This is a genomic window from Curtobacterium sp. MMLR14_006 (assembly GCF_001864985.1).
Lineage (GTDB): Bacteria > Actinomycetota > Actinomycetes > Actinomycetales > Microbacteriaceae > Curtobacterium.
Window position 1 is genome coordinate 22,865 of the sequence record NZ_MJGU01000024.1, and the last position, 56,812, is coordinate 79,676.

Annotated in this window: 55 protein-coding genes and 2 tRNA genes; 26 read left to right on the plus strand and 31 right to left on the minus strand. The window is 73.0% G+C overall.

Going from position 1 to position 56,812, the window contains the following annotated elements; translation table 11 throughout:
* Positions 1-60: 60 nt before the first annotated feature.
* A complete protein-coding gene (locus tag BIU94_RS14810) occupies positions 61-1,290 on the plus strand; it encodes a hypothetical protein (RefSeq protein ID WP_175472142.1) in 1,230 nt (409 codons plus the stop codon).
* A 39-nt stretch (positions 1,291-1,329) separates the two neighbouring features.
* On the opposite strand, the gene BIU94_RS14815 is transcribed toward BIU94_RS14810, so the two are convergent.
* On the minus strand, positions 1,330-2,367 hold the full coding sequence (locus BIU94_RS14815) for an amidase domain-containing protein (RefSeq protein WP_083404881.1): 1,038 nt from the start codon (positions 2,365-2,367) through the stop codon (positions 1,330-1,332).
* A 109-nt stretch (positions 2,368-2,476) separates the two neighbouring features.
* On the opposite strand from BIU94_RS14815, the gene BIU94_RS14820 reads away from it, so the two are divergent.
* Entirely contained in the window at positions 2,477-2,860 is a 384-nt protein-coding gene (locus tag BIU94_RS14820; protein WP_071262588.1) for a hypothetical protein, read from the plus strand.
* A gap of 28 nt (positions 2,861-2,888) precedes the next feature.
* On the opposite strand, the gene BIU94_RS14825 is transcribed toward BIU94_RS14820, so the two are convergent.
* From BIU94_RS14825 to galU, 6 genes are all read right to left on the minus strand, one after another.
* Positions 2,889-4,166, minus strand: coding sequence for a PP2C family protein-serine/threonine phosphatase (locus BIU94_RS14825; RefSeq protein WP_139196414.1), 1,278 nt, complete (start codon positions 4,164-4,166; stop codon positions 2,889-2,891).
* A gap of 79 nt (positions 4,167-4,245) precedes the next feature.
* Positions 4,246-6,141, minus strand: a complete 1,896-nt coding sequence (locus tag BIU94_RS14830; RefSeq protein WP_071262590.1) for a hypothetical protein — start codon at positions 6,139-6,141, stop codon at positions 4,246-4,248.
* A gap of 168 nt (positions 6,142-6,309) precedes the next feature.
* Positions 6,310-6,382 (minus strand) — tRNA-Ala (locus tag BIU94_RS14835).
* Positions 6,383-6,455: 73 nt separating this feature from the next.
* Entirely contained in the window at positions 6,456-7,547 is a 1,092-nt protein-coding gene (locus BIU94_RS14840; RefSeq protein ID WP_071262591.1) for a hypothetical protein, read from the minus strand.
* Positions 7,548-7,646: 99 nt separating this feature from the next.
* Positions 7,647-8,306 (minus strand): GNAT family N-acetyltransferase, encoded by a 660-nt coding sequence (locus tag BIU94_RS14845; RefSeq protein ID WP_071262592.1) that lies wholly within the window; start codon positions 8,304-8,306, stop codon positions 7,647-7,649.
* Between the two features lie 90 nt (positions 8,307-8,396).
* Positions 8,397-9,287: a UTP--glucose-1-phosphate uridylyltransferase GalU gene (gene galU, locus BIU94_RS14850; protein WP_071262593.1), complete on the minus strand. Its 891-nt coding sequence runs from the start codon at positions 9,285-9,287 to the stop codon at positions 8,397-8,399.
* A gap of 114 nt (positions 9,288-9,401) precedes the next feature.
* On the opposite strand from galU, the gene BIU94_RS14855 reads away from it, so the two are divergent.
* The 3 genes from BIU94_RS14855 (at position 9,402) to mscL (ending at position 10,849) form a co-directional block, all read left to right on the plus strand.
* Positions 9,402-9,986, plus strand: a complete 585-nt coding sequence (locus BIU94_RS14855; protein WP_071262594.1) for a 5-formyltetrahydrofolate cyclo-ligase — start codon at positions 9,402-9,404, stop codon at positions 9,984-9,986.
* 1 nt (position 9,987) lies between these two features.
* Positions 9,988-10,275 carry an FmdB family zinc ribbon protein gene (locus BIU94_RS14860; RefSeq protein ID WP_071262595.1) on the plus strand — a complete coding sequence of 96 codons (288 nt, stop codon included), beginning with the start codon at positions 9,988-9,990 and terminating at the stop codon, positions 10,273-10,275.
* A gap of 73 nt (positions 10,276-10,348) precedes the next feature.
* The gene (mscL, locus tag BIU94_RS14865; RefSeq protein WP_071262596.1) at positions 10,349-10,849 is read left to right on the plus strand and encodes a large conductance mechanosensitive channel protein MscL; all 501 of its coding nucleotides are present in this window, start codon (positions 10,349-10,351) and stop codon (positions 10,847-10,849) included.
* Positions 10,850-10,940: 91 nt separating this feature from the next.
* On the opposite strand, the gene BIU94_RS14870 is transcribed toward mscL, so the two are convergent.
* Entirely contained in the window at positions 10,941-11,525 is a 585-nt protein-coding gene (locus tag BIU94_RS14870; RefSeq protein WP_071262597.1) for a CDP-alcohol phosphatidyltransferase family protein, read from the minus strand.
* A 323-nt stretch (positions 11,526-11,848) separates the two neighbouring features.
* The gene (locus BIU94_RS14875) at positions 11,849-15,562 is read right to left on the minus strand and encodes an AAA family ATPase (protein WP_254784824.1); all 3,714 of its coding nucleotides are present in this window, start codon (positions 15,560-15,562) and stop codon (positions 11,849-11,851) included.
* Positions 15,563-15,910: 348 nt separating this feature from the next.
* On the opposite strand from BIU94_RS14875, the gene BIU94_RS14880 reads away from it, so the two are divergent.
* From BIU94_RS14880 to BIU94_RS14910, 7 genes are all read left to right on the plus strand, one after another.
* Positions 15,911-16,783 (plus strand): CoA ester lyase, encoded by an 873-nt coding sequence (locus BIU94_RS14880; RefSeq protein WP_071262598.1) that lies wholly within the window; start codon positions 15,911-15,913, stop codon positions 16,781-16,783.
* Between the two features lie 10 nt (positions 16,784-16,793).
* Positions 16,794-17,267 (plus strand): DUF6264 family protein, encoded by a 474-nt coding sequence (locus tag BIU94_RS14885; RefSeq protein WP_071262599.1) that lies wholly within the window; start codon positions 16,794-16,796, stop codon positions 17,265-17,267.
* A gap of 10 nt (positions 17,268-17,277) precedes the next feature.
* Entirely contained in the window at positions 17,278-19,689 is a 2,412-nt protein-coding gene (locus BIU94_RS14890) for an FtsX-like permease family protein (RefSeq protein ID WP_071262600.1), read from the plus strand.
* The gene (locus BIU94_RS14895; protein ID WP_139196415.1) at positions 19,686-22,508 is read left to right on the plus strand and encodes a hypothetical protein; all 2,823 of its coding nucleotides are present in this window, start codon (positions 19,686-19,688) and stop codon (positions 22,506-22,508) included. Before BIU94_RS14890 ends, BIU94_RS14895 begins: the two co-directional genes overlap by 4 nt.
* Positions 22,505-23,362, plus strand: coding sequence for an ABC transporter ATP-binding protein (locus BIU94_RS14900; RefSeq protein WP_071262602.1), 858 nt, complete (start codon positions 22,505-22,507; stop codon positions 23,360-23,362). The genes BIU94_RS14895 and BIU94_RS14900 overlap by 4 nt, the downstream gene beginning before the upstream one ends.
* Entirely contained in the window at positions 23,359-24,027 is a 669-nt protein-coding gene (locus BIU94_RS14905; RefSeq protein WP_071262603.1) for an ABC transporter ATP-binding protein, read from the plus strand. The genes BIU94_RS14900 and BIU94_RS14905 overlap by 4 nt, the downstream gene beginning before the upstream one ends.
* 105 nt (positions 24,028-24,132) lie before the next feature.
* Complete coding sequence (locus tag BIU94_RS14910; RefSeq protein WP_254784821.1) at positions 24,133-24,762, plus strand: DUF6518 family protein; 630 nt, start codon at positions 24,133-24,135, stop codon at positions 24,760-24,762.
* Positions 24,763-24,850: 88 nt separating this feature from the next.
* Here BIU94_RS14910 and BIU94_RS14915 read toward each other — a convergent pair whose 3' ends face one another.
* Entirely contained in the window at positions 24,851-25,450 is a 600-nt protein-coding gene (locus BIU94_RS14915; RefSeq protein ID WP_083404883.1) for a GNAT family N-acetyltransferase, read from the minus strand.
* A gap of 320 nt (positions 25,451-25,770) precedes the next feature.
* Between BIU94_RS14915 and BIU94_RS14925 the strand changes: the two genes are divergently transcribed.
* Positions 25,771-26,649, plus strand: coding sequence for an aldo/keto reductase (locus BIU94_RS14925; protein ID WP_071262607.1), 879 nt, complete (start codon positions 25,771-25,773; stop codon positions 26,647-26,649).
* Positions 26,650-26,721: 72 nt separating this feature from the next.
* Here BIU94_RS14925 and BIU94_RS14930 read toward each other — a convergent pair whose 3' ends face one another.
* Positions 26,722-27,207, minus strand: a complete 486-nt coding sequence (locus BIU94_RS14930) for a hypothetical protein (protein WP_139196416.1) — start codon at positions 27,205-27,207, stop codon at positions 26,722-26,724.
* Entirely contained in the window at positions 27,207-27,614 is a 408-nt protein-coding gene (locus BIU94_RS14935; RefSeq protein ID WP_071262609.1) for a hypothetical protein, read from the minus strand. Before BIU94_RS14935 ends, BIU94_RS14930 begins: the two co-directional genes overlap by 1 nt.
* Before the next feature lie 149 nt (positions 27,615-27,763).
* On the opposite strand from BIU94_RS14935, the gene BIU94_RS14940 reads away from it, so the two are divergent.
* Positions 27,764-28,729 carry an NAD(P)H-quinone oxidoreductase gene (locus tag BIU94_RS14940; protein WP_071262610.1) on the plus strand — a complete coding sequence of 322 codons (966 nt, stop codon included), beginning with the start codon at positions 27,764-27,766 and terminating at the stop codon, positions 28,727-28,729.
* A 121-nt stretch (positions 28,730-28,850) separates the two neighbouring features.
* Here BIU94_RS14940 and BIU94_RS14945 read toward each other — a convergent pair whose 3' ends face one another.
* The 6 genes from BIU94_RS14945 to BIU94_RS14970 form a co-directional block, all read right to left on the minus strand.
* A complete protein-coding gene (locus tag BIU94_RS14945) occupies positions 28,851-29,558 on the minus strand; it encodes an amino acid ABC transporter ATP-binding protein (protein WP_302846886.1) in 708 nt (235 codons plus the stop codon).
* A gap of 164 nt (positions 29,559-29,722) precedes the next feature.
* On the minus strand, positions 29,723-30,601 hold the full coding sequence (locus tag BIU94_RS14950) for an amino acid ABC transporter permease (protein WP_083404884.1): 879 nt from the start codon (positions 30,599-30,601) through the stop codon (positions 29,723-29,725).
* Positions 30,602-30,605: 4 nt separating this feature from the next.
* Complete coding sequence (locus BIU94_RS14955; protein ID WP_071262611.1) at positions 30,606-31,433, minus strand: ABC transporter substrate-binding protein; 828 nt, start codon at positions 31,431-31,433, stop codon at positions 30,606-30,608.
* Positions 31,434-31,515: 82 nt separating this feature from the next.
* A complete protein-coding gene (locus BIU94_RS14960) occupies positions 31,516-32,034 on the minus strand; it encodes a cupin domain-containing protein (RefSeq protein ID WP_083404885.1) in 519 nt (172 codons plus the stop codon).
* Positions 32,031-33,392, minus strand: a complete 1,362-nt coding sequence (locus BIU94_RS14965) for an amidohydrolase family protein (RefSeq protein ID WP_254784822.1) — start codon at positions 33,390-33,392, stop codon at positions 32,031-32,033. The genes BIU94_RS14960 and BIU94_RS14965 overlap by 4 nt, the downstream gene beginning before the upstream one ends.
* Entirely contained in the window at positions 33,389-35,131 is a 1,743-nt protein-coding gene (locus BIU94_RS14970; protein ID WP_071262612.1) for an adenosylhomocysteinase, read from the minus strand. Before BIU94_RS14970 ends, BIU94_RS14965 begins: the two co-directional genes overlap by 4 nt.
* A gap of 49 nt (positions 35,132-35,180) precedes the next feature.
* Between BIU94_RS14970 and BIU94_RS14975 the strand changes: the two genes are divergently transcribed.
* The 4 genes from BIU94_RS14975 (at position 35,181) to BIU94_RS14990 (ending at position 37,443) form a co-directional block, all read left to right on the plus strand.
* Positions 35,181-35,444, plus strand: a complete 264-nt coding sequence (locus BIU94_RS14975; RefSeq protein WP_071262613.1) for a glutaredoxin family protein — start codon at positions 35,181-35,183, stop codon at positions 35,442-35,444.
* Between the two features lie 158 nt (positions 35,445-35,602).
* Positions 35,603-35,881: a GlsB/YeaQ/YmgE family stress response membrane protein gene (locus BIU94_RS14980; RefSeq protein WP_071262614.1), complete on the plus strand. Its 279-nt coding sequence runs from the start codon at positions 35,603-35,605 to the stop codon at positions 35,879-35,881.
* A 103-nt stretch (positions 35,882-35,984) separates the two neighbouring features.
* Entirely contained in the window at positions 35,985-36,944 is a 960-nt protein-coding gene (locus BIU94_RS17885; RefSeq protein ID WP_071262660.1) for a phosphotransferase, read from the plus strand.
* Positions 36,945-37,014: 70 nt separating this feature from the next.
* Entirely contained in the window at positions 37,015-37,443 is a 429-nt protein-coding gene (locus BIU94_RS14990; RefSeq protein ID WP_139196417.1) for a hypothetical protein, read from the plus strand.
* Positions 37,444-37,537: 94 nt separating this feature from the next.
* On the opposite strand, the gene nadE is transcribed toward BIU94_RS14990, so the two are convergent.
* The 5 genes from nadE to argG form a co-directional block, all read right to left on the minus strand.
* The gene (gene nadE, locus BIU94_RS14995) at positions 37,538-38,365 is read right to left on the minus strand and encodes an ammonia-dependent NAD(+) synthetase (protein ID WP_071262616.1); all 828 of its coding nucleotides are present in this window, start codon (positions 38,363-38,365) and stop codon (positions 37,538-37,540) included.
* A 25-nt stretch (positions 38,366-38,390) separates the two neighbouring features.
* The gene (locus tag BIU94_RS17890) at positions 38,391-38,558 is read right to left on the minus strand and encodes a hypothetical protein (RefSeq protein WP_175472143.1); all 168 of its coding nucleotides are present in this window, start codon (positions 38,556-38,558) and stop codon (positions 38,391-38,393) included.
* Positions 38,559-39,023: 465 nt separating this feature from the next.
* A complete protein-coding gene (locus BIU94_RS15000) occupies positions 39,024-39,638 on the minus strand; it encodes a copper resistance CopC family protein (protein ID WP_071262617.1) in 615 nt (204 codons plus the stop codon).
* A gap of 41 nt (positions 39,639-39,679) precedes the next feature.
* On the minus strand, positions 39,680-39,835 hold the full coding sequence (locus tag BIU94_RS17895) for a hypothetical protein (protein ID WP_175472144.1): 156 nt from the start codon (positions 39,833-39,835) through the stop codon (positions 39,680-39,682).
* A gap of 399 nt (positions 39,836-40,234) precedes the next feature.
* Positions 40,235-41,677 (minus strand): argininosuccinate synthase, encoded by a 1,443-nt coding sequence (gene argG / locus BIU94_RS15005; protein WP_071262618.1) that lies wholly within the window; start codon positions 41,675-41,677, stop codon positions 40,235-40,237.
* Between the two features lie 110 nt (positions 41,678-41,787).
* Between argG and BIU94_RS15010 the strand changes: the two genes are divergently transcribed.
* Both BIU94_RS15010 and BIU94_RS15015 read left to right on the plus strand, forming a co-directional pair.
* Positions 41,788-42,342, plus strand: coding sequence for an RNA polymerase sigma factor (locus BIU94_RS15010; protein ID WP_071262619.1), 555 nt, complete (start codon positions 41,788-41,790; stop codon positions 42,340-42,342).
* Positions 42,339-43,211: a hypothetical protein gene (locus BIU94_RS15015; RefSeq protein WP_071262620.1), complete on the plus strand. Its 873-nt coding sequence runs from the start codon at positions 42,339-42,341 to the stop codon at positions 43,209-43,211. The genes BIU94_RS15010 and BIU94_RS15015 overlap by 4 nt, the downstream gene beginning before the upstream one ends.
* Positions 43,212-43,272: 61 nt before the next feature.
* On the opposite strand, the gene BIU94_RS15020 is transcribed toward BIU94_RS15015, so the two are convergent.
* From BIU94_RS15020 to BIU94_RS15040, 5 genes are all read right to left on the minus strand, one after another.
* Positions 43,273-43,347: transfer RNA gene (locus BIU94_RS15020), tRNA-Arg, on the minus strand.
* Positions 43,348-43,360: 13 nt separating this feature from the next.
* Positions 43,361-44,464, minus strand: coding sequence for an epoxide hydrolase family protein (locus BIU94_RS15025; RefSeq protein WP_071262621.1), 1,104 nt, complete (start codon positions 44,462-44,464; stop codon positions 43,361-43,363).
* A 149-nt stretch (positions 44,465-44,613) separates the two neighbouring features.
* Positions 44,614-45,108 (minus strand): HNH endonuclease, encoded by a 495-nt coding sequence (locus BIU94_RS15030; protein WP_071262622.1) that lies wholly within the window; start codon positions 45,106-45,108, stop codon positions 44,614-44,616.
* 354 nt (positions 45,109-45,462) lie between these two features.
* Positions 45,463-46,470, minus strand: coding sequence for a C40 family peptidase (locus tag BIU94_RS18225; RefSeq protein WP_071262623.1), 1,008 nt, complete (start codon positions 46,468-46,470; stop codon positions 45,463-45,465).
* 240 nt (positions 46,471-46,710) lie between these two features.
* Positions 46,711-47,406, minus strand: coding sequence for a metal-dependent transcriptional regulator (locus tag BIU94_RS15040; RefSeq protein ID WP_071262624.1), 696 nt, complete (start codon positions 47,404-47,406; stop codon positions 46,711-46,713).
* 186 nt (positions 47,407-47,592) lie between these two features.
* Here BIU94_RS15040 and serC point away from each other — a divergent pair, with 186 nt between their 5' ends.
* On the plus strand, positions 47,593-48,708 hold the full coding sequence (gene serC, locus BIU94_RS15045) for a phosphoserine transaminase (RefSeq protein ID WP_071262625.1): 1,116 nt from the start codon (positions 47,593-47,595) through the stop codon (positions 48,706-48,708).
* Between the two features lie 90 nt (positions 48,709-48,798).
* Here serC and BIU94_RS15050 read toward each other — a convergent pair whose 3' ends face one another.
* Positions 48,799-49,533 carry a DUF3027 domain-containing protein gene (locus BIU94_RS15050; protein ID WP_083404888.1) on the minus strand — a complete coding sequence of 245 codons (735 nt, stop codon included), beginning with the start codon at positions 49,531-49,533 and terminating at the stop codon, positions 48,799-48,801.
* Positions 49,534-49,537: 4 nt separating this feature from the next.
* The gene (locus tag BIU94_RS15055; RefSeq protein ID WP_071262627.1) at positions 49,538-49,915 is read right to left on the minus strand and encodes a cold-shock protein; all 378 of its coding nucleotides are present in this window, start codon (positions 49,913-49,915) and stop codon (positions 49,538-49,540) included.
* A gap of 55 nt (positions 49,916-49,970) precedes the next feature.
* On the opposite strand from BIU94_RS15055, the gene BIU94_RS15060 reads away from it, so the two are divergent.
* The 5 genes from BIU94_RS15060 (at position 49,971) to BIU94_RS15080 (ending at position 56,328) form a co-directional block, all read left to right on the plus strand.
* Positions 49,971-50,270 carry a hypothetical protein gene (locus BIU94_RS15060; protein ID WP_071262628.1) on the plus strand — a complete coding sequence of 100 codons (300 nt, stop codon included), beginning with the start codon at positions 49,971-49,973 and terminating at the stop codon, positions 50,268-50,270.
* Positions 50,271-50,298: 28 nt separating this feature from the next.
* The gene (locus BIU94_RS15065) at positions 50,299-52,065 is read left to right on the plus strand and encodes a helicase-associated domain-containing protein (RefSeq protein WP_071262629.1); all 1,767 of its coding nucleotides are present in this window, start codon (positions 50,299-50,301) and stop codon (positions 52,063-52,065) included.
* A 48-nt stretch (positions 52,066-52,113) separates the two neighbouring features.
* A complete protein-coding gene (locus BIU94_RS15070) occupies positions 52,114-53,811 on the plus strand; it encodes a DNA repair helicase XPB (protein WP_071262630.1) in 1,698 nt (565 codons plus the stop codon).
* Between the two features lie 51 nt (positions 53,812-53,862).
* Positions 53,863-54,558, plus strand: a complete 696-nt coding sequence (locus BIU94_RS15075; RefSeq protein ID WP_017888045.1) for a response regulator transcription factor — start codon at positions 53,863-53,865, stop codon at positions 54,556-54,558.
* Between the two features lie 66 nt (positions 54,559-54,624).
* Complete coding sequence (locus BIU94_RS15080; protein WP_071262631.1) at positions 54,625-56,328, plus strand: cell wall metabolism sensor histidine kinase WalK; 1,704 nt, start codon at positions 54,625-54,627, stop codon at positions 56,326-56,328.
* Positions 56,329-56,489: 161 nt separating this feature from the next.
* Here BIU94_RS15080 and BIU94_RS17900 read toward each other — a convergent pair whose 3' ends face one another.
* Entirely contained in the window at positions 56,490-56,789 is a 300-nt protein-coding gene (locus tag BIU94_RS17900; RefSeq protein ID WP_175473907.1) for a hypothetical protein, read from the minus strand.
* Between the last annotated feature and the right edge of the window lie 23 nt (positions 56,790-56,812).

The following is a 56,812-nucleotide window of genomic DNA, read 5'->3' on the forward strand; positions in this document are numbered from 1 at the left end:
GTCCGGCCCGGCGCTCGACCGGGTGCGGGGCAGCTGCCGTGGTCTGGGAGGATCGGACGGGTGACGAGCGTGGCGGAGACGAGCCGGGCCTCCCGGCCGGGGGAGCACCGTCTGCTGACCGGACGGCACCACGCGTGGCGTGCGCCGCTGCTGCTGTGGCTCGGCTCGCGGGTGGTGAGCACCACGCTGCTCGCGACGGTGTACCTGCTCGCGACCGCGAACGGCTGGCCGTTCGCCTCGTACCGGCGGGATCCCTCGTTCTTCACGTTCTCCGGGTCGTGGGATGCGTCCTTCTACCGGACCATCGCGGAGCACGGGTACCCGACGACGCTGCCCCTGGACGGAGCCGGGCACGTGGCACCGAACGCCTGGGCGTTCCTGCCGGTGTTCCCGGCGGTCGTGCGTGCGCTGATGACGGTGACCGGCGGGTCGTTCTGGGTGATCGGCGTCCTCGTCGCCACCGCAGCGGGGGCCGGGGCGTGCGTGCTGCTCTACCGCCTGGTGCTCGCGGTCGGCGACGAGCGGCGTGCGCGGTGGGCGACGGCGCTCTTCGCCTTCGGGCCGACGGGGTTCCTGCTGCAGGTGGCCTACGCCGAGAGCCTGCTGCTCGTGCTGCTCTTCGGGGCGCTGCTGGCGCTCGTGCGGCGACGGTACTGGCTCGTCGCGCCGCTCGGCGTGGTGGCCGCCTTCACGAAACCGGGGGTCCTCGCGCTCGCGGTGGCCCTCGCCGTGCACCTGGTCGTCCGGTGGGTCGAGGCGCACCGGACCGGGCGGGCGGCGGCGGTGTTCCCGTGGCGGGAGCGGTCGGTGATCGTGGCCTCGGGGCTGGTCGTGGCGGCGGCGGGACTCGCGTGGCCGGTCGTCGCGTCGGCGGTGACCGGGCGGCCGGAGGCGTACCTCGAGACCGAGCTGTCGTGGTGGGTGGGCTTCGTCGGCCGGCAGCACTTCGCCCCGCTGACGCCGTGGTTCACGATGGCGACGACGTGGCTCGGTCCGCTCGGTGCCGTGCTCGTCCTGGCGGTGGTGGCCGGGGCGGTGTGGTTCTTCCGGCGTCGGGACGTCCGGGCGCTCGGCGTCGACGTGTTCTCGTTCACTGCGTCCTACGTGCTGTACCTGTTCGCGGTGTTCCTGCCGCAGCAGTCGCTGCCGCGGCTGCTCATGCCGACGGCGCCGCTGCTCGGGTCGGACGTGTTCGTCCGGACGCGGCGGCGGGCGGTGACGTGGCTGGTCGTGGGGGTGTGCCTGCAGCCCGTGGCGATCGTGCTGCTGTGGTTCCTCGGGTACCCGTGAGTGGCGCGGTGGCTGCGACGGTGCGGCGGCTGCGGCGCCCTACGCGTCGAACGTGTGGAACCAGGCCGTGCCGCCGGGGTGCTGCACGGTGATCATCTCGTCGAGGTCGCGGTACGGGCCGTCCTGGTTGTGGCTCGCCGACTTGATGCGGATGGTGCCGTCGGGCTCGGTGAAGACCTCGGACACGATCGTCGTGTGGTCCGGCGAGTCGTTGTCGTTCCAGTCGTAGAACACGATGTCGCCGACCTTGACCTTGTCGCGTTCGTCCAGCGAGCGGCGCGTCAGTCCGAACTCGGCGGCGTTGGCCGAGAGCCACGGGTCCATCGTCGGGCAGTAGGTCCAGGTGGCCGAGTGCTCGGCCCCGGCGGCCCGGTTGTACCAGTCCGACCGCTGTTCCCAGCCGCGGGCGATGAGGGTCTGGCTGACGTAGTTCGCGCAGTCGCCGCCGATCGGGTTCATCGTGCCGTACTCGGTGAGGTTGTAGTCCTCCCAGTACCGCATCGCGTACGCGAGCTGCCGATCGACGTCGGTGAGCGCCGCGTACGCCAGTGACGTGGTGGCGACGGCGTCCGATGCGTCCGGGACCGGTGCGGCGGCCGGCGTCGGGGTGGCGGTGGCGCCGTCCTGCGTCGCTCCCGTCTGGCCGTCGTTGGCCGCGCTGCCGTTGCCGTCCGAGGACCGGTTCGCCGAGGGGCTCGGCTCGATCGTGTCGGTGAACAGGGCGACGTCGGCGTCCCCCGCTGTGTACATGGCCTGGTGGGGAGCGGTGAAGGTCACCGTCGTCGCCGATGCCTGCACGTCGCGCGCCGCGACACCGCCGACCGTGACGCCCTTGACGGCCGCGAGGCCGGATCCCGTGACCGTGACGGTGACGCCGCCGGCCAGTGGCACCTGGGCCGGGCTGAGGGCCTTCGCCGTCGGCGAGGCCGCCTTCGTCGGGCGCTTCGACCCGCCGGAGCTCCGCCCACCGCCCGTGTCGTCGCCGTCACCGCCCGACGAGCACGCGGCGACCGCGAGTCCGATCCCGGCGACGCCGGCGAGGGAGAAGAGGGCGCGGCGGTTCATCGAGGCAGTCATGACCCGTCCAGCGTAGGCGACGCACCCGACGCCCGGACAGTGCATGATCGTGTGCGGGGGGCACGTGTCCTCCGCGTGCGGACCGCAGCCTCCGGAAGGACCACCACACATGCCCGAGAGCCACGACTTCTTCGTCGCCACCGACCCCGAAACCGCTCGGGCGCAGGTGCGCACCGCCCTCACGAACGAGGGCTACACCGTCGACGACGGCGAGCAGGGCGCACTCCGCGCAACCCGGGGCAGCATGGGCCTGACGCTGCTCATCGGCGGCATGGCGAACGACCGCACCTTCCACACCCGTCTCGACGTGCAGATCATGGTGGCGCCGGACGGCCGGACCGTCGCCCGCCTGCTCCGCGGGTCCGGCAAGTCGGCGCTGAAGGGCGGCGCGCTCGGCATCTCCCGCGGCAACCGCGCGTTCGAGCAGGCCGCCAACGCGATCCACGCCACGTTCACGCAGGCGGGGGTCCTGACGGACAGCTTCGCGAGCTGACCGCGGTCGGTCTCCGCCGTCCCGAGGGTCAGCGCCCGTCGTAGCGGACCGCGAGCACGGTGACGTCGTCGTCGTGCTCGACGTCGTCGCCGAGCGCGCCGATCCCGGTGACGAGGTCGTCCGGGTCGGGGTGCGCGGTCGCGAAGGCGCGGAAGGCCTCGAGCGCGTCGACGTCGCCACCGAACAGGTCGAGCACCCCGTCGCTGACGCTCACGACGACGTCACCGGGCAGGAGCGTCGTGCGCGCCGAGGTCCAGGCGGTGTCGACGCCGATGGGCAGGTCCCCGGACCGCAACCACTCGCTGCCGCCCGCCCGCCGGAGCAGCAGGTTGAGCCCGTGCCCGGCGTCGGCCCACCGCGCGGTGCCGTCCGCGGCCACCCGGAGGTGGAAGCACGTCGTGAACTGGTCCGTCGACGCGTCACCCGTGTCGGTGCTGAGCGCGCCCGATGCCGCCGCCACCGACGCCGCGGGATCGGCCGCGTCCACGCTCGTGCGCATCACCGACCGGACCACCGCGGCGATCATGCCGGCACCGGCCCCCTTGCCCATCACGTCGCCGAGCGTGAAGGCCGCGCCGTCGGACGTCGGGAACCAGTCGTAGAAGTCGCCGCCGACGGACCGCGCCGGCAGGCAGACGCCCCGCACGGTGAACTCGGCGGGGATGCCCACGTCCGACCCGGGCAGGAGCGCCCGTTGCACGCGTGCGGCCTGACCGATCTCGCTCTCGGCGATACGGCGCAGCTGCTGCGCGGTCCTGAGGCGGAGGGCGGCCTGACGGGCGAGCTCGTTCGTCACCCCGGCGACCGCGGCGAAGACCAGCAGCACGAAGACCAGGCGGACGAGTTCGCTCGCCAGGATGTCACCCGGGTCGAGGACGATCGGCAGCAGGAACGTCACCGCCGTGCCCGCGAGCGGGTACACGATGTGCCGGCGACCCGGTCGCGCGGCGATCCAGATGAGCGGGAGCAGGATCGCGGCGAGGAACACCGACCGTGCGTCACCGGTGCCGAAGCGGAGCAGACCGATCGCGACGAAGTCGAGCGCAGGGACGAGCAGTTCCACGGCGAGCAGCGCCGGGCGGCACACGATCAGGGCGGTGGCGGCCAGGCCGAGGAGCGCGAGCACGACCCCGCTCCACATGGCGGGGCCGTTCGTGACCTCGAGCCAGGGCAGCAGGACGCTGCTCACAGCGGCGACGACGGTGAGCCCGGCGATGACGGTCTGGTTCGCGAGCGGGGCGAAGCGCGCCCGGGACGAACGGTCCCGGTCCTGCTCGGACGGCGAGGGCGCGGTGGTGTCCGGCACGCTGAAGCGTGCCGTCACCGGTCCGCGTGACGGGGTCACGGCGGCGTCACCGCGGAGCGGCCGTCACGCCGCGCCCTGGTCAGGAGCAGGACCAGTCACGGTCGATCTTCGACGAGCCGAACGGGGTGACGTACTGCGTCATGAGAACTGGTCCGTCCAGGAGTGCTCTCGAGGAACAGGCGGCTTGGGCCTGATCGAGCCTTCCGTCGCCAATGGCGATCCAGCTGGGCAGCCTCTGCTTCCTCAGGGCACTTGTCGCCGGGATGTCTCCCATGATCTGACTGAACTGGTACCCAGTTGAGTACACCCCCGCCGAAGTCACCCCAGCGGCCTTGAGTCCGTCGACCATTCCCTGGAGTGACGCTTGATTCAGCGACGTCTTGATCTGCCACGACAGGCCCGTTTCGACATCGATCCACCAACGGTAGGAGGCAGGGTTTGACGGACCGTACTTCTTGACGTCGTCGAAGGCGCGCATGTACCCGTACATGTACGAGCATGCTGCGGTGGTCACTGGCTTAGTGGTTGATGTCTTGACACATGTGCCCAGGGGATTCGGTACCTGGACACCGGCGGGGTAGGTGTTCGAAGTGGGCCATTCCTTGGATCCAGGTTCCTGAGGATCGGAATTGGAGCCGAAGGCTCCCGGATTCGCTGCGAGCACGTAGAGCTGTGCCTTGGGTTGCTTCGTGCCCCCGATCGAGGACGCAGCCCAGCCGAGCTGCTGCTGGAAACACGTGTTCGAGGTGTTCCCCAAATCCCCGTTCACCCCGACGATGCCGAACGACTGGTCCGTCGGCACGCTCTTGCCGCACTGCGGGTACGACACGTCGACCCCGGTGCCGGAACCGCTCGACCCGTCCAGGAAGTACCCCACCACGTCGACGTACACGGTCGCCGAGCCGGCCGACACCTTGGCCTGCACCCGGCCCCCGGACGCGAGCGGCGCGATGAGGGCGTTGCCGATGGTCTGGCCCTTCGCGTAGACCTGTGTCGGGACGCTCGACGCCAGACCAGCGCCGACGACGCGGAGCGAACCGCCGACGGTCCCCTTGCCCACCTTCGCGTTGATCACGGCGGCGGTGGCGTTCCGGGGGACCCCGGCGGTGCCGGCGACGGTGATCGTCTTCGCGGTCGTGCCGGCGGCCACGGTGGCCGCGCGGACGGGGTGGGTGGACACGAACACTGAGCCGGTGCTGACCGGGGCGTAGTACCCGACGACGTCGGCGAGGACGCGCGCGGACCCGGAGGACACCCGCGCCTGCACCGCCCCGCCGGAGAGGCGGACGGTCGTGGTGTTCGCGACCGTGACGCCCTTCGAGTACATGACGGACACGACGCCGGCGTCGTTGCCGCTCGGGGTGATCCGCAGGCGGCCGGACGTCGCCGGACGCGACACGTCGGCCTGCAGCACGACCGCGGTGGCGTTGGTGGGGACCCCGGCCCGGCCCGCGACGACCACGCGGGTCGCGGTGGTCCGCACGGTGCCGTCGAGCACCTTCGACGGGGCGAGCGGCGTGTAGGTCGACCCGGAGGCGCTCGTGCCGTACCAGCCGGCGACGTCGAGCGCGACGGTGGCCTTGCCGGCCGAGACCCGCACCTGGGCCTTGCCCGAGGTGAGCCCGACGGTGGTCGTGCCGGAGATCGGCTGCGCCTTCGCGAAGTTCTGGATCGCGGGGCTCGCGGTGCTGCCCGCGGGTGCGACGCTGACGTACCCGGCCGCGGTCGGAGCGGTCACCGTCGCCGTGAGCACCACGGCGGTGGCGGTCGCCGGGATCCCGTTCCGCCCGCCGAGGGTGACGGTCGTCGCCGTCTTCGTGGCGGTGCCGGACCATGCCCGTGCGGGTGCCACGGGCGTGAACCGTCCGGTCGTCGGTGCCGCGGCCGACGCCGGCGCGGCCGGTGTGGCGACGAGCAGTCCGGCGGTGACGGCGAGCACCGTCCCGATCGATGCGATGGCGGTCCTGATGCGCACGTGCTCCCCCGTTCACGCGCCCTTGCGGCGCACCGGGAGTCTAGAGCGGTGCGCCGGACGACACACCACCACGATCCGTCGATGGACCGATCGGCCCATCTGGCATCCCCGGAACGCAGGACGGCCCGGAACCTGTCGGTTCCGGGCCGTCCTCGTGGTGCTGCTCGGTGGAGCTAAGGGGATTCGAACCCCTGACCTTCTCATTGCGAACGAGACGCGCTACCAACTGCGCCATAGCCCCGAGTGCTCGACCACACTAACACCCTCGGTCCGCCGATCCGAAATCGCCGGGCGCGGTCCGGGCGAGCCGCGGGTCAGACCGCGCGGCGACGACGCATGATCGCGTCGAGGTCGGCCTGCTGGTACGCGTCGTCGTCGATGACGCCCATGCCCGCCCACTTGCTGGGCGGCGCCGGGGGGCCGGTCGGCGCGGACGGCTCCTCGGCGACGAGTTCGGGCACGGCCGGCGCCCGCAGCCCCAGGCGCTCGGCCAGTCGCCCCTGGTCGTGCGCGGACAGCGACGCGGCAGCGTCCTCGAGCTCGGGCCGCATGCGCGACACCCGGGCGAGTGACGGGTCGGCGTCGCCCGCGCGGATCGCGGCGGCCTCGGCCTCGGCCTCGGCCTTGGCCGCGGCGACGCGCTCCTTCAGACGCGCGGCGAGTTCCGCCGACGACTCCGGTGACGGCGCGGGAGCGGACGGCCGTTCGACGTACAACGGCTTCGGGACGCGGTTCGGGGTCCAGCTCCGGTCCTGCGCGGGTTCCGCGGGCTGCTCGGTGGACAGCGGCGGTGCCGGGTCCGTCCACGCGGTCGCCGGCCGGGAGGCACGGCTCGCGCCCGCCTCGGCCGTCGCGATCCGCTGCTTCCGTGCCGTCGCCACCTGGTGCAGCTGGGCGAGGACCGCCGCGGACCCGCCCGCGGCGACGAGCCCGGCGACCGCGACGAGCCAGAGCGACGGTGCCGCGACCAGGACGACGACGGCGACGACGAGGCCGACCGTGCCGAGCAGGGTCGCGCCGAGCCGGGAGCGACGCATGCGCATCGCGGTCAGCGCCGGCACCGACGACGCGCGCTCGAGGACGGGGGCCTGCTCGGCGAGCCGGCGGGTGATCTCCCGCTGCCGCGCGGCCTCGTGGGCGCGGACGATGGCGGTGCGCTTCGCTTCCTCCGAGCGGGCGACGCGCTGCGCCTCGGCGAGGGACTTCGCGTTCATCTCGACGCGGACCTCCTCCGGCAGCTCGGCGGTCTGCGCGAGGATGCGCAGGGTCTGCTGCAGCCGGATCGCGTTCCGCTCGGTCGCGAGGTACTGCCGTCGGGCGGCCCACGACGGCATGAGGTAGACGAGCCAGAGCACGGCCGCGACGAGCAGCACGATGCCCCCGCCCCACGAGCCGATACCTGCCATGCGAACACGGTAGGGGCGCGGGTGACCCCGCCACGTGATTGCCGGACGCGTGTTGCGCGTGTCGCGACGGAATCCGTGGGACGCGCCACGGGCCTCCCGTCAGAGGTGCGGCGTCGTGTGCAGCGGCAGCGCTGCCTCGTCGCGGGCGGCGAGCGGCACGCTGCCCACGCCGGGCGGCACCTGCCCGCGGACCCAGCGTTCGAGGACGCCCTCGCGGACCTCCTCTGCGACGAGCGCGAAGCAGAAGTGGTCGCGCCAGTCCCCGTTGATGTGGATGTACCGGCGGCGGAGCCCCTCGTACCGGAAGCCGAGCTTCTCGACGACGCGCAGGCTCGGCGCGTTCTCGGGGCGGATGCAGATCTCGATGCGGTGCACCCCGACGGACCGGAAGCAGTGGTCGACGGCGAGGGCGACCGAGATCGGCGTGACGTTGTGGCCGGCGGCGCCCTCGACGACCCAGTAGCCGATCGACGCGCTCGCGAGCGAGCCGTAGGTGATGCCGGAGACGTTGAGCTGTCCGACGAAGCGGCCGTCGAGCTCCATCGCGAACGGCAGTCCGAGGCCGGCGCGGGCGTTGGCCTGCAGCGCGCGGATGCTGCCACGGACGTCGGTGGAGACCTGGCCGGAGGGGTTGGTGGCCTCCCAGGTGCGGAGCCACGACCGGTTGGTGGCCAGCGCGACGTCGAGGTCGCGGGTGTCACGGAGCCGGAGCGGCCGGATGGTGACCCGCCCGTGGGACAGGGTCGGGATCGTCGTCATCGCTCAGGTTCCTCCGGTGCCCCGCTGCTGTGCGGGACGGGTGTCCCGCTCGGACCCGGGACGTTCCGGGTCCGAGCGAGATGGGCCGACTCATTCGCCCGCGTTGAACTCCTTGAGCCACGACTTGAGGTCGGGGCCGAGGTCATCGCGGTCCGAGGCGAGCTGCACGATCGCCTTGATGTAGTCGAGTTTGTCACCGGTGTCGTAGCGGCGTCCACGGAAGACGACGCCGTACACGCCGCCGGTCCACTCCTCGGCGCTCGCCATCTTCATGAGCGCGTCGGTCAGCTGGATCTCGCCGCCCTTGCCGGGCTCCTGCTTCTCGAGAACGTCGAAGACCTCGGGACGGATGACGTAGCGACCGATGATGGCCAGGTTCGAGGGGGCCTCGCCCTGTGCGGGCTTCTCGACGAGACCGGTGATCTTCACGACGTCGTCGGTGTCCGTCTGCTCGACGGTCGCGATGCCGTACAGGTGGGTCTGCGACTCGGGGACCTCGAGGAGCGCCACGATGGTGGCGTTCTTCTCGCCCTGGACCTCGATCATGCGCTTGAGCAGCGGGTCGCGGGCGTCGATGATGTCGTCGCCGAGGAGCACGGCGAACGGCTCGCGGCCGACGTGCATCTTCGCGCGGAGCACCGCGTGCCCGAGGCCGAGCGGGTCGCCCTGCCGCACGTAGTGCATGTCGGCGAGGTCCGTCGACTGGTTGACCTTCTGCAGCTTGTCGTGGTCACCCTTCTTCTTGAGGGTCTCCTCGAGCTCCGACACGTGGTCGAAGTGGTTCTCGAGGGCGTTCTTGTTGCGGCCGGTGATCATCAGGACGTCGTGGAGGCCGGCGTCGACGGCCTCTTCCACCACGTACTGGATGGCCGGCTTGTCGACGACGGGGAGCATCTCCTTCGGCATCGCCTTGGTCGCGGGGAGGAAGCGGGTGCCCAGCCCTGCCGCTGGGATCACCGCCTTGGAAATCTGGAAGCCCATGGTCGAAACCGTATCCGATCACCCTTCCGAGAGCATGTCGTCGCTCTTGGGGACAGCGCTCCTGCGCGCTGCGCGGCGGGTTCCCGCAAGGCCGCGCTCGGTAGACTCCTCCGCATGACCGCCGATCTCGGGAACGAGAAGCGCGCCCTGCGAGCCGACCTCCGGCAGCGGCGGCGCACCCGGACCACCACCGAACGCGCCACCGAGAGCACGGCCCTCACCGCGACCCTGCAGCGCTTCGTCGAGGAGCGCCAGGTCACCTCGCTCGCCCTCTACCTGTCGGCGCCCGACGAGCCGGACGTCCGGCCGTTCCTGAACTGGGCGTGCGAGCAGGGGGTCCGGGTCCTGCTGCCGATCACCCGCGAGGACGGCCTGCTCGACTGGGCGGTGAGCGACGGCGAGAGCGAGACCGAGGGGATCGCCGGGGTGCCGGAGGTCGTCGGCGAGGTCCTCTCCCCCCTGGCGATCAACGACGTCGACGCGATCCTGGCGCCGGCCGCCGCGGTCGGGCACGACGGGGTCCGGATGGGCTGGGGCCGCGGGTACTACGACAAGACCCTCGGGTCCATGGCGAACCGCCCGCCCGTCTATGCTGTGATCTTCGACGCGGAGTACCTCGACGAGGTCCCGCGCGAACCCCACGACGAACCCGTGGACGGCATCATCACGCCGTCGCGCATCCTCACGTTCCGGAGCTGACGTGCCCACCTACTCGTACCGCTGCACGGAGTGCGACAACGCCTTCGACATCAAGCAGTCGTTCTCCGACGCCACGCTCACCGAGTGCCCGGTGTGCGGCGGTGCGCTCCGCAAGGTGTTCTCGCCGGTCGGCGTGACGTTCAACGGCGGCGGCTTCTACCGCACCGACTCGCGCCCGGCTCCGAAGTCCGAGGGCTCGAGCAGCACCCCGGCGAAGTCCGAGCCGGCGAAGTCCGCGCCCGCGAAGACCGAGTCGAAGCCGAGCACGGCGAAGCCCGCCGCGTCCTGACCACGACGCTGCTCCGTCTGTAGGTTGGGGCGGTCCGCCGGCCGGCGGCCGTCCTCGACCCGGAAGGAGTCCCGTGAAGGGCTTCAAGGAGTTCCTGCTCCGCGGCAACGTCATCGACCTGGCGGTCGCCGTCGTCATCGGTGCCGCGTTCACCGCGATCGTCACGGCGATCGTGAACTCGCTGATCAACCCGTTGATCGGTGCCGTCTTCAACGCTTCGAGCCTGGACGAGGCACTGGTGTGGAAGATCCCGACGGTCTCCGGCGGGCACGCATCGATCCTGTTCGGCGCGATCATCGGTGCTGCCCTCAACTTCCTCATCGTCGCGGCCGTCGTGTACTTCGCGCTCGTCGTGCCGGTGAACCACCTCAAGAAGGTGGCGTTCGAACGCGTCAAGAACGACGAGCAGCAGACCCCGCAGGACGTGCCCCCGACCGACGTCGAGGTCCTGCTCGAGATCCGCGACCTGCTCCGCACCCAGAACGGCGACTCCCCGAGCGCCGGCGGCGGTGCGCACGTCGCGCCGAGCACCGCTCCCGAGGGCCCGGGCATCGCCGGCTCGACGAAGCTCTAGCTCGACCCGGAATCAGGTTCCGGACACGCCACCACGAAGATCCGCGGCGCTGTGTCCGGAACCTGGTTTCGTACGCGGGGGGCGGTGCGCGTCAGACGGACGCGAGCGCGCGGCGCTTGCGGACCATCGCCACGGCGTACTGCGCGCCGGCGAGCACGTGGCCGGCGGTGCCGAGGTACACGAACACGAGTGCGACGACGCGCACCCACGGGGCGTTCTCGTCGACGGTGTGCACGGCCGAGAACAGCAGGACCGGCAGCCCGACGAACAGCAGCGCCGAGCGGACCTTGCCCGTCCAGGTGACGTCGAGGTCCGGGTTGCCGCGGAACAGCACGCTCGAGAGCACCGCGAGCACGAGGTCGACCGCCACGACGACGATGACGACGAACAGCGGCAGCAGCCCGGTCAGCACGAGGGACAGCACGATCGCGATGATCGCGAGCCGGTCGGCGACGGGGTCGATGGCCTTGCCGAGCTTCGAGCCCTGGTCGAACCGCCGCGCGATGAAGCCGTCCGCCCAGTCGCTCACGCCGATGACGACGAGGGTCACGAGGGCCCAGCCCGGGTGCCCGGCGACGACGAGCCACACGAACACCGGGATCAGCAGGAGCCGGACCAGCGAGATCAGGTTCGGCCAGGTCTGCCAGTCGGGTCGCTGCCGTACGGTGTCGCTCATCGCAGGCAAGGCTACCCGCTACCAGTGCGGCGGGACGTCGCGCCGGAGCTGGTCGTCGTTCTCGCCGTCGCGGTGGCGCGCCGGTTCCGGGGGCGCGTCAGGGACGTAGCCCGGCACCGGCTGGGTGGTGACGCGTCTGCGGCGCCGCACCGGGCCTCCCGGCCGCTCGCCCGCCTCCCCCGTCTCGCCACCGTCAGACGCTGGTCGCACGGGAGGCGCGACTGCCGACGCGTCGTCGGCCCGCGTCCACGTGCCCACCAGCTGGTCCGTCTCCGGCGTGACCGGACCGGCGGGCCGGGAGGCTCGCCGACTCGGCCGGGGGGTCACCGGCGTGCGGGGATCGGCGGGATGGAGATCTCCTGCGTGACGCCGCGGTCGACCCCGAGCACGGCGGCGACGGTGTCGGCGACGCGGTCCGGGTCGGAGAACAGCTGGAACGCGTGCACGCGGACGTAGTGCCAGCCCAGGCGACGCAGGACCTCGGGGCGCAAGCGCAGCGACTCGCGCAGCGAGCCCTGGACGAGCGACGCGTCGGTCTCGATCGTCACGCAGACACCGCCGTGCGCGGCCACCAGGCCGAGCTTGCCGCGGTGGCCGAGCGCGACCGGGATGCCGCGCATCTCGAGGCGGCGGGCCAGGTCGACGAGCAGCGGGTCGGAGTCGTCCGGCACGTACTCGGCGGTGGTGCGGGCGCGGACCTCGGCGAGGATCTCGGCCAGGGCGATGGTGCCGTGCCCCATCCGCTCGGCCTCGATGTCCGACGGCTGGAAGCACGTCACGATCACCATCGAGCGGCGCGCACGGGTCATCGCCACCGCGAGCAGCCGCTCGCCGCCCGGCTTGCCGAGCGGACCGAAGTCGCGCAGCACGCGGCCGTGCGGGGTGCGGCCGTAGCCGATGGAGAAGACGACCCGGTCGCGGCTCTGCGCCACGGACTGCTCGAGCGTCGCCACGATGAAGGGCTCGGCGCGGTCGCCGATCACGAACTCGGTCAGGTCCTTGTGGCCCTGCGCGGCGGTGAGCACGGCCTGCTCGACCCGGACGGCGTGCTTCGCCGACGCGGTGATGACCATGAGCGACTCGGTCGGACGGGTGCGGGCGTGGTCGATGACGAGCCGGACCACGCGGTCCACCTCGGCGTCGACGCTCTCGACGGCTCCGGACTCGGGGTCCGGCACAGCCTTGCCGTCGCTGACGTAGTCGAGCGCGATCGACCCGTGCCCGAGGAACGAACCGGCCCACGGCAGCGACTCGATCTTGCCGCCGTAGAAGCGGCGGTTGACGAGTTCGGCGAGGTCCTCGCCACCGGCGCGGTAGGAGCGCGAGAGCGAGAGCGTCGGCAGCAGCGTGGAGAGCTTCGCGAGCGCCGAGTCGGCGTGGAAGGCGTCGAGGGTGCCCTCGTCGACCTGCATCGCGCGGTGCTCGGGGTCGACGGCGATCCGGAACGGCGACGGGGTCTGCGTGACCGGGTCGCCGAACACGACGGTCTGCCGGGCGCGACGGACGGCGCCGACGGTCTCGGCGATCGTCACGGCACCGGCGTCCACCAGGATCACGGTGTCGAACGGCATCGTGTCGGCGATCTGCGGCACCTCGTACGGGCTCGCGAGCCAGACGGGCGCGATCGAGCGGGACAGGTGCGGCGCGGAGTCCTGCAGCAGGCGCGAGGTGATGGCGCCCTCGCGCAGCTGGGTCTTCAGCGCAGCGGCCTCGTCCGGCCAGTCGACGAGCCCGACCTTCCAGTTCTCGGCGAGCTGCCACGCCAGGCCCTGGGAGACGCCGGCCGCGTGCGCGTCGTCGACGAGGCGGAAGTCCGCCTCGACCCGGTCGAGCATGTCGGTGTTCGCGCCGAGCAGGGCGCGGTCCGACTCGAGCATCGTCTCGAGGGCGGACTGCCACCAGGCGAGCTCGAGCTCGGCGGGCACCTGGGTGTCCGGCACGTGGCGGTTCGCCAGGTCGCTGATGAGCGGCTCGAGCTGCAGGTCGCGCAGGGTCTGCATGAGCTCGGTGCGCTCCTGCAGGTTGTGCAGGACGTCGGACTCGGCGGCGAGTTCGGCGATCGTCGGCACGAGCTGGTCGACGGGCGTGTTCGCGAGCTGCCGGTCGCGCTCGGTGCGGCCGAGCGGCTCGTCGAGACGCGCGAGGTCCTCGACGACGTTCGAGAACAGCACCTGCACGTCCGCGATGCCGGTCGGGACCTCGGGGTTCACCCCGGCCGCGACGTAGCGCTGCCAGAGCACGCGCTGCTGCTGCACGCGGGTCAGGGCCTCGTGCAGGTCGGAGACGTGCACCCCCGGACGGACGTACTCGCGGGCGAGCTTCTTGAGCCGACGGCGGTTCGTGCTCGACATCGGGGCGCCCTCGCCGCGCGGGGCGGTGGCGGCGACGAGCTCGGACACCGACCGGTCGAAGACGACGGGCAGGAAGCGGTCGAGCGTGTCCCGGATCTCGGTGAGCAGGCGCAGGTAGATGCCGAGCTCGTTGATCGTCGTGAACTGGCGCATGTGCGTCGTGGCGACGAGGTCGTGCGCACGGCGGAGCAGGGTCGGCAGGCCGTCGGCGTCGAGGTCCTTCGCGATGCGGTGCGCGCGCTGGGCGCCGTCGCTCGACCCGAACTTCGCGCCGTACCAGGGCGAGTCGTCGGGGCCGTAGCGGAACTCGCCGAGGTTGGCGGCGCTCACCATCGTCTCGGCGACGCGCGGGCGCCCCTCGACCATGCTCGCCACCGAGGTCTTCGACAGGCGTGCCGTCGTCGACGGCGGGACCGGCAGCAGCGACAGGCGGGACAGCTCGACCAGGCAGTCGAGCACCGAGACGCCGAAGGCGCTGTCCTTGCGGGTCAGGGACCCGCGGTAGTCGGTGAGCACCTTGCGGAGCCGGACCAGGGCGTCGTCGACCTCGCGGAGGTTCGGTCGCGCCGCCTTCTCGTTGCGGGCGATGGCGCGGACGACGTCGCGGCGCAGGGTCGACGGCGTGACCGCGACCCCGGGCAGCTGGACCTCGCCGAAACGTGCGGCGATCCCGCGCAGCGTCGCCCGGCGGGGGCTCACCACGAGGACGCGCTTGTTTGCGGCGACGAGGCCGCCGAGCGCGTTGACGATCGTCTGGGTGCTGCCGGTGCCGGGCAGGGTCTTCACGACGATCGAGTTGCCGGCCGCGATCTGCGCGATCACGTTCTCCTGCTCGTCGTCGGCGTCGAGCAGCAGCGTGTCCGTCTCCGGGCTGCGCTCGTCGGACGGCGTCTGCTCGACCGGGTGGTACGACTGCTCGACCTGCCACTTCGCGCTCGGGTTGCCGGCGAGGGCGTCGAGCACCGGGTGGGACAGGTCACCGGTGTCCTCGACCATGCCGGTCGCGACCTCGGCGAAGGTGGACACGACGAGTCGCGCGTGCACCGAGAAGCCGGGGATGTGCGCCGTCAGCCCGCGCAGGCGGTCGATGACGGGGTTCGGCGTGAAGGAGCCGTCCTGCTGCGCGAGCGCCACGAAGGACTGCGCGTCGAGGATGACCCCGAACTGCTCGTGCAGCGCGTCGGCGAGGCCGGGGTTGAGCACCGGCTCGCCGAGCAGCCGGACCTCGAAGTCGCGGCCGTGCCGACGGATCGCCAGCGGGCGCAGGAGCACCGGCCCCCGGAAGTGCTCGTCGCCGTGCTGCCAGTCGGCCATGCCGATGCCGAGCTTCACGGCGTCGATGCCGCGCACGGTCGCGAGCTCGGTGCCCTTCGCCTCGACGTGCCCGGCGGCGATGCGCGCGGCGCGCAGGGCGACCTCGTCGCGGATCAGGCTGGAGAGCAGGGTGGTCTTGCCGGTGATGAACTGCGCGAGGCCGCCGGGGTGCGTCGTGGACAGTTCGATGCGGGCGCGCGGGTGGTCGCCGAAGTGGGTGAGCGGGCTGGTGCCGCCGACGCCGGTGAGCTGGGTGCGCCAGCCGTCCCAGGTGGGCTCCGCAGCGTTGCCGGCCTGGAGGCGCGGGTCGCCCAGGCTGATCGCGTGCGGGCTCGTCACCTGCAGTTCCGGGCGCAGGGTCCGGTCCGGCACGTCGGCGCGGTCCCGGTCGGGCTGCTCGCGCTGGTCGTCGTCGCCGGTCTCGTCGCGCTGCTCGCGCTGTCCGTCGCGTCCGGCCCCGTCGCGCTGCTCGCGCTGTCCGTCGCGTCCGGCCCCGTCACGCTGCTCGCGCTGGTCGTCGTTGCCGGTCTCGGGGCGCGCGGGGGCGCCCTCGACGGGGACGTCGTCGTTCACGTCGTCCCCACCGTCGGTCACCCTGTCTCGCCACACATCCGACACTGTAGGCGGAGTCGGAGCCGCGCTCCTGCAATGAACCGGAGGGTTTCCGGATTCGGCGGTCCGACACGCGGGGCCGAGGTCACGGTGTGGTACCAACGGGGCATGGCCATCGACGACCGCTCCGCCCCGCCCGCCCCCACGCCAGACCGGCGTCGATCCGTCCCCGCCGAGATCTCCCGCTCGTGGCTGCTCGTCTCGGGCACGGCGACCGACCGCTTCGAGAAGTCGCAGCGGTCCCGTGCCGACCAGATCATCCTGGACATCGAGGACGCCGTCGACCCCGCAGCCAAGCCGTCCGCGCGGCAGGGGGTGGCCGCCTGGCTGGCGGGCGGTGGCGAGGCCTGGGTCCGCATCAACGACGTCACCACCGACTTCTGGGAGGACGACGTCGAGGAGCTCCGCGGACTGCCCGGCCTGCAGGGCGTCATGCTCGCGAAGACCGAGTCGCCCGCCCAGGTCACCGACACCTGGCACCGCCTCGGCGGGCACACCCCGGTCATCGCGCTCGTCGAGTCGGCGCTCGGCATCGAGGAGTCGGTGTCCATCGCCCGTGCCCAGGGCGCGTTCCGGTTGGCCTTCGGCTCCGGCGACTACCGCCGCGACACCGGGACGAGCGCGGACATGCTCGCCATGGCCTACCCGCGGTCGCGGCTCGTCGTCGCCTCGCGCGTCGGCGACCTGCCCGGTCCGATCGACGGGCCGACCGTCGGGTCGTCGCACCCGATCCTGCGCGAGCAGTCGCAGGTCGCCGTCTCCCTCGGCCTCACCGGCAAGCTGTGCCTGGACACGGAGCAGCTCCCCGTCATCAACGAGGTCATCTCCCCCACGCCCACCGACGTCGCCTGGGCGCAGGACTTCCTCGACGACTTCGAGGCCCGCGGCAAGGTCGTCCGCGACGGTTCCGACCTCCCGCGCCTGGGCCGTGCGCAGAAGATCCAGCGCCTCGCCCGGGCGTTCGGCGTCGAGGCGCGGTAGGACTGCTCCCATGACCTGGTCGAACGTCCCCGGCCCGCCCCCGGGTCCCACCCCGGGCCCCACGGACGCCGAGCGCGCCGCGTGGGAGCGCGGTGGCAGCACGCTGTTCCCCGCCGGCAAGCTCGCCGACCGCATCTCGACGGTGCTGCTGCTCGCCGCCGGTGCCGTCCTGACGGCGGTCGCCGCGGTGGTCGCCATCGTCGCGGTCGCGTCGGCGACGGCCTCGTGCGACGCCGCGGCGGGGTGCACGCCGGGCGGGTACTTCACCGGCGCGGGCATCGCCGTGGGCGGCTCCTTCGTCGTCGGCGTCGCGACCGTCGTGCTCGCGATCGCCGCCTGGGTGCGCCGCCGCACGTCGTGGTGGATCGCGGCGATCGGCTTCGTGCTCGCCATCGCGATCGTCACCGTGGGCGGGGTCGTCTTCGCGCACGCCGTCGACGACGCGGACGGCACGTCGCCGGGATCGGTGTCGGCCTTGCCCTAGGTTCGACCCCGTGGGACCTCGTACCGCCGCACGGCATCCCTGGTGGGGACGCGCTCGGGAGCGCGCCGGCCTGCTCGCCCTGGACGCAGCCGTCACCGCGGCCGCGTCCGCGGCGGTCGTGCTGCTCGTCGTGCTGGGGCCCGCCGCAGCGGCGTCGCGGGCGGCCGCGGTGACCGATCCCGTCGCCGCCCGTGCCGCGGTGACCGTTGCGACCGCACTCGACGGCCTGGCCGTGGCGGTCGTCGTGGTGCTCACCGCGGTGGCCCTGGTCGTCGTCGCGCGCCGCGTGGGCGAGCACCGCGGCGCGGAGGACCTGCTGTACACCGCCCGCGGCGCCACCCGTGCCCAGCTCGGCCGGTGGGGTGCGGCCGAGGGCGCGCTCGTCGGCGTCGTCGGGTCCGCCGCCGGGGTCGCCGTCGGCACCGTGCTCGCCGTCGTCCTGGTCGGGCGGGTACGGGGTGCCGCCGCCGACCCGGCCCGTTCCGCGCAGCCCGACGTCGTCGTGCTCACCGCGGTCGCCGTCGTCGCCGTGGCGGTCCTCGGGAACGCGCTCGTGTCCGCCGTGCTCGCCGCACGCGCGCGGGACCGCCGGTCCGGGGTCGCCGGTCAGGTCGTCACGGCCGCCGTCCTGGTGGCCGCGGCCGCCTTCTCGACGTGGCGCCTGCTGGCGGGCGGGCCGCCGATCACGGTCGACGGGACCGCGGTCGCGGTCGACCCCGTCGCCGTGGTGGCCCCGGTCGTCTGGGTGCTCGCCGGTGCGGCCGTGGTCGTGCTCGTCGGCGCCGTCGCCGCCCGTGCGGTCGCCCGCGCCGTCCGCACGACCCGGGGACTCCTGCCGGCCGTCACGGCCCGCCGGACCGCGCGCTCCTGGAGCGCGACGGCGCCGGTCGTGCTCACCGCCGCGGTGGTCGCCGGCACGGGCGTGTTCGTCGCCGGCTTCGCCGCGACGGTGGCGGCCGTGGACGGGGCCACCGTCCGGGCGGTCGTCGGCACGGACGTCCGGGTGCGCGTCGACGGGGACGCGCAGGTGGGCGGACGGAGCGTGCTGCCGGACCTCCGGGTGCCCGGGGTCCGCTCCACCGCGGTGACGCCGGTGTGGACGGACACGGCGGACCTCGGTGCGGGTGACGCGCAGGTCGTCGCCGTCCCCGGTGCGCGCGCCGCCGCCGTCCTGCCGGGGGCCGCCGGTGCGGCGCTCGAGCGGGCACGGTCGACCACGCCGTCCGGTGTCCCCGTGACGGGCGACTCCGTCTCGGTCCGTGTGCGGACGGCGCCGGCGACGTTCGCCGGCACCACCCGGCCCGATGCCGTCGGCTCGGTGCGGTTCGACGCGTGGGTGGTCGACGGCGAGGGCACACCGGCGCTCGTCCCGCTGTCCGCGCCGTCGGGCGACGACGCCGTCCCCGTCGGTTCGTCCGGGGAACTGAGCGGGCGGCTGCCGGAGGGCGGGTCGGCCTGGCGCCTGCTCGCCGTCGAACCCACGCTGTCGTTCTCCTCGCGGCCGGCCGACACCGAGATCGTCACGGGGACCGACACCGAGCCGGCCCCGCGCCTCGAGGTCGAGGTCACGGCCGCGGTCGGCGGCGGCGACGGCGGGTCCGGCCGGGTCACCGTGCAGGACCTCGCACCGCCGAACCGGGTCGTGCTCGGGCCGGCTCCCGACCAGGAGCGCCTGCCCGTCGTCCTCACCCGGACCCTCGCCGACGAACTGGACGTCCGGACCGGTGCCGACCTCGACGTCACCCCCGCCGCGACGAGCAGCACGCTCCGCACGACCGTCGTCGCCGTGGTGCCGTCGGTGCCCGGCGCAGCGAGCCGATCCGCACTCGCGCTCGACCTCGGCGCCGTGGTCGCGAACTCGATCGACGGCGGCGCGGTCGACGCCGGCTCGCCCGTCCCCCGGGCCGACGAGCGGTGGATCGACACGTCGGACCCGGCGGCGGTCGCGCGGGACCTGCGCGGACAGCTGCCCGGCGACTCCACGGTGACGACGCCGTCCGCCGTGCGCGCCGCCCCCGTCGTCGGCACCGCCGTCCTCGGGCTCGCGGCGGTGGCCCTGCTCGGCGGGCTCCTCCTCGTGCTCGTCACCTCGATGTCCGTCGCCGGGCCCGACCGGTCCCGACCCGCGCTCCGCGCCGCCGGGGTGCCGGCGAGCGCCTCCGCCCTCGCCCGGGCCACCGCGCTCGCCGTCACCACCGGACTCGGGGTCGTCGGGGGCACGCTCGCCGGCCTCGTCGCCGTCGCCCTCACCGTCACGCCCTTCGCGCTCGCGGCGGTCCCGACCGCCGACGGCCTGGTCGACACCGCGCCCGTGGTCGCGTCGGCGACGACGTGGACGACCCCGACGCTGCTCGTGCTCGCGGTCCTCGCGGTCGCCGCCTCGGTGCTCGTGCGCGGACGCCGGGCGGAGGGCCGCCCGTGAGCCGGGACGACGTCCGGCCCCGGCGGACGGCGCGGGCACGACCGGCGGGCCGACGAGCCGCCGTCGGCCGGGTGGGCCGGGCGCACCGGGGACCGCTCGCCGCCGTCGCCGCGGTGACGTTCGCGGCGACCCTGCTCGGCGTGCTCGTCGTGCCCGTGCTCGCGGCGCTCGGGACAGCGGGCACCCAGCACGACCTCGGACGGGCCACGGCTGCCGAGCGGGACCTGCAGGTCCGCTACACGGCGACCGAACCGTACGGCCCCGACCCCCAGGGTGCGCTCACCGGTGTCGGCGACTCGCTCGCCGACGCCCGCGCCGGCATGCCCGCCCTGCTGCGGTCCGTGACGGGGCCCGGCGAGTACTACGCCCAGACCGACCCGTTGCAGCTCGACCCGGAGCCGTCCGCACCACCGGCGTTCGTGTCGCTGACCGCCGACCCCGGGTTCGCGGGTCGGACACACGTCACCTCCGGACGGGCACCGCGCGCCGCCGACAGCGAACGTCGCATCGAGGTCGTCGTGTCACCGGCGGTCGCCGAGGCGATCGGGTGGCGTGTGGGCACGTCCCGCACCGTCACGGACACCGGCGTCGCCGTCGAGCTCGTGCTCGTCGGCCTCTACGCGGCGAATGACCCCGGAGCCGACGCCTGGGAGCAGACACCGGCGACCCTGCGCCCCGCTGCCGTTCCGTTCGGTCCGGGGGGCACGGCCGCGTCCGGTGTCGCCTACACCGCCACCGACTCGTTCGCCGCCGTCGCCCGGACGCGCGTGACGACCGGTCGCGGCTGGTTCCCGCTGCGGACGGACGCGGTCTCCGCCGGCGACCGCACGGAGATCGCCACCCAGGTGCGGCAGGTCCTCGCCGGCACCACCCCCCTGTCGTCGACGGTGACCTCCGCGGCGCGGATCACCACGGGGCTGCCCGACCTCCTCGACGCCTCCGCCGCGCGGGACGCGAGCGTCGGGACGCTGACCGCGGCACTCGGGTCCGGTCCGCTCGTCGCCGTGGTCGGGGTGCTGGTCCTGCTCGCCCGGATCACCGTCGACCGCGACCGCGAGCGGTGGCGACTGCTCGCGGCGCGCGGCGCGGACCGACGCCTCCGCTCGACGCTGGCCGCCGGGCTCGTCGGGGCGGCCGCCGTGCCCGCCGCGGTGCTCGGGGCGGCGACGGCCTGGGCGGTCGCGACCCGGACGAACGTGCTCCCCCAGGACACCGCGGCCGCTGCGACCACCGCGGCGGCGACCGCAGCCGTCTGCGCCCTGCTGCCCTGCGCGCTCGCCGCGCTGGTCGTGCCCGGCCGGGACCGACGCGTCGGGGCCCTGCGCCTCCGCGGACTCCTCGAGGGCACGGTCGTCGTGCTCACCGTCGTCGCCCTCGTCGTCACGCTCCGGTCCGGGATCGCCACAGCCACCCCGGGTGGCGGGGTCGACCCGCTCGCGGCGGTCCTGCCCGTGCTGCTGGCCGCCACCGTCACCGTCGTCGCGGTCCGGGTCCTGCCGACGGTCCTCGGTGCGGTCGTCCGGCGCCGGCGCGCGCGGGCCACACTGCCCGGCTTCCTCGGCGCCGTCACCGCCGCGCGGACCCACGGCACGAGGACGGTCGCGCTCGCCGTCGCGGTCGCCGGGTTCGCGGTCGCCCTGTTCGGCAGCGTCGTCGGCAGCACGCTGGAGGACGGGCTCGACCAGGCCGCGCGGCGCTCCGTCGGCGCGGACGTCTCCGTCGAGTCGACGGCGCTGGACGCCGAGCGCGTGACCGCGTTGTCCAGCGTCCCCGGCGTCGGGCCGGCCGTGGGACTCTCGACCTCGGGCTCGATCGACCTGACGACGCCGGCCGGCCGCGTCACGGCGTCCCTCGTCGTCGCGGACTCCGCGCGCCTGGCGACGGTGCAGCGCGGGGTGCCCGGCGCCGTCCCCGTGCCCCGGGCGCTGCGCGGGTCGGACGCCCGCGGCGTGCCGATCCTGGTGTCGGAGACGCTGGCCGCCGAACTCCCCCGGGTCTCCGAGGTCGGGGGGACGACCGTGCGGGTCGTCGGGACGGTGCCGGACACGTCCGCGTTCACCCTGACCAAGCGGTGGGCCTTCGTCGACGACCGGTACGCCGACGCGATCACCTCGACCGGCAGCGTGGACCGTGTCCTCGCCCGGCTCCGGCCCGGTGCCGAGGCCGACCGGGTCGCGGCGGCACTCGAGCGCGCCGGGGTCGACGACGGGGTCGCCGTGCGGACGACGGCGAGCGTCGCCCGGCAGCTCACCACCGATCCCCGTGTGCCGGGCGTCCGGGCGATCGCACTCGTCGCCGCCGGCCTCGGCGCCCTCGTCGGGGCCGGGGCGCTCGCGCTCGCCGGCGTCCTGGCCGGTCCCCGACGGCGCGAGCGCGGTCGGCTGCTCCGGGTCCTCGGACTCGGGAGCCGCGAGGACCGGCGGGTGGTCGCCACCGAGGCCGCGCCGACGCTCGTCGCCGCGTTCGCCACCGCGCTGGTCGCCGCAGCCCTGGTCGTGGCGGTGACGCTGCCCGCGGCGGACCTCCGGTCCTTCACCGGGAGCCCCGTGCGACCGCCGGTCGCCGTCGACCCGCTGCTGCTCGCCGGGACCGTCGCCGTCGTCGTCGGGGCGCTGTTCGCGGTCCTCGGGGTCGAGGTCGCCGCCGGGACCGTCCGCGGTGGCGGGCGGCGACCCGTTCGCTCCGCGCGGCACGGTCGCCCACCGGGGGCGTCCGGCCCCGCGCCGCGACGACGGGCCGCAGACCGGGACGACCCGACGCGCGGCCGCCACCGCGCACGACCGACAGCGAACCGACCAGGGAAGAGGGACCGTCCATGAGCGAGACCGACGACATCGTCTGCCGTGACCTCGTGCGGATCTACCGCTCGCAGGACGTCGAGGTGCAGGCGTTGCAAGGACTCACCCTGACCGTGCGACGCGGCGAGATGGTCGCGGTCGTCGGCGAGTCCGGCAGCGGCAAGTCGACGCTGCTCGGCATCCTCTCGGCGCTCGACGAGCCCTCCGCCGGCACCGCCGTGGTGGCGGGGACCGACCTGACCGGCCTCTCGACGAAGGGCCGGACGGCCTTCCACCGGCACGCCGTCGGGTTCGTCTGGCAGCAGACCGCCCGCAACCTCATCCCCTACCTGACGGTGGCGCAGAACATCGCCGCGGTGCTCGCCGTCGCCGGTGTCCGGGGCCGCGCGCGCTCGGAGCGCACGGACGAGGTGCTCGCGTTGGTCGGCATGACCGACCACGCACAGGCCCTGCCCGAGGACCTGACGGGCGGCCTGCAACAGCTCGCCGCGATCGGTGTCGCCCTGGCGAACAGCCCACGGGTGCTGCTCGCCGACGAACCGACCGGGGCCCTCGACCGCGCGAGCGCCCGTGCCGTCCTCGCCACGATGCGGGCGGTGAACGAGGCGGCCGGGGTGACGATGCTCGTGGTCACCCACGACGAGCAGGTGGCGTCGCAGATCCGGCGGACCGTCCGCATCAGGGACGGCCGGACCTCGACGGAGACCATCCGCGACGACCTCGGCGCCGGACCCGGTGCGGAGTACGCCGTCGTGGACGCCGCGGGGCGGCTCCAACTGCCGGAGTCGTTCCAGCGCGCACTCGGCCTGCACGACCGTGTCCGCCTCAGCCTGCACGACGACCACGTCGCGATCCGACCGGGGGCCGACGCGTGAGCACCACACCGTTCCTGGTCGCCTCCGGCGTCGGACACGACCACCGCAGCCCCGCCGGCCCGGTCCACGCGCTCGACGGCGTCGACCTCGTCGCCGACCGCGGGGAACTCGTCGTCGTGCACGGCGCGTCCGGCTCGGGCAAGTCGACGCTGCTCCAGGTGCTCGGCGGCCTGGTCCGGCCGAGTCGCGGGACGGTCCTGCTCGACGGCGTCCCCCTCGCGCGGAGCTCCGAGGCCGAGCTGCTCGCCCTGCGACGGGACCGCGTCGCCTTCGTGTTCCAGGACTTCCGGCTGCTGCCCGAACTCACCGCCGCCGAGAACGTCGAGGTACCGCTCCGCATCGCGCGCACGGACCCGGCCGAGCGCGACGACCGGGTCCGCGCCGTCCTCGCCGACGTCGGGTTGGCCGACCACGCCGCGCAGCGCCCCGACCAGCTCTCCGGCGGGCAGCAACAGCGTGTCGGGGTCGCGCGCGCCGTCGTGGGCCGACCGGGCCTGCTGCTCGCCGACGAACCGACCGCACAGCTCGACAGTGTGACCTCGGCAGGCATCGTCGACCTCATCGCCCGGCTCGTCGAGCGCGACGGGCTCACCGCGGTGGTCACGTCCTCGGACGACGCGTTCGCCGAGCGGGCCACCAGGATCGTCGAGCTGCCGGACCGCTGACCCGGGCCCGGCCGCACGGCGTCCGGGCGCCGGGACGACCGGTGGTCGCGCGGCGCGGTGACCAGGCGACGCGGTGCTCAGGCGCTGCGCCCCAGAATGATGACCATGTCTCTCGACCCGCTCGTGACCCGCCGCCGCGTCGGAGCGCTGCCCGGCATCGCCCTGGCCCTCGTCGCCAGTGTGGTCCTGGGCGCGGCCACGTTCTTCGCGCAAGGAGTCCTCCCCGACCTCATCAGCTCGTTCGCCAACTCTGCGAGCGGGTGGACCCTGGTCACGGCGGCGCTCGTCTGGTCGCTCCGCCAGCGGACGGGGGTGTCAGCAGTGCTCGGGGCCGTCAGCTTCGTGGGCCTCGTCGCCGGGTACACGATCGCGTCGGAGCTCCGCGGGATCCACTACGGCCCGCTCGTGTTCGGCGTCATCGGGCTGGTCGTCGGCCCCTTCGTGGGGGTCGCGGCTGCGTGGCTGCACCGGCGTGAGCAGCGACCGGCCATGGGTGCCGCCGTACTCGCCGGGCTCGCCACCGGCGAGTGCGTCTACGGGCTCACCGTGGTCGCGGAGACCACGTCGCCGTTCTACTGGATCCTCATCGGCGTGCTCGGGACCGCGCTGCTCGCCGTGGTCCTGGTCCGTCACGTCTCCCGGCCGGCGATCCGGGTCGCTGCGATCATCGCGACCGCCGCAGTCGCCGTGGCGTTCTGCGCCGTGTACACGGCCGTCGGGCTGCTCGCGTTCTGACGATCGGCCGGCATCGCAACGGCGGCACACGGCGCGGTTCGAGGATGACGGCCGACAGGTCGTCCGCTGTGCTGCCCGGAGCGACCGTTCACCGAGACGGGTGGATGGGGACCGCCGTCAGCTGCCGGACCCAACGTTCTTCGTGGAGCCCGGTCCCCGGATCGACCTGCTGGTCCCCTCGGCGCTCGAAGCCGTGCTTGGCGTAGAAGCGCCGGGCCCGCTCGTTGCACGAGAACACGAGGAGGTGCGCATCGTCCTCGGCGAGCGCGGCCGTGAGGAGGCTCGACGCGACACCGGCTCCGTGCGCCTCCCGATCGACGTACAAGGAAACGAGCTCGAGGTGCGGCAAACCGGCTGGGACGTCAGCGCTGCGACCGGTGCTCGCGACGCCGAGGACGCGCCCGTCGAACGACTCCGCCACGAACACGAGCCGGCTGCCGGTGTCGATGCGCTCGGCCCAGCGCTCCGCCGCGGAACCGGCGGACCGGGCGTCCAGGAACGAGTCGGGGACGATGCCGCGGTAGGTCTGCTCCCACGCGAGCGTCTGGAACAGCCCGATCGTCGCGGAGTCCTCGACACGGGCCTGCCGGATGCGCACCACCAGACCGGTGTCGAGGACGCTTCTTCCAGGCACTGCGTCGCCCCGCATGTCGTGGGGAGCGTTGCCGGTGTGCACGGGGGACGACATCGCGACATGCTACCGGCGCGGAACGGCGGATCGACGACCGCGGGAGCAGTGACGGGGCTCAGCGGTGTCCACTGGTCGCCGGCCGTCACGGTCCTCGTCACCGGTGCCGAGGACCCGCTCGACGTGGTCGACCGCGCACCCGGATCGCTCGCACCGCGTGGTGCTGCGTGCCACGACGACGACCGAGGTCGCCGGATCCGTCGCGCTCGGGCTGCGACCGTCCGCAGCAGGCACGCGCCGCCGACTCCGTGTGCGACCGGTGGCGTGTGCAGCGTCCGCATGCTGGGCGCCCTGGACGGCGAGCGGCGCATGCTGGGCGCATGAAGCAACGAGTCATCGGAGACGTGTCCGTCAGCGCCATCGGTCTGGGCGGCATGCCCATGTCGATCGAGGGTCGGCCGGACGAGAGTCGGTCGATCGCCACCATCCACGCCGCGCTCGAGGCCGGGGTCACCCTCATCGACACCGCGGACGCCTACCACCTGGCGGCCCACGACGAGGTCGGGCACAACGAGGAGCTCATCGCGCGTGCGGTCCGTGAGTTCCACGGGCAGACCGACGAGGTCCTCATCGCGACGAAGGGCGGTCACCTCCGCCCCGAGGCCGGTGCCTGGGCGCAGAACGGGCACCCGGAGTACCTCAAGGAGGCCGCGAAGGCGTCGGCGAAGCGCCTCGGCGTCGAGGCGATCGGGCTGTACCAGTTCCACCGCCCGGACCCGGCGGTCCCCTACGCCGAGTCGGTCGGCGCGCTCGCCGAGCTGCTCGACGAGGGCGTCATCCGGATGGCGGGCATCTCGAACGCCGACCCCGACCAGATCCGCACCGCGAACGAGGTGCTCGGCGGACGGCTGGCGTCGGTGCAGAACCAGTTCTCGCCGGGGTTCCGGTCGAGCGAGCCGGAACTCGAGCTCTGCGACGAGCTCGGCATCGCGTTCCTGCCGTGGAGCCCGCTCGGCGGGATCACCGGCGCGGCCGACCTCGGCACCGCGTTCGAGGACTTCGCGTACATCGCCCGGGACCGTGGGGTCACCCCGCAGGTCATCGCGCTCGCCTGGGAGCTGCAGAAGAGCGACGTGGTCGTGCCGATCCCCGGGGCGTCCCGCCCGCAGTCGATCCTCGACTCGGTCACCGCGCCGACGGTGAAGCTCCGCCCGGAGGACGTCGCCCGCCTCGACGCCGCCGGCGCCGCCACGAGCTGACCAGCGACGCCGCCGCGGACGCCGCGACGCCCCGCTGTCCGGTCCGGGCAGCGGGGCGTCGTCGTGTCCGGGTCAGCCGTTCGGGCAGACCTTCGACACCTGGGCGAGCGTCGACTGCACGTCGGTCTGCGCCTCGGTCGCCTCGGTCGAGGTGGCGGAGCCGCTGTCCTCGAGTGCCTCGGCGTAGTCCCGCGCGGAGTCGGAGAAGTCCTCGAAGGCCGAGCGCACGTCGTCGTTGCCGACCTTCGGCAGGATCTCGTCCATCCGGTCGGCGATCCCCTGCACGAGCTCGGCGCGACCGGCGGCGTCCGCGGGCGCGGTCGACGACGACTGGGCGGCGATGAACGACTTGAACTCGTCCTCGACGACCGAGCACGCCTGCTCACGCGACTGTGCCGGAGCGGCCGCCGCGGTGCTCGGCGCGCTCGAGGCGGTCGTCGACGCAGCGCTGCTCGGGCCATCCGACGCTGCGTCCGAGGACCCGCCGCCGGACGAGCAGCCCGTCAGCAGGGCGAGGCCGAGACCCGCGGCGGCGAGCGCCATGACCGGTCGGCGCATCAGGAGTTGCACGCCTTCTCGAAGGCGTTGCCGGTCTCCTGCACCTTGGTGCTCGACTTCGTGAGCGCCTGCACGTCGGCCGACTTCGGGTCGTCGGCGACGTCCTCGATCTGGTCGACGAGGTCGCCGTACGCGTCCTCGAACGCCTCGCCCTTCTGCTGGAGGTCGTCGTCGGACAGGTCGTCGACGCCGTCGGAGATGGTCTCGTCGAGCTCCTTGAGCTTCTTGACGGCGGCGTCGGGGTCGGACTGCAGCTTGGTGGCCTCCTGCTGCACGCCCTGGGCCGCGCTCTTCACGGTCTTCTCGAACGTGTCGCACTGCTCGGCCTTCGACGGGCCGGAGGCACAGCCCGCGAGCAGCGTGAGCGCGAGGCCGGCGGTGGCGAGTGCGATGAACTTCTTGGGCATGGTGGAGTGTCCCCCTCGATCGGTCCGCACGCCCCCGGTTGAGGTGCGGATGCGTCGCCGAGCGTACATGGAACATCCACAGGTTCGTCCGGCTGCTTGTCGGGTTCCGACCGGTCGGAGGCCTCGGCACCGCGCGTACCGTCGAGGGCATGCGAGCCATCACGTCCGACGACGCCGGTCTTTCCGTGACCGACCTGCCCGATCCGGTGCCCGGTGCCGGCGAGGTCCTCATCGAGGTCGCCGCGGCCGGTGTGAACAACGCCGACCTGCAGCAGCGTGCCGGGAACTACCCGCCGCCTCCCGGGGCGTCCGAGATCCTCGGGCTCGAGGTCTCCGGCACCGTGCGGGCGCTCGGGGCGGGCGTGACGACGGTGGCCGTCGGCGACCGGGTCTGCGCCCTGCTCTCGGGCGGTGGGTACGCCTCGCTCGTGGTCGCCCCGGCCGCCCAGGTGCTCCCGGTCCCCGACGGCGTCGACCTGGTCGAGGCGGCCGGCCTGCCGGAGGCCGCCTGTACGGTCTACTCGAACATCGGCATGCTCGCCGGGCTCCGCCCCGGTCAGACGCTCCTCGTGCACGGCGGCACCGGCGGCATGGGATCGCACGCGGTGCTGTGGGCGAAGGCCCTCGGCGCGACGGTGATCGCCACGAGCGGCGGCGCTCGCAAGGTGCAGGCGTCGAAGGACCTCGGTGCCGACGTGGTCATCGACCACCGCACCGAGGACTTCGTCGAGCGGGTCCTCGCGGAGACCGACGGACGCGGCGTCGACGTGGTGCTCGACGTCGTCGGTCCGTCCTACCTGGATCGCAACCTGCAGGCGCTCGCGCCGAACGGGCACGTCGCGGTGATCGCGTCGGGCAGCGGCACCACGGCGGAGCTCGACTTCGGCACCCTCATGCGCAAGCGTGCGACGGTCAGCGGCACCACCCTGCGTGCCCGTCCCCTCGACGAGAAGGCCGCGATCGTCCGGGCCGTGCGCTACAACGTCTGGCCGCTCGTCGCCGCCGGTCGCATCCGACCGGTCATCGACTCGGTGTTGCCCCTCGCCGAGGCGGACGAGGCGCACCGCCGGGTCCGCGACGGCGAGGTCGTCGGCAAGGTCCTGCTGACGCTCTAGGCCGGAGGCGGGCCGGGTGAGCCGGTCCTCGGCCGCCCGGTGACGCACACCCGCACCCCGCGCAACGACCACCGCCCCGCGACAGCACCACCGCCCCGCGGGGGCACCACCGCGGTCGCGATCAGGCGTGCACGCGGGCGAGGAACTCGACGAGCGCGGGGTGGGTCGGCGCGTCGAGCACCTCGGCCGGGGTGCCCTGCTCGACGACCTCGCCCCGGTGCAGGAACACGATGCGGTCGGCCACGTTCCGCGCGAAGTGCATCTCGTGCGTGGTCATGAGGATCGTCGAGCCCTGGCGCTGCAGGTCGGTGACCAGGTCGAGCACCTCGCCGACGAGCATCGGGTCGAGCGCGCTCGTGACCTCGTCGAGCAGGAGCAGTTCCGGGTCGGAGGCGATCGCCCGCACGATGGCCACGCGCTGCTGCTGCCCGCCGGAGAGCCGGTCCGGGTACGCACCGGCGAACTCGGCGAGGCCGATGCGGTCGAGCAGCCGACGCGCGGTCGCCTCGGCCTCGACCCGTCCGACGCCGTGCACCTGCCGCGACGCGAGCGTCACGTTGTCCAGGACGCTCATGTGCGGGAACAGGTTGAACTGCTGGAAGACCACGCCGATCCGGGCCCGCACGGCGTCCACGGCGATCCGCGGGTCGGCCACGTCGGTGCCCTGGAGCAGGATCTCGCCGTCGTCGATGCCCTCGAGCAGGTTCACGGTCTTGAGCAGGGTGGACTTGCCCGAGCCGGACGCCCCGATGACGCAGATGACCTCGTGCCGGTGCACGGTCAGGTCGATGCCGCGCAGGACCTCGTGGTCGCCGAAGGCCTTGCGCACCCCGCGCAGTTCCAGGACGGGAACCGACGTCGGCGACCCGCCCCGTGCCTCTCCCCGCCGGCTCGGCCGATCTGCCGCTGGCGCGTCAGCTCGGAACCGGCGGCGTGGGCCCAGACCGACGTCCGGTCTGGAGGCGCGGCCCGCGCCCGCCTCGGATCGCTCGCTCACACGGTCCCTCCGATCTGCTCGCGCCGCTGCTGCCGACGCGCGATCGCGTCCGTGACGCGGATCAGCGGCAGGCTGATCACCACGAAGAGCAGGCCCGCGACGAAGTACGGCGTGAAGTTGTAGGTCTCGGCCTGTGCGATCTGCGCGGAGCGGACCGCGTCGACGGCACCGAGGATCGAGACCAAGCCGACGTCCTTCTGCATCGACACGAAGTCGTTCATGAGCGCCGGCGTGACCTTGCGGATCGCCTGGGGCAGCACGACCAACCGCAGCGTCTTGGCGTGCGAGAGCCCGAGCGACCGGGCGGCCAGGCGCTGGGAGGGGTGCACGGCCTCCATGCCGGCGCGCAGCACCTCGGCGATGTACGACGAGTAGGTCAGGACGATCGCGACGGTGCCCCACACCTCGGCGGGCAGCCGTGGGAACACCCCGAGGCCCGGGATGCCGTACCCGACCAGGTAGAGCACGATGATGAGCGGCAGGCCGCGGAACAGGTCCGTGTAACCGGTCGCGAGCATGCGCAGCGGGAAGAACACCGGGCTCCGCAGGCCCCGGACCACCGCGAGCAGGGTGCCGAACACCGCGACGCCGATCGCCGCGAAGAAGAGGATCCGGACGTTCAGCCACAGGCCTCGCAGGATCGAGGGGAACGTGTCGACCGCGGTCTGCGGGTCGAAGAACGACTGCTGCACCGCGGCCCAGCCGGGGGTGTTCACGACACCGAAGTAGGCGATCGCGATGACGACCAGCGTCGACACCACCGACACCACGATCGACCGGCGTCCGCGCTGCCGACGGTACAGCCGGCGCTCGAGCTCGACCTGGCTCGGCGCGGGAGCGGCGACCGGGGTCCCGGCGCCTGCTGGCACGGTCACGGAGCTACTTCAGGACCGGGGTGTTGGTCTCCGAGGAGAGCCACTTGGTCTGCAGGTCCTCGAGGGTGCCGTCGTCCTTCAGCTCCTCCAGTGCCTCGTCGACCTTGCTCGTGAGCGCCGAGCCCTTCGGCAGGACGAAGCCGAACTGGTCGCCCTTGCCATCCGACGGGAACTGCGCCGAGACCGTGCCGTCGTCGAGCTGCGCGGCGGCCATGTAGAACGCCGTCGGCAGGTCGGTGACGATCGCGTCGATCTGGCCCGACTTGAGCGCGAGCACGGCGTCGTCGTTCGAGTTGAAGACCTGCGGGGTGACCCCGAGGACGCTCTTCACGCTCGCGATCGAGGTCGAACCGGTGGCCACGCCGATCGCGTCCTGCTTGAGTGCGTCGACGGTGGTGGCGTCGGCGGCCTTCGAGGTGCTCGTCGTCACCACGGCCTGGGTCGTCGTGTAGTACGCGCTCGACATGTCGACGGCCTTCTTGCGCTTGGCGTCGATCGAGAACTGCTGGACGTTGAGGTCCCAGTCCTTCGGCCCCGGGGCGATGGCGCTGTCGAAGGTGCTGCGCTTCCACACCACGTCGGACTTGCTGTACCCCAGCTCCTTCGCGACGGCGTAGGCCACGGCGGACTCGAAGCCCTTGCCGGACTCCGGCTCGTTGTCGTCGATCCACGGCGAGTACGCCGGCTCACCGGTCGCGATCGTGAGCTTGCCGTCGGTGACGGTGCCGTCGGCGTTCGAGCCACTGCTGCTGCTGCCCGAGCACGCCGACAGGGCGAGGACGGCGACCGCGGCGGTGGCGACGGCGAGGGTGAGACGGAGGGAACGGGTCACGGTCGGGCCTTCGTGCGAGGGGGTGGGGGCAGGTCGAAGTGTACTTCGCGGTGGGATACCACGGCGAAACGGTGTCGCGGCGCTACTCGGCAGCGGTGGCCGCGTCGTCCGCCATCGTGAAGTCCTCGAAGGAGAAGCCCGGCGACACGAGGCAGCTCAGCAGCACCTCGCCGTCGCCCGGGAGCGTCCGCTGCCACACGCCGCCGCGCACGAACGCCTGGGCGTCGTTCACCCGGTCGCGCCCGGCGTCCGGGCCGAGGGTGATCGTCGCGCCGGGCTCGGGAGCGTCGCCGTCGCCGCCGAGCTGCAGCTCGACGGTGTCCGGCCCGTGCCACATCCAGATCTCGTCGCTCGTCACCCGGTGCCAGGCCGAGGCCTCACCCGGGGGCAGCAGGAAGTGGATCAGGGTGGCGGCCGGACGGTCCCCCGCGGGGGTGGTGACCGTCGCCGGCGAGGTCCAGGTGCGGACGTACCAGCCGCCCTCGGGGTGCGGTTCCATGCCGAGGGCGATCGCGCGCTTCGGCACGTCGAGCCACTCGATCAGCTCCCCGGTGACGGTTCGGCGTGCGGCCGTGCCGGGGCGTGGTGCGGTCTCGGTCATCGTTCCTCCACAGGGCGGACGGGTGGGACAGGGGTGAGTGCGTGGGCGACGGCGCGGACCTCGCCGCGGATGACCGTGGCGGCTGTGCGCCCGGCGCCGTCCTCGACGAGTTCGGCGAGCGCGTCGGGCACGGTCCGGGCGTCGACGTCGAAGACGGCCAGGTCGGCGCGCGCCCCCACGGCGAGGTGACCGATGCGGTCCGGCCCGACGGCGAGCCCCATGGCGTGCGCGCCGCCGAGCGTCGCCGCCGCCAGGAGCCGCTCGTGCAGGTCGCGGTGCCCGTAGCCCTGGGCGCGGGCGATCCGGTGCAGGGCGGTGACGTCGGCCATCAGGTCGAGGGACGGCGACGACGACAGCGAGTCGGTGCCGATCGCGATCGGGCTGCCCTCGCGCAGGTAGTCGGCGACGGGCGGCGGGTCGAGACCGATGACGGCGTTCGACCGGGGGCAGAGCGCCACCGCGGTGCCGCGGGCACGCAGGAGCGCCCGGTCGGCGGCGGTCACGTACACGCCGTGGGCGATGTGGCAGTCCGGACCGAGCACGCCGAGGCGGTCGACGAAGGCGGTCGCGCTCGCACCGAACCCGAGCGCGCGCATGGCGCGGAACGACGGGGCGTTCGCCAGGTGCCAGTCGCTGCCGTGGCCGACGCCGTCCACGCCCTCGAGTCCGGGGACGGGACCGAGGGCGGTGCGCTCGCCCTCGAAGGCGGCCTCGCCGAGGTGCAGGTGCAGCCGCAGGCCGCGCTGCCGGACGATGTCGGGGAGTTCGAGGAGCGGCGCGACGTCGAGCGAGTACGGCGCGTGCGGCGAGAGGCCGGCGCCGGGGGTCGTCGGGACGCGGTCGAGCTCGTCGAGCACCTGGTCGCGACCGTGCGACTGCCAGGCGTCGTTCTCCCAGTCCATGACCTCCCAGTACGCGATGCCGCCGAGTCCGGCGTCCTGCAGGGCGGTCGAGGCCTCGATGTCGGTGACGATGTCCGCGATGCTCGTCACGCCGGCGAGGATCGACGCCCGCGCCCCGTCCGCCGCCTCGGCCCGCCAGTCGTGCGGCTCGGCGTAGTCGACGTTGAACGCTGCGGCCCAGTCCTCGAACCCGTCGTACTGGCGCTGCCCGACACCGGACATGCCGGTGTACTGCAGGTGCGCGTGCGCGTTCACGAGTCCGGGCAGGAGCGCGCCGCGCCACCGGCGCTCGGTGAACGGTGTCCCGTCGAGCTGGTCGACGACCCACGAGCGGTCGCCGACGTGCAGGATGCGGCCGTCCTGCACGGCGACCGCGCCGTCCGCGATCGGCGGCGCGGTCATCGGGACGACGACGCGCGCCGAGTGCACGGTGACCGGCCGCTGTCCCGCGGTCACGTCGGGTCCCCGAAGCGGTGCGTCCGGACGTCCGGCTCGCGGTCCGCAGGCTGCTCGGGAAGCCGGCGTGGGCCCACGCCGCCGGTTCCGGGCTGACGCGCCAGCGGCAGCCCGGCCGTGCCGGTGGGGAGAGGCGCGGCTGGGCTCCCGAAGGCGGCGAGCGTCGCGCGGGCGGTCGCGTCGTCGACCGCGGGGTCGATCGGCACGACGGCGCGTTCCAGCTCGTCGCCCCGCTCGAGGAGCATGCGGACGGCGCCGAGCTGCACGGCGAAGGACAGGTCCATGATCTCGACCGGGTTGCCCTCGGCCGCGGTGATGTTGATGCAGCCGCCGTCGTCGAGCACGATCGGCCCGCCCTCGGCCCCGGGGAACACGAACCGCTCGGCCTTCGGCCCCACGTGTCGGCGCCGCGCCCCCGCGGCGAGGGCGTCGTCGACGGCGATCTCCTGGTCGACGCCACCGGCCACGGCGACCACGGCACCGTCGGCGCAGGCGCGGAGCACGTCGAGGTCGATCGTGTCCGGCACCCCGGTGGCGCTCACCACGAGGTCGGCGCCGGGCACCGCCTCGACGAGCGGGACGACCGCGTACCCGGCGAACCGCGCCTGCAGGGCGCGGACCGGGTCGGTCTCGGCGACCGTCACCCGGAACCCGAGGGCGGTGAGCACCATGGCGACCCCCTCGCCGACGGGGCCGAACCCGGCGACGACCGCCGTGCCTCCCGGCCGGACCCGGTGCGCGCCGGACGCGAGCCCGTCGACCAGGTCGAGCACCGCGAACACCGTCGACTGCCCGGTGCCGTACCGGTTGTCGAAGGACGTCTTCGTGCGGGCGTCGTTCACCGCGATGACCGGGATGCCGAGCTCGCCGCGCGCCGCCAGCACCCGCAGGGGCCGCAGGCCGCTCGTGGTCTCCTCGGCGGCGCCGAGCATCGTCGGCAGCAGGTCCGGGCGTCGCTGGTGGGCGAGCCGGATGACGTGCGAACCGTCGTCGAGCAGGACGTGCGGGGCGGTGTCGAGCATCGCGAGGGCCAGCTGCTCCTGCTCGGGGAGCGTCGCCGTGCTGCTCGCGAAGACCGTCAGCCCGGCGGACCGCAGCGCGTCGGCGACGGCGTCGTCGGTCTCGTCGGCGTGCGCGTAGACCACGACCTCGGCACCGGCATCGCGGAGCAGCAAGCTCAGCACGGCCGTCTTCGGCTCGAGGACCATCGCGACACCGACGCGCGTGCCGCGCAGGAGTCCGCCGTCCCGGAGCTCCGCGGCGACCGAGCGGGCGACCGGCATCGATCGTCGCGCCCAGCGCAGGCGGGCGTCGGCGGCGGGGTCGTCCTCGGGGTCGCGGCCGGTCGGCACCAGGAAGACGTCGTCGGACAGCACCGGGACGGCGAGCACGCCGGGGCGGGCGGGTGCGACCGGGCCGAAGGCGTCCTCGTCCACGGCGGGCAGGTGTCGACCGGCGTCGATGACGATCAGTGTGGCGCCGCGCGGGCGGTCGGCGGCCTGCTCGATCGCGGGCGTCGATCCCTCCGGCGTGCCGAGGCACCAGAGCTGGTCGACGGTCTCCTGCGGGTCGGCGGCACGGGCGCCGAGGCCGGTCAGCAGGGCGTGCAGTGCCGCGACGTCCCCCCGGTCGCCGCCGACGATGCGGAACCGGCGAGCGGCGACGAGCAGGTTCGTCGCCGCGGCGAAGCGCCGGACGGCGGCCGATGCCCACGACAGCGTCTCGGGGTCGGGTGCCATGGTGCAATCGTAGGGAATGCGCCGACCCCGTCTGACGTACCCTCTGGGCATGAGCGATGCGACGACCGAGACGGTGACCATGTTCGGCGCGGACTGGTGCCGCGACTGCCGACGGTCGAAGGCGCTGCTCGACACCCTCGGGGTCGACTACGACTATGTCGACGTCGAGGCGGACCCGACCGCGGCCGCACGTGCCGAGGAGATCAGCGGGCGGAAGAACATCCCCGTCGTCGTGCTGCCGGACGGTCGGCACTTCGTCGAGCCGTCCGACCAGGAGCTGCGGACGGCCCTCGAGGCCGGCGGGGTGGTCTGACCGCCCTCGACCACCTGCGCGACGTCGGCCCTTGTACGACATGAGGGGCGGTCGTCAATGAAACCGAGAGGCTTCCCAGGGAACTCGGAGTTGAGTCAGGCGTCGGCCCTGACTCCGGCAATCCATGCCGCGGCAACCGCATCCACGAGGAGGAAACCGTGCTCGGTCTCATCATCAGCCTGATCATCATCGGACTCATCGCCGGCGCGCTCGCGCGGCTCATCGTCCCCGGCAAGCAGCACATCTCGATCCCCATGACCATCCTGCTCGGCATCATCGGCTCGTTCGTGGGCGGGTTCCTCGGGTTCCTGATCTTCCAGCACGACCCGATGGACGGCTTCTTCCAGCCGGCCGGCATCATCGGCTCGATCATCGGTGCGATCATCGTGCTGCTGATCTGGACCCGTTTCGCCGGTCGGGGCGCCAAGACCCGCTAGTCGGCACCCTGCACCACCGAACGCGCCCCGTCCGAGACGGGGCGCGTTCGTCGTTCCCGGGCGGTGCCGCGGAGGTGCGGGCCGACCAGTAGTGTCGTCCGGCATGGGGCGGACAGCATGGACCGACGTGCCGGTGGGACTGCGGGAACGGGTGGGTCGGGTCCTCGGCGGGCCGGTGGTCAGCGCGCGCTCGCAGGCGAACGGGTGGTCGCCGGGCAGCGCCGACCGGGTCACGACGGCGGACGGCCGCCGGGCCTTCGTGAAGACGGTCTCCCGCTCCCGCAACGAGGATGCGCTGACGATGCACGGCCGCGAGGCCCACGTCGTGGCACAGCTCCCGGCGTCGGTGCGGGCACCCCGCCTGCTCGACGTCCTGACCGACACGGTCGACGGTGACGACTGGGTCGCCCTCGTGCTCGACGACGTCGACGGCGCGCATCCAGGCGCTGTGGGCGACGGATCGGACGTCGCGGCGGTCCTCGACGCCCTCGACACGCTCCCCCTCGCCACGGGCGGGTTGGCGGCGCTGCCGCGGATGGCCGAGGACCTGCGCCACGAGTTCGCCGCCTGGGACCGGCTGCTCGGTGACGGCCCCCTGGCGGGACGGGTCGGCGAGGTCGTCCCGGCGCACGTCCTGGGAGCCGGTCCGGCGATGGCCCGCGCCGCCACCCGCGCCGCCGCGATGGTCGACGGCGGACACCTCGTGCACGCGGACTGTCGTGCCGACAACCTGCTCGTCGACCCCGCCGGGCGTGTGTGGGTCGTGGACTGGCCGTGGGCGGGCATCGGCGCGCACTGGCTCGACCCGCTGACGTACCTGCTCGACGCGCTCGTCCGCGGCGAGGACGTCGACGTCGAGCACCACCTCGCCACGCACCCGGTGTTCGCCGGGGTACCGGACGACGCGGTCGACGCCGTGCTGGCAGGGCTCGCCGGGCTCTTCTTCGAGCACGCCCTGCCGCCGGCACCGCCGAACATGCCGACGATCCGCGACTTCCAGCGCCGTGAGGGCATCGCCGCGGCCGAGTGGCTGCTCCGCCGGTGGGCCGACCGCGCCGCCTGACCGCGTGCGACCCGTCCGGGGGACGCCGCTGTCCAGGGAGCGCGGTGCGCCGGAGCGTACGGTCCCCACCATGACTGATGAGCAGAGCACATCTCGTCCGGAAGACGATGCCGCGCGTCTCGGTCTCGTCGTCGTCGGGGAAGCGGCGGCCTTGCACTCCGGCGACGAGGCAGCGCTGGACGCGAGCGAGCAGAACATCCGGGACACCGTCGACGAACTGGTCGACGAGCCCCTGACCCAGCGCCAGGAAGAGGTCCTCGAGCGGCTGGCCGCCGCCGGGGGCACGCTCACCGCCGGGCTCAGCGGCGCCCTGGCAGCGCAGACCGGTCGGAGCGTGGACGACGTCCTCGAGGGCGCCGCCCGCAGCGTCGTCTGGCAGCAGCGACTCGCGAACGAGCGGGACGACGCCGCCGGCGACGCCGACCCGGCCCGGGACCGCGAGGACGCCGGCGGTCAGCAGCGCGACCACCGCGACGAACAGGGACGCGACCAGGCCTGAGCAGGCACGCGTCGGTTGCGACGCGACCGACGGACAGGAGGCGCGGTGCGGGTCGGACCCGCACCGCGCCTCCTGTCCGTCCGCGCGTCAGCGCCTACGCCCCGGCACGCCACCAGTCATCGAAGGGCGTCGCCGGCACCTGGCGCTTGTGCTCGGTCGCGCGGTAGCGCGCCTCGATCGCCTCGGCGACCTCGACCGGCACGTCGTGGCCCTGCAGGTAGGCGTCGATCTCGGCGTAGGTGAGGCCGAGGTTCGCCTCGTCGGTCTGGCCGGGCAGGTCGTCGAGCAGGTCCGCGGTCGGGGCCTTCTCGTACAGGCGGGCCGGTGCCCCGAGGTGCTCGAGCAGCTGCCGCCCCTGGGTCTTCGACAGGCCGGTGAGCGGCGTGAGGTCCACACCGCCGTCGCCGTACTTCGTGAAGAAGCCGGTGACCGCCTCGGCCGCGTGGTCGGTGCCCACGACGAGCAGCCCGCGCTGGCCGGCGACGGCGTACTGGGCGACCATGCGCATGCGCGCCTTGACGTTGCCCTTGACGAAGTCGCTCAGCTCGACGCCGGACGCCGCGGTGTCCTGCACCACCCCGTCGACGCCGTGCTCGATGTTCACGGTGATGCCCGGGTCAGCCGCGATGAACTGCAAGGCGAGCTGGGCGTCGTCCTCGTCGGCCTGCACGCGGTAGGGCATGCGGACCGTGGTGAACTCGGCGGGCTGCCCCTCGGCGCGCAGGGACTCGACGGCGAGCTGGGTCAGGCGGCCGGCGAGCGTGGAGTCCTGGCCGCCGCTGATCGCGAGGAGGTACCCCTTCGCACCGGTCGTGAGCAGGTAGTCGCGGAGGAACCCGACGCGTCGGGCGACCTCCTGCTCCGGGTCGATGGTCGGCTGGACGTTGAGGTCCGCTGCGATGGCGGCTTGGAGTTCACGCACACTCCCAGTATCGCGCCGATCGGCCTCAACTGACCGGGAGGATCCCGATCGGTCGGATGGTGTTGTCGTGGTCCGCACCGATCGCACAGGTGCAGACCACGCTGAGCGTCTCGTCGCTGCTGGTCAGGCGGAAGCGCTCGACGTGCGGCGGGCCGACGTGGCGGTCGAGCGGGTGGGTGTCGTGGTCGTGCACGGCGGTCCTCTGGAGTCGTGGCGCAGGTGGTGCTGGAGGTGGGGAGGCGGGATCGCCGCGGGTCAGGTCCTGGTCGCGGGCCGCACGCCCACTCGGCCGGCGGGGTCGCTCCGCCGTCGCCGTGGCGGTGGGGCTGCGGCGCTGCGCGTCCGGCAGTCGGCCGAGCAGGCGGCACGGAACGGCGGGCGGGCGGTGGAGCAGGCGGCACGCGGGTGGGCGGCGGACACGATCGGGCGCATCGAGCGTGCGCGCGTCCTCGGTCGTCGTGCCATCCCTGATCCCATCGGGCACCCGGCGTCGGCACCGGGCGACGACGGCGGTGGTGAGACGCCGTCGGGGTCAATCTACTGCGGCTCGGGCACTCCCTGGCGATACCCCCGTTCCGGGGTCAGGCGCGCGCACGGTACAGCGCGGTCCGGTCTCGGACCCGTGCGCGGCGGCGGGTGGTGGACCGAGCGGTCCTGCTCACTCGACGGCGGTCGGTCCGGCGCCCCGACCGCGCCGCGCGACGAGCACGACGAGGGCGGCCAGCACGAGCACGACGCCCGCGCCGAGCGCGATCCACACCCCGGGAGCGATCCCGTCCGTCGCTGCCGGCGCTCCGTCCGCGACGGCGACCGCCGAGGCGGACGGCACGCTCGTCGAGGCGCTCGTGGGGGTGCTCGCCGGGGACGTCGGCTCGGCCGTGGCCTCCGCCGTCGGCACCCGGTACTCGAACCCGAAGGAGCCGTCGATCGGGTGCCCGTCCGGCGAGAGGTAGCGCCAGAGCACCGTGTACGCACCGTTCTCGAGGTCGACCGCCGTGCTCATGGTCGTCCCGTCGACGGTCACGTCGCCGCGCGACGCGGCTGTGCCGTCCGTACCGGTGACCTCGATGCGCAGGCCGGCGTCGAGGCCGGCGAGCGGCGCCTCGGTGAAGGTGAGTGCCACGCGGTCGAGGGGCTCGGTGACCACCGAACCGTCCGCCGGGTCACTGCCGGTCAGCCCGGCGTGCGCCGAGGCAGGCTGGGCGCCGACGAGCGCGAGGAACCCGCCGATGACGATCGCGAGGGCCGCTGCTCTGGTTCCGCCGGTGCGCATGCCCAGATGCTACTGGGGCGCGCTCCTCCGACGGCCCGGAGTCAGAGCTGCTCGCCGAGGAAGTCGGCGTACGACGGCTCGTGGTTGAGGTCGGCCGAGGCGGCGGACACGAGGCCCGTCCCCTCGAGTCGCTCCGCCACGAGGGCGGCGAGGTCTTCCGGCGACCGCAGACCGTGGCGGTGCCAATCGTGGGGCATCCTGGCGGCCATGACGACCAGCCCTTCGTCGGGATGATGCGCATCCCGGATCCGTCCGGGTCGACCCGCTGTGCCAGACCCCACAGGACGTGGGGAGCATCGTGACGACGGATCCCTGATACCGACCCGGTACCTCCACCGTAGGGTGGCGCCCGCCCGGCGTCGAACGCGGTGCGTTTCGTGGCCGCTCCGACGCGTGTTCCGGATGGGACGGGAGGCGCGGTGCCGGCTGGCACCGCGGCCCCCACCGGCCGGTCCCGAGCCGACGCGCCAGCGCCGGACGGGCCGTGCCCGAAGGGCAGGTTCCGGGCTGACGCGCCAGCGCCGGACCGGCCGTGCCCGGTGGGCAGCTCCCCGTCCGGCGCTGGTCGCGGCGTCCGGGCCGCGTGATCGCTCGGGTCAGTCGGTCCCGGAGTCGAAGGCCGCGCCCTCGGACGCGGCGTCCGTCGCGCGGTCACGCGCGAGCTCGGCGTCGGAGGACTGCACCGCACCGCCGAGGATCTCCTCGGCCTCGCCCGACTCGAGCGTGCCGACGAGGTCGCCCGTCGCCCCGCCGATGAGCCCGGCGGCCGCGTACTGCTCGAGCCGCGACCGCGAGTCGGCGATGTCGAGGTTGCGCATGGTGAGCTGGCCGATGCGGTCGTCCGGGCCGAAGGCCGCGTCGCCGACGCGCTCCATCGACAGCTTGTCCGGGTGGTACGACAGCGCCGGACCCGTCGTGTCGAGGATCGTGTAGTCGTCGCCGCGACGCAGGCGCAGCGTGACCTCGCCGGTGACGGCCGACGCGACCCAGCGCTGCAGCGACTCGCGCAGCATGAGCGACTGCGGGTCGAGCCAGCGCCCCTCGTACATGAGGCGACCGAGTCGGCGACCCTCGTTGTGGTACGACGCGACGGTGTCCTCGTTGTGGATCGCGTTGAGCAGGCGCTCGTAGGCGATGTGCAGCAGGGCCATGCCGGGCGCCTCGTAGATGCCACGGCTCTTCGCCTCGATGATGCGGTTCTCGATCTGGTCGGACGCACCGAGGCCGTGGCGGCCACCGATGGCGTTCGCCTCGTAGACCAGGGCGACCGCGTCGGGGTACTCGACGCCGTTGATCGCGACCGGGCGACCGGCCTCGAAGCGGACGGAGACGACCTCGGTCGCGACCTCGACGTCGTCACGCCAGGCGGCGACGCCCATGATCGGCTCGACGAGGTCGAGCCCGCTCGAGAGCTCCTCGAGGCTCTTCGCCTCGTGCGTCGCACCCCAGATGTTCGCGTCGGTCGAGTACGCCTTCTCGGTGGAGTCGCGGTACGGGAAGCCACGCTCGACGAGCCACTCGCTCATCTCCTTGCGGCCGCCGAGCTCCTGGACGAACTCGGAGTCGAGCCACGGCTTGTAGACGCGCAGGCGCGGGTTGGCCATCAGGCCGTAGCGGTAGAACCGCTCGATGTCGTTGCCCTTGTAGGTGGAGCCGTCGCCCCAGATGTCGACGCCGTCGTCCTTCATGGCACGGACGAGCATGGTGCCGGTCACCGCGCGGCCGAGCGGCGTCGTGTTGAAGTAGGTCTTGCCACCGGAACGGATGTGGAAGGCGCCGGTCTGCAGGGCGACGAGGCCCTCTTCGACCAGGGCGCTCTTCGCGTCGACGAGCCGGGCGATCTCGGCACCGTACTCGTGCGCGCGGCCGGGCACCGCGTCGATGTCGGGCTCGTCGTACTGGCCGATGTCGGCGGTGTACGTGCAGGGGATCGCCCCCTTCTCACGCATCCAGGCAACGGCACAGGAGGTGTCGAGACCTCCGGAGAACGCGATGCCGACTCGTTCGCCGACGGGGAGACTGCTCAGGACCTTGGACACGGGGTCAATCGTACGGGGCGCGCGGAGCGCGGAACCGTCCGGCGCGACGGTTGTGGAGAACGCGGGGCCGGCCGCGGGAACCGATCCGGGGCCACCGGACAATACGGAGCATGAACCAGATCACGGGGGACCGGGCCGACTGGGCCCTGGCCGTCGCCGGGGACGGGCGCGCGGTCGGCAGGGTCTTCGACCGGCACGCACCGCGGCTCCGCCGGCACGTCGCCGGACTCGTCCCCACACCGACCGACGCCGACGACGTCGTGGCGATCGTCTTCCTGGAGGCCTGGCGGAAGCGCGACCGGGTGCGGTTCGTCGACGACTCCATGCTGCCCTGGCTGCTCGTCACGGCGACGAACACCGCGCACAACACGACCCGCGCCGCACGGCGTCACCGGGCCTTCCTCGGCAGGTTCCCGGTGGACGACCCTGCACCGGACCCGGCCGAGGCGTACACCGACGCCGAGGCGGTCGCGGCCCTCCGCGGACTCCCCGTCGCCGACCAGCGGGTCCTGACCCTCTGCGTGCTCGAGGGCCTCGGCGAACGCGAAGCGGCGGTGGCCCTCGGGGTCGCACCCGGGACCGTCAAGTCCCGACTCCACCGGGCGAAGACCCGGCTCCAGCAGCAGTACTCGACCACCGCAGCACCCCTCGGAGGCACCCCGTGAACGACGACCAGATCTCCCCCCGACTCGCCTCGATGCGCGACGCACTCGTCGCCGACGTCGACGCGACGGCCCACCCCGCGCGTCCGCGACGACGACGCCCCACCCGCAGCACGGTCGCCGCGGTCGTGACGGCCTTCGCCGTCGGTGCCGGGCTCACCGGAGGGATCACGGCTGCGGCGCTCCCCGGCGCCACCGCGGACGCCGCACGCGAGGACCTGCTCGCGACGACGACCCGCTACGGGACGGTCGCGGTCAACCACGGATCGATGCTCGGCTCCCCCGCGTTCGCCGTCACCCACGGCGACGCCTCGTTCTCGCTCGGCACGCGGCCGGGAGGAGCCGACCGGGTGACGCTCACGTGGGAGTGCCTCGACCCGGGCACCTTCACGGTCGAGGTCGGCGGGACGACCGTCGCCGACGCCGTCGCGTGCACACCGGGGTCCATGCCGCGGTGGAGCCTCTCCCCGCTGACCGGGTCCGGAGCGGCCGCCGTGTCGGTCTCCGGTGGCGGCGGTGCCCGCTACGCCGTGTGGGCGTCGTGGGCCCGGTCGGCACGGATCGCGCAGCCCTCGACCCAGCAGCAGGCCGCGGTCGCCGACGGGACCGTCACCCTGGCCGAGTACACAGCCGCGTTCGACCGGCTCGCGGCCTGCATGGCGCAGGCGGGGCACCCGATCGGCGACGTGGCGCCGTCGTGGTACGCCGACGGCTCGTGGTCGAGCACGGGCCCCGGCGCCGGCCCGTGGTACATCTGGTCGACGCCGATGGAAGCCCTCGACGTCCTCGACACGCAGTGCGCGCCGCGCGAGTTCGAACAGGTCGACGCGATCTGGCAGGGCGAGCACCCGATCCCGGACGAGGCCGGCTGATCGCGGGGATCGCCGCAGGGACTCGAGCCCTGCGGTGACCTGCGGTGCCCCGTGGTCCCCGTGGTGCCCCTGGAGGGACTCGAACCCCCAACCGTTTCCTTAGGACGGAACTGCTCTTCCATTGAGCTACAGAGGCTGGCCCGACCACTCTAGCGGCGGAACCGGCCCAGGAACGCGTGCAGCTCGTCGACGAACAGGTCGGGCTGCTCGAACGGCGCGAAGTGGCCGCCGCGGTCGAGTTCGTGGTGGAACACCAGGTTCGTGGTGCGCTCGAGCCACTCCCGCGGCGCCCGCACGATGTCGCCGGGGAAGATCGAGAACCCTGACGGCACCTCGACCCTCCGTTCGAGCTGCTCCGCCGGGATCGCCGCGTTCGCGTGGTACATCCGCATCGCCGACCCGATGGTCGCAGTGGCCCAGTACTCGGTCAGCAGCGCCAGGACCTCGTCGCGTGTGTACACCGACCACAGGTCGCCGTCGCAGTCGCTCCACGCCCGGAGCTTCTCGACGATCCAGGCGGCCAGTCCCGCAGGTGAGTCGTTCAGCCCGACGGCGGCGGTCTGCGGCTTGGTCCGGTGCAGCATCGCGTAGGCGCCCTCGGCGGTGCGCCACCGGTCGGTCGCGGCGACGAACTCCCGCTCGGGTCCGGACAGCGTCGCCGGGTCGAGGCCCGGCCAGGCGAGCCCACCGTCGATGCGGTGCACGGCAACGACCCGGTCGGGGTGGTCGAGTGCCAGGTACCGGGCGACGTGCGTGCCGATGTCGCCGCCGGACACCGCGAAGCGCTCGTGGCCGAGCTCCGTCATCAGCGTCGCCCACGTGCCGGCCACCTGCCGGGCGTCGAGCACCTGCGGCGGGGCGTCCGAGAACCCGTACCCCGGCATGTCCGGCACGACGACGTCGTAGCCGGCGTCGACGAGCATCGGCAGCACCTTGCGGTACCGCCACCCGGAGTCCGGCCAGCCGTGCGCGAGCAGGACGGGCAGGGCGTCCGGCTGCGCAGCACGGGCGTGCAGGACGTGGATGCCGATGCCGTCCACGACGACACGGCGCGAGGGCAGTGCGGCGAGCTCGGCGCGGTGTGCGTCGAAGTCGAACCCGTCGGCCCAGTACTCGACGAGCGGGCGCAGGACGTCGAGGTCCACGCCGAGCGACCAACCGGTCCCGGCCGGCGCATCGGGCCAGCGCGTCGCCCGCAACCGCGCGCGCAGGTCGTCGATGGTCGCGTCGTCGATGTGCGGTGTCTCGCCCATGTCGGTGACGCTAGTCAGCGCGACCGACAGACGGACGGGAGGCCCGTGGCGGCGCCGCCACGGGTCTCCCGTCCGCCGCGTGGTGCGCAGCAACGATCGGGTCGACGGACGCGACCCGGCCGTTGCTGCTCACGGAGCGGGCGGCGCCGCTACGCGGCCACGAGGTACTCGTCCCACTCGGACTGCGGGCGCTCGATGCCGCGGACCACCCACGACGCCCCGTGCGGCACCTTCGGGCGGAACCGCAGGTGCCACCCCATCTCCTGGGGCGTGCGGTCGCCCTTCGTGTTGTTGCAGGCGAGGCAGCAGGCGACGAGGTTCTCCCACGAGTCCTGGCCGCCGCGCGACTTCGGCTGCACGTGGTCGATGGTCGTCGCCTGCCGGTCGCAGTAGGCGCAGCGGTTGCCGTCACGGCGCAGGACCCCGCGGCGGGACACCGGGACGAAGCGCGAGTGCGGGATGCGGACGTAGCGGGTGAGGATGATGACGGACGGACGGTCGTAGACCGCGGTGGACCCGGTGACCGGGTGGTCGAGGTCCGCGGCGACGATGGCGGCCTTCTGGTTCATGACCAGTACGAGGGCTCGTCGGAACGAGATCACCGCGAGGGGCTCGTAACCGGCGTTGAGGACGAGAGTGCGCATGGGTTCCCTTCCGACGTGCCTGGACGGCTTCCAGGCGCTGCGGGTGCGTCGGACCGTCGACGACGAACGGGTGACCCCGACCTGCTCACACTCCCCGGAACCACGAAGAGCACCACCCGGATGGGCAGTGCTCTCGTCATGCAGGGGCGTGCTCGTGCACGCAGGCTGTGGTCGACCGTATGTCGACGCGCGCGCGCCGACCCATGGTGCGGGTCGTGCGGAACATCGACATCAGGTCTCCCTGTCCGCGCCGGTACGGACCGGTGCAGCGTCAGGTTAACCCAGAAACCGGCCCGGCACGAGGGTGCACGGACCGGTTCGGGTGGAGTTCACACGCCGGAGGGACGCTGGTCGCTAGATCCCGAAGCGGACGATGTGGTAATCACTCGTCCAGATCGGACGGATCGAGACGGAGCCGCCGGGCTTCGGCGCGTCCATGATCATGCCGTTGCCCATGTAGAAACCGTCGTGCGCCTCGTTGTTGAAGATGACGACGTCGCCGGGCTGGGCCTCGGACTCGGGGATCGTGGTGCCGGCCTGGTCCTGCAGCGGGACCGAGTGCGCCAGGTTGATGCCGTGCTGGGCGTAGACGAACATCACGTAGCCCGAGCAGTCGAAGCCGGACGGGTCGGCGCCGCCGAAGACGTACGGGGTGCCGATGTACTGCTTGGCGGTGGCGACGACGGCCGGCAGCGAGAACGGCGTGTCCGCCGCGGTCGAGCTGGCCACGTAGTCGGCGGCGGACGGGCCGGAGTACGACGCGTACTGCTGGGCGGTCTGCGCACGGGCGTCGGACGTCGCGGCCGACTGCTCCTGCTGCTCGGCGGCCTCGGCAGCTGCGGCTTCGTCGGCGGCCTGCTGCGCCGCTGCCTGGCGGGCTTCCGCGCGGGCGTCGAGCGTGGCGGTCGAGGTGGCCCCGTAGCCGTCGCGGCTCGTGTCGGCCAGGGCGACGGCGTCGGAGACGGAGAGCTCCTGGCTCTGGGTCGCACGGGCCTCGCGCTGGGCGGAGGCGGCGTCGGTGCCGGTGGTCGACTGCGAGGCGGCGAACGCCGGGGCGACCGCGACGGTGCCGAACATGCCGACGGCGACGGTCAGCACGACCGGCGCGAGGAACCGGCGCTTGCGCGACGAGGCGCTCGCCTTGGCGGCGGTCGCGTCGGCCGCGGCCTGCGCGGCTCGGCGGCCGCCGGGGAGCGGGGCGCTGCGGACGGGCACGACCGTGCGGGTCGGTCGGCTGTCGGCCTGACGCAGGGACCGCCGGGTGAGCGGTGCGTCGGTGGCGTTCTCGGTGTTCGTCAGGGTCGCGGCGTTCGTCGGGTTCGCGGGCGTCGGGGCGTCCGCGGCGGAACCGGTCTGCGTCAAGGGTGGGTCTCCGGCGTCTCGTCATCACGCGGCCGTGGGTACCCGGCGACGTGCAACCCCATCCGTTCGTCATCGTTTCCGATCGAGGCAGGAGACGGGTTCGAGACGTCCTGCCACGGGTCTCCACGCCAGGCGCAGCGCGGGGACTCGGACGAGTGTACGCAGGCGTCGTTACCTTGTCGAGACCAAAACGCCCGTTTGTAACGATCCGGTAAAGAAGCCCTGGTCAGGGCCGGAGGATCAGTCCCGCTCGATGTACACGTGCTGCGCGACCTCGACCGGGAGCTCGATGCCGGCGTCCTCGCCGTCGACGCGCACCGCGACGTAGGCCCCGGCGCGCTGCACGCGGGCGAGCCGTCCGGGCATCACGCCGGCGGTGCGGAGCTGGTGGAGGAGCTCCGGCTCGAACTGCACGGGCTCGCCGAGTCGGCGGATCACCCCGGTGGCGACGGCGTCCGTGCCCTCGGTCGCCGCGACGATGTGCTGCACGCCGTCGAGGAACCCGGCGGCGGCCGGCCCGCCGATCTCGGCCAGGCCCGGGATCGGGTTGCCGTAGGGCGACTCGGTCGGGTTGCCGAGCATCTCGAGCAGGCGGACCTCGACCTGCTCGCTCATCACGTGCTCCCACCGGCAGGCCTCGTCGTGGACGAACGCCCAGTCGAGGCCGATGACGTCGGCGAGCAGGCGCTCGGCGAGGCGGTGCTTGCGCATGACGTGGGTCGCCCGGGAGCGGCCCTCGTCGGTGAGCTCGAGGTGCCGGTCGCCGGAGACGACGACCAGGCCGTCGCGCTCCATGCGGGCGATGGTCTGGGAGACCGTCGGACCGGAGTGGCCGAGGCGCTCGGAGATGCGCGCACGCAGCGGCACGATCGCTTCTTCCTCGAGGTCGAGGATCGTGCGCAGGTACATCTCCGTGGTGTCGACGAGATCGGTCACGGTCCGCCTCTCATGTCTGGGCCCAGCGGCCACCACCCTACTTGTTCGACCCGACGGGCACCGAACGACGGCCGTCGTGCGCGGAGCCGACCGCCCGCGCGGCGTCGGGGTGGACCGCTCCACAGCCGCCCCGTCCGGCCGGTGCGGGGGCGTCGCGACGCGGATCGGGCTGGCTAGGATCGGTGCATGGCAGACATCGTCATCCCCGCCGAACTCCTCCCGACCGACGGCCGCTTCGGCTGCGGACCGTCCAAGATCCGCGGCGCGCAGCTCGAGTCCCTCGTGACGCGCGGGGCGACGATCCTCGGCACGTCCCACCGGCAGAAGCCCGTCAAGGACCTGGTCGGCAGCGTCCGCTCCGGGCTCGCCGACCTGTTCTCGCTGCCGGACGGCTACGAGGTCGTGCTCGGCAACGGCGGCTCGACCGCCTTCTGGGACGCCGCGGCCTTCGGGCTCGTCGAGCGCCGCGCCGAGAACCTGTCCTTCGGCGAGTTCGGCTCGAAGTTCGCGAAGGCCGTCGCCGCACCGTGGCTCGAGGCCCCCCACGTCGTCGAGGCCCCCGGTGGCTCGCTCGCCGCGCTCGAGACCGTCGAGGGCGTCGACGTCTACGCGTACCCGCACAACGAGACCTCCACCGGCGTGATGGCCCCCGTGGTCCGCGCCGAGGGCGACCCCGGCGCCCTGACCGTCGTCGACGCGACGAGCGCGGCCGGCGGTGTCGCGTTCGACGTGTCCGCCACCGACGTGTACTACTTCGCGCCGCAGAAGAACTTCGCCTCGGACGGCGGCCTCTGGCTCGCGCTGTTCTCGCCGGCAGCGCTCGAGCGGGTGGAGCGGATCGCCGCCTCGGACCGCTACGTCCCCGAGTTCCTGTCCCTGCAGAACGCCGTCGACAACTCGCGGCTGAACCAGACGCTGAACACCCCGGCCCTGGCCACCCTGCTCATGCTCGATGACCAGGTCCGGTGGATCAACGAGTCCGGCGGCCTGCAGTGGGCCGACACCCGCACGAAGGCATCGTCGTCGACGATCTACGACTGGGCCGAGGCCTCCGACCACGCGACGCCGTTCGTGGCCGACCCGGCCGCACGGTCGCAGGTCGTCGCCACGATCGACCTCGACGAGTCGATCGACGCGAAGGCCGTCGCCGCGACCCTGCGGGCGAACGGCATCGTCGACACCGAGCCCTACCGCAAGCTCGGCCGGAACCAGCTCCGGGTCGCCACCTTCACCGCAATCGACCCCGACGACGTCGCGAAGCTCGTCCGCGCGATCGACTTCACCGTCGACGCACTCGGCTGACGCCCGGCACCCGGACGCCTGCACCACGCGAGCCCGACGACGAACGCCCCACGGATCCCGTGGGGCGTTCGTCGTCGGAGGCGGTGCCGGTCAGTCCCGGTGGTGCTCGGGGTCGACCTCGGCCGGGTCGAGCCGGGCCGTGTCGAGGTCGTCGTCCGGGTCGACCGGGCGGACACGACGCGACCGACGGCGGGCGCCGCGGGACGGAGCGGGCGCCTCCTCGACCTCGTCCTCGTCGCTGTCGCTGTCGCTGTCGCTGTCGTCGAGCGCGTCGACGTCGACCCCCTCGATGTCGTCGTCGTCGGACTCGGCGAGGTCGTCCTCGTCCGCGTCGAACTCGTCGTCATCGTCTTCGTCGTCGTCCTCGTCGGCGTCGTCGTCCGACTCGTCCGCGTCGTCGTCGTACTCCGCGTCGTCGTCGAGGTCGTCGTCCTCGTCCTCGTCCTCGTCCACGTCGTCATCGTCGTCCGACTCGTCGTCGTCCGACTCGTCGTCCGCGTCGCCGGTCTCGTGCTCCTGCGCGGCGCGGTACTCGGCCAGTCGCTCGGACCACGGCACCCACTCCGGCGCGACGAGGGAGCCGTCGCCCGGCATGAGCTCGACCTCGAGCACGGTCGGGTCGTCGTCGCCGACCTTCGCGATGCTGACGGTCCAGCGCCACCCGGGGTACCCCGGCATGCGGTTCGCGAACAGGACGGAGACGACGCCGTCGCCCTCGTCCACGGTGTCGACGACGGCACCGACGCTCGACTCTGGGGTCACCTCGAGCAGCGCGGTCCGCGCCAAGTCCGCGTAATCGGGAAGTACTGCGTCGTTCTCGGTCATGGCGTCACGCCTCCAGCTGGTCTGCGACGTGCCGCAGGATCGCGGCGATCCGGTCGCCGTTCTTCGGGTAGCGCCCGTGGCGCAGGTCGCCACTGATGCGGTCGAGTTCCTTCACCAGGTCCTCGACGATCACGGCCATGTCGTCCGCGGAGCGGCGGGACATGCGGGACAGCGACGGCTGCGGTTCGAGCAGACGGACGGACAGGGCCTGGGAGCCCTTCTTGCCCTGCACCACGCCGTACTCGAGCCGCGAACCCGCCTTGACGGTCGTGACGCCGTCGGGCAGCGACGACGCGTGCAGGAACACCTGGTCGCCGTCGTCTCCGGTGATGAAGCCGAAGCCCTTGTCGTCGTCGTAGAACTTGACCTTGCCGGTGGGCATGCGTGGACTCCTCGAGGTCGTGGTACGGCCGTGGTGCGTCGGATATCCTGGGTCGATGGCCAAGCCGACCCGATCGACCGGGAACCCGCAGGATTCCGCTGAACCCCCGGTGACGTTCAATCGTACCGAACGCGCTCTGGCGTTCATGATCGGTGGGATCATCATCCTCGGCGTGCTCTGCTTCATCGCGATGATCATCATGTGGTTGACCGACTCGGGCGCCCAGGGGTCGATGCCGTGGCCGGTCGTCATGGCGATCCCGCTCGTCGGCTTCCCGATCGCCATGCTCCTGGTGTTCACGCTCCTCGGCATCACCTGGACCCGTCGGGCACGAGCCAACCGGACGGCGCGCTGACGTCCGCCCCGGACGCTGGCACCGGACGATGACGACCACCGCCGACCTGGCCGCCCGACTCCGGGCGATGCCGGACGACGCCCTCGAGCGACTGGTCGCCGCCCGGCGACTGCCTGCCGCCGCACTCGCCGAGACCGGCCCGCAGCGGATCACCGACTTCTTCGACCTCGCCGAGGCGCTCCGCGCCGACGACGCGGTCGACGCCGCCGTCGAGCACCTGCCCCGTGCGACGATCCTCGCGCTGCGCGACGGCGGGGCCCCCGACGCGCTCGGCCCGGCGATCGCGCTCGGCCTCGCCGACCAGGACGGCGCCGTCGACGACGCGGTCGCCGCACGCGTGGCCGCCCACCCCGACCTCACCTCGCTCGACGAGCGGCCGGGAGGCCCGGACCACCCCCGCCCCGCCGCCGACGTCGACGACGCGGCGGCTCCGGAGCGTGCCCGCACGACCGGCGCGGAGCAGGCGTTCTCGACGATGACCGTGCTCGCCGAACTCCTGCGCGCCGTCGACGCCGGCGCCGTGCACGAGCTCGTCAAGGGCGGCATCGGCGCACCGCTCTCGCGGACCCTGGCGGAACGCATCGGCACGGACGCCGAGCTCGTCGCCGGGCGTCTCGCGCTCCTCGAGCGCATCGGCTTCGCCGAGCCCGGCGCCGGCGACTGGACGGTGACCGAGGCCGGTCGCTCCTGGCTCCTCGCCCCCTGGCCGGACCGCTGGGCGACCCTCGTCGCCGCCTGGTCGGCCACCCTCGGCGACGCCGTGCACCAGGTGTTCGCCCTGGCCGACGGCGACCTGCGCGACCCGGTCCCGCTCGGGCGGTGGGCCTACCCCGCCGGCGCACGTTGGCTCGACGCCGCGCTGCTCGAGGCCGTCGGCGATGCCGGCTCCCTCGGGCTGGCGGTCGACGGAGTGCTCACGAGCACGGGCCGGGCACTGCTCGCCGGTGACGCCGCCCCCGCTGCCGACGACCTGCCGGGGACGGTGGAGCAGGTCTACCTGCAGCACGACCTGACCGTGATCGCCCCCGGGCCGCTCGCCCCCGTCGACGACGACGCACTCCGCAGCGTCGCCGTGCTCGAGGCGCCCGGCCTGGCCGCGCGGTACCGGATCTCCGAGGACACCCTGCGGGCGGCGTTCCGCGCCGGACGATCCCGCGAGGACGTGCTCGAACTGCTCGGACGCCTGTCGTCCACCGGGATCCCCCAGCCCCTGGCCTACCTGGTCGACCAGGTGGCCGGCCGCGACGGCAGCATCGTCGTCGACCGGGGCGACGACGGTCTCGGCGCCGTCGTGCGCGGCACGCCGGACCAGCTCGACCTGGTCGGCGTCGACGCGGAGCTGCGCCAGATGGCGTGGGAGCGCAGCGACCTGACGACCCTCGTCACCCGCTACCCGCCGCACGTCGTGCACTCCGCGCTCGAGGACCAGCGCTACCCGGCCGTCCTGGCGACCGCAGCCCGCCCGGTGCGGCACCACGGGCCTCCCGTCCGGCGCAGCCATGCCGGACGCTCGCCGGAGCAGGCGGCGCACGCACTCGTCGAACGGCTCCGGCTGACGACGCAGCGCGGCGACGCCGAGCCGGAGCAGGAGTGGCTCGGACGGCAGATCGACCTCGCCGTGCGCGGACGCACACCGATCCGGCTGACCGTCCGCATGCCGGACGGCGCCGAGCGGTCGTTCTCGATCATGCCGACCTCGGTCGCGGCGGGGCGCGTCCGCGGGCGCGACACGGCCGTCGACGTGGAGCGCACGCTCCCACTGTCGCTCGTCGTGGCGGTCGAGAGCGACGCCTGAGCCGGACCGACACCCGCACGCAGGTCGCGACGGCTAGGCTGGCAGGTCATGAACGGACCGCTGATCGTGCAGAGCGACCGCACCGTGCTCCTCGAGGTCGCACACCCCGACGCCGAGGACGCACGCCACGAGCTCGCGGCCTTCGCCGAACTCGAACGTGCCCCCGAGCACGTGCACACCTACCGCATCACCCGCCTCGGCCTGTGGAACGCCCGCGCCGCCGGACACGACGCCGAGGCGATGATCGACACGCTCGAACGCTTCGCGAAGTTCCCGGTCCCGCAGAGCGTCACCGTCGACATCCGCGACACGGTGTCGCGCTACGGGCGGCTCGTGATCCGGCGCGAGGAGCGTGCGGACGCACCCGTCATCGCGAACTCCCCCGCCGAGGAACTCGAGCGGCTCCCCGTGCTGCTGCTCACCGCCGAGGACCCGGCCGTCCTGGCCGAGGTGATCCGGTCCAAGCGCATCAAGCCGCTGCTCGGTGACATGCGCTCCCCCTCCGAGGTCGAGCTGCAGCCGTGGGCACGCGGGCAGGTCAAGCAGGAGCTCGTGAAGCTCGGCTGGCCGGCCGAGGACCTGGCGGGCTACACGCCGGGCCAGCCGCACCCGATCGACCTCGACACCGCCGAGTGGCACATGCGGCCGTACCAGGAGCAGGCGGTCGACACGTTCTTCGCCCAGGGCTCCGGTGTCGTCGTGCTGCCCTGCGGCGCCGGCAAGACCCTGGTCGGCGCCGGTGCGATGGCGACGGTGAAGGCGACCACGCTCATCCTCGTGACGAACACCGTCTCGGCGCGGCAGTGGCGCAACGAGCTGCTCAAGCGCACCACCCTGGCGCCCGAGGACATCGGCGAGTACTCCGGCAGCGTCAAGGAGATCCGGCCGGTCACCATCGCGACGTACCAGATCCTCACCGCACGGCGGAAGGGCGAGTACACGCACCTGTCACTGCTCGACGCCCTCGACTGGGGCCTCATCGTCTACGACGAGGTGCACCTGCTGCCGGCGCCGGTGTTCAAGCTCACCGCGGACCTGCAGGCCCGCCGTCGGCTCGGGCTGACGGCGACCCTCGTGCGCGAGGACGGCCGCGAGGGCGACGTGTTCTCGCTCATCGGCCCGAAGCGCTACGACGCCCCGTGGAAGGAGATCGAGGCCCAGGGCTACATCTCCCCCGCGGAGTGCTACGAGGTCCGCGTCGACCTGCCGCACCAGGACCGGCTCGAGTACGCGGCGTCCAGCGACGACGAGCGCTACCGGCTGGCGGCGACCTCTCCGGCGAAGACCCCCGTGGTGCGCGAGCTCATCGAGAAGCACCGCGGCGAGCAGATCCTCGTGATCGGGCAGTACATCGACCAGCTCGACGAACTCGCCGCGTCGCTCGACGCCGCCGAGATCACCGGCGCGACGCCCGTCGACGAACGCGAGCGACTGTACGACGCGTTCCGGTCCGGCGAGGTCGACGTGCTCGTCGTGTCGAAGGTCGCGAACTTCTCGATCGACCTGCCCGACGCGACCGTCGCCATCCAGGTGTCCGGCTCCTTCGGATCACGACAGGAAGAGGCACAGCGCCTCGGCCGGTTGCTGCGGCCGAACAAGGACGGCCTGCCCGCGTCGTTCTACACGCTCGTCGCCCGGGACACCGTCGACCAGGACTTCGCCCAGAACCGGCAGCGGTTCCTGGCGGAGCAGGGCTACTCGTACACGATCCTCGACGCGGACCAGGTCCAGACCCCGGTGGGCTGACGCTCGCACCGCTCCCAGGAAACCCCGAGGGAACGGTCAGAAGATAGGACCATGAGCGATGGCCCCAAGATCCTGATCGTCGATGACGAGCCGAACATCCGCGACCTCCTGACGACCTCGCTGCGCTTCGCCGGTTTCGCGGTGCGCGCGGTCGGCAACGGGGCACAGGCGATCTCCGCCGTGCTCGAAGAAGAGCCGGACCTCATCATCCTCGACGTCATGCTGCCCGACATGAACGGCTTCGGCGTCACGAAGCGCCTGCGGTCCTCGGGCTACACCTCGCCGATCCTGTTCCTCACCGCGAAGGACGACACCGAGGACAAGATCACCGGCCTCACCGTCGGCGGCGACGACTACGTCACCAAGCCCTTCTCGCTCGACGAGATCGTCGCCCGCATCAAGGCCATCCTCCGTCGCACCATGAACGACGAAGAGGACGCGATCATCCGCGCCGGCGAGCTCACGATGGACCAGGACACGCACGAGGTCACCATCGGCGACGCGCAGATCGAGCTCTCGCCCACCGAGTTCAAGCTGCTCCGCTACCTCATGCTCAACCCGAACCGCGTGCTGTCGAAGGCGCAGATCCTCGACCACGTGTGGGAGTACGACTTCAACGGCGACGCCGGCATCGTCGAGAGCTACATCTCGTACCTGCGCCGCAAGCTCGACCAGTACTCGGCCGAGCCGATCATCCAGACGAAGCGCGGCTTCGGCTACATGCTGAAGGCTTCGAAGGCCTCGTAGCACCGTCAGGTCTTCACGGCGGGCGTCCGGTTTCACCGGGCGCCCGCTGTCTATCGTTGGGGCAGCATGCACACGCGAATGAGCCACTGGTGGGACGGGATCTCCCTGCGCACCAAGATCACCGGGATCACGGTGCTGCTCGTCGCGCTCGGCCTGCTCGTCGCCGGCCTCGGCACGATGACGGTGCTCTCCACGTACCTCATGCAGCAGCTCGACAATACGGTGAAGCAGACCACCGAGCAGCTCGAGGGCCAGAACATTAGTGACGGCAAGCAGTACTGCCGGTTGTCGATCGTGCTGTCGCAGAGCGCCTACGTGGCGGCCTACGACGCCGACGGCGACCAGATCTGCGAGACCAAGGCCCCGAGCCGCCCGGACATCCGCCAGGCGACGCTCGTGTCGGCCGCGCAGGCCAACCAGCGCGTCTCGCTCTACGACAGCCAGCACAACCACGAGTGGCGCGCGCAGGTGATCCCCGCGTCGCTGCAGAACCAGTCCGACGGCACCACCGAGACCGGCTACGTGCTCATCGCGGTCTCCAGCGCCGGCACCGACGAGACGATCGGCAAGTTCACCGCGATCTTCCTCGGGTTCGGCGCCTCGGTGATCCTGCTCGGCGCCATGCTCACCCGGCTGCTCGTCACCGCGACCTTCGACCCACTGCGCGACGTCGAGGACACCGCCGCCCGCTTCGCCGCGGGCGACTTCAACCAGCGCCTCGAGGCCGACACCCCGAACACCGAGGTCGGTCGACTCAACCGCTCCCTCAACGTCATGCTCGAACGGATCGACTCGGCGTTCGAGGACCGCGAGCGCACCATCGCCCAGATGCGTCGGTTCGTCGGCGACGCCTCGCACGAGCTCCGCACGCCGCTCGTGTCCCTGCGCGGGTACGCCGAGCTCTACCGCATGGGCGCCCTGCGCAAGGAAGAGGACGTCGCCCAGGCGATGGAGCGCATCGAGAAGGAGGCGCAGCGGATGGGTCTCCTCGTGCAGGACCTGCTCCAGCTCGCCCGCATCGACGAGTCGAAGCCGCTCGAGCTCGGCCCGGTCGACCTCGTCGCCATCGCCCGCGACTCCGCCCTCGACACGATGGCGTCCAACCCCGACCGCGAGATCCAGGTCCTCGTCGAGGACGCCCTGACCGGCGAGAGCGTGCCCCAGGCCGTCCGCCCGCTGTCGTCGCTGTCGTCCGGTTCGTCGGACTCGCCGTCCGACACGGGCGAGGTCGCCCCGGCGTCGCCCACCTCGGCGAACACCACCGGGCCGATCGCGTTCTCGCGGCAGACCATCGCGCGCCTCCGCGCCCGCCGCACCCGGGCGATGAACATCGACGCCGGGGCCGCGCCGACCGACGAGACCACGCCGCTGCCCACGGTCGTGCTGCCGAAGCGCCCGCCGATCGTCCTGGCGGAGGAGAACAAGATCCGCCAGATCGTCACGAACCTGATGGGCAACGCCATGCGGTTCACGGCGCACGACGACCCGATCGAGATCGGCATCGGCGTGGACGACGAGCGCGGCATGGCGCACCTCGACGTCATCGACCACGGCGAGGGCATCCCCGCGCAGCTCCGCGACAAGATCTTCCAGCGCTTCTGGCGTGCCGACACCTCGCGCGCGCGGGACACCGGCGGCTCGGGCCTCGGCCTGGCCATCGTGTCCGGCATCGTCGCCGCGCACAACGGCTCCGTCGAGGTCTTCGACACCGAGGGCGGCGGCGCGACCTTCCGCGTCTGGCTCCCCCTGCTGCCGCGCGACGCCGTCTGACGCGCGGGCCGGTGCCGGCGGGCGGCGGCCTTCCCGGCCGACCGGACACAACACCCCGCTCGACTCCGCCGACCGGTCACCTCCTGTCGACTGACGGCGAGCTCATCGACGGCGCGTGACCAGTACGCGGCCGAGCGACAGCGGTTCACGACCGGTGGGCATCACGCGGCCGTGCGAGCCGCGAACGCCTGCCGCAGTCGTTCGAGGAGCACCGAGGGGCGACTCACGTCCGCCGCGGTCGCGTGGATCACCAACCAGTCGTTGACCACGAAGCCGTTGTCTCGTCGCTGGTCGTGTCGGAAGACGTCGCGTTCCCGATGGTGATCACCGTCGTACTCGAGCGCGATCCGGTACTCCGGCCAAGCGAGGTCGACACGGCCGAGGAATCGGCCGTCCGCATCGTGCGCGTCGACGTTCAGCTCTGGTTCCGGGAACCCTGCATCCTCGACGGCCAGGCGCAACCACGTCTCCATCGCGGATTCGG

Excerpts from the sequence above, each read along its gene's own strand:
- BIU94_RS14970 (WP_071262612.1), bottom strand. The coding sequence starts at position 35,131 with ATGGCACCCGACCCCGAGACGCTGTCGTGGGCATCGGCCGCCGTCCGG.
- BIU94_RS14900 (WP_071262602.1), top strand. The coding sequence starts at position 22,505 with ATGAGCGAGACCGACGACATCGTCTGCCGTGACCTCGTGCGGATCTAC.
- BIU94_RS14960 (WP_083404885.1), bottom strand. The coding sequence starts at position 32,034 with ATGACCGAGACCGCACCACGCCCCGGCACGGCCGCACGCCGAACCGTC.
- BIU94_RS14935 (WP_071262609.1), bottom strand. The coding sequence starts at position 27,614 with ATGCCCAAGAAGTTCATCGCACTCGCCACCGCCGGCCTCGCGCTCACG.
- BIU94_RS14940 (WP_071262610.1), top strand. The coding sequence starts at position 27,764 with ATGCGAGCCATCACGTCCGACGACGCCGGTCTTTCCGTGACCGACCTG.
- BIU94_RS15025 (WP_071262621.1), bottom strand. The coding sequence starts at position 44,464 with ATGGGCGAGACACCGCACATCGACGACGCGACCATCGACGACCTGCGC.
- galU (WP_071262593.1), bottom strand. The coding sequence starts at position 9,287 with ATGGGCTTCCAGATTTCCAAGGCGGTGATCCCAGCGGCAGGGCTGGGC.
- BIU94_RS15000 (WP_071262617.1), bottom strand. The coding sequence starts at position 39,638 with ATGCGCACCGGCGGAACCAGAGCAGCGGCCCTCGCGATCGTCATCGGC.
- BIU94_RS15060 (WP_071262628.1), top strand. The coding sequence starts at position 49,971 with ATGGCCAAGCCGACCCGATCGACCGGGAACCCGCAGGATTCCGCTGAA.
- BIU94_RS15055 (WP_071262627.1), bottom strand. The coding sequence starts at position 49,915 with ATGCCCACCGGCAAGGTCAAGTTCTACGACGACGACAAGGGCTTCGGC.
- BIU94_RS14885 (WP_071262599.1), top strand. The coding sequence starts at position 16,794 with ATGACCTGGTCGAACGTCCCCGGCCCGCCCCCGGGTCCCACCCCGGGC.
- BIU94_RS14870 (WP_071262597.1), bottom strand. The coding sequence starts at position 11,525 with ATGAGCGACACCGTACGGCAGCGACCCGACTGGCAGACCTGGCCGAAC.
- BIU94_RS14925 (WP_071262607.1), top strand. The coding sequence starts at position 25,771 with ATGAAGCAACGAGTCATCGGAGACGTGTCCGTCAGCGCCATCGGTCTG.
- BIU94_RS15050 (WP_083404888.1), bottom strand. The coding sequence starts at position 49,533 with ATGACCGAGAACGACGCAGTACTTCCCGATTACGCGGACTTGGCGCGG.
- BIU94_RS14930 (WP_139196416.1), bottom strand. The coding sequence starts at position 27,207 with ATGCGCCGACCGGTCATGGCGCTCGCCGCCGCGGGTCTCGGCCTCGCC.
- BIU94_RS14880 (WP_071262598.1), top strand. The coding sequence starts at position 15,911 with ATGGCCATCGACGACCGCTCCGCCCCGCCCGCCCCCACGCCAGACCGG.
- BIU94_RS14840 (WP_071262591.1), bottom strand. The coding sequence starts at position 7,547 with ATGGCAGGTATCGGCTCGTGGGGCGGGGGCATCGTGCTGCTCGTCGCG.
- BIU94_RS15030 (WP_071262622.1), bottom strand. The coding sequence starts at position 45,108 with ATGCGCACTCTCGTCCTCAACGCCGGTTACGAGCCCCTCGCGGTGATC.
- BIU94_RS14855 (WP_071262594.1), top strand. The coding sequence starts at position 9,402 with ATGACCGCCGATCTCGGGAACGAGAAGCGCGCCCTGCGAGCCGACCTC.
- BIU94_RS14975 (WP_071262613.1), top strand. The coding sequence starts at position 35,181 with ATGAGCGATGCGACGACCGAGACGGTGACCATGTTCGGCGCGGACTGG.
- BIU94_RS15075 (WP_017888045.1), top strand. The coding sequence starts at position 53,863 with ATGAGCGATGGCCCCAAGATCCTGATCGTCGATGACGAGCCGAACATC.
- BIU94_RS14820 (WP_071262588.1), top strand. The coding sequence starts at position 2,477 with ATGCCCGAGAGCCACGACTTCTTCGTCGCCACCGACCCCGAAACCGCT.
- BIU94_RS15065 (WP_071262629.1), top strand. The coding sequence starts at position 50,299 with ATGACGACCACCGCCGACCTGGCCGCCCGACTCCGGGCGATGCCGGAC.
- BIU94_RS17895 (WP_175472144.1), bottom strand. The coding sequence starts at position 39,835 with ATGCCCCACGATTGGCACCGCCACGGTCTGCGGTCGCCGGAAGACCTC.
- BIU94_RS14845 (WP_071262592.1), bottom strand. The coding sequence starts at position 8,306 with ATGACGACGATCCCGACCCTGTCCCACGGGCGGGTCACCATCCGGCCG.
- BIU94_RS14990 (WP_139196417.1), top strand. The coding sequence starts at position 37,015 with ATGACTGATGAGCAGAGCACATCTCGTCCGGAAGACGATGCCGCGCGT.
- BIU94_RS15010 (WP_071262619.1), top strand. The coding sequence starts at position 41,788 with ATGAACCAGATCACGGGGGACCGGGCCGACTGGGCCCTGGCCGTCGCC.
- serC (WP_071262625.1), top strand. The coding sequence starts at position 47,593 with ATGGCAGACATCGTCATCCCCGCCGAACTCCTCCCGACCGACGGCCGC.
- BIU94_RS14815 (WP_083404881.1), bottom strand. The coding sequence starts at position 2,367 with ATGACTGCCTCGATGAACCGCCGCGCCCTCTTCTCCCTCGCCGGCGTC.
- BIU94_RS15070 (WP_071262630.1), top strand. The coding sequence starts at position 52,114 with ATGAACGGACCGCTGATCGTGCAGAGCGACCGCACCGTGCTCCTCGAG.
- BIU94_RS14910 (WP_254784821.1), top strand. The coding sequence starts at position 24,133 with ATGTCTCTCGACCCGCTCGTGACCCGCCGCCGCGTCGGAGCGCTGCCC.
- BIU94_RS17885 (WP_071262660.1), top strand. The coding sequence starts at position 35,985 with ATGGGGCGGACAGCATGGACCGACGTGCCGGTGGGACTGCGGGAACGG.
- BIU94_RS15080 (WP_071262631.1), top strand. The coding sequence starts at position 54,625 with ATGCACACGCGAATGAGCCACTGGTGGGACGGGATCTCCCTGCGCACC.
- BIU94_RS14915 (WP_083404883.1), bottom strand. The coding sequence starts at position 25,450 with ATGTCGTCCCCCGTGCACACCGGCAACGCTCCCCACGACATGCGGGGC.